Genomic DNA, 57671 nt, shown 5'->3' on the forward strand with positions numbered 1-57671 from the left:
TTATTAATAAAAGTAAGCAGAGTGATATAAATGAATGATAAAACATTCACCAAACTGGAATTCGATAAAATTCTCGAATCTGTCAAAGCATTTGCAGTCAGTGATCAGACGAAGGAGAAATTAAATTTTTCCATCGTTGAAACTGACATCGATAAAGTAGTTAAAAATATTGAAGAATCCGACGATGCATCATCGATGCTCCGTTACCGCCACGTTGAACTCGCTGGTATCAGCGATATTAAACCCTTTGTAAAACGGGCGGAAATCGGGAGCATATTAGGTGTGAGCGATTTTAATAAAATAAAATCTTTATTAAACAGAAAGCATATGCTGCAAGGTCTAATGAACGCCTTTGTAGAAGATGAAATTTTTCTTACCAGCCTTAAACCGTACATCTTAGAACTTGAAGATATTCATTTTCTGTACAAGAGAATCACTGAAACTGTCGATGAAGTGACGGTCTTAGACCATGCATCAGCAGAACTGCTCCGCATCCGCAGAAAAATCGGTTCAGAAGAACAGAAAATCCGCGAGCGTCTAAACGACATCGTCAGAAAAAATCAGCGTAAATTAAGCGACAGTATTATTACGATGCGTAATGGACGCTACGTCATTCCGGTCAACGTGGATTACCGCAGCGAATTTAAAGGAATTATCCATGATTCATCGCAAAGCGGCCAGACCATTTACGTCGAACCGACGGCGATCATTGATATGACGAATAATATTACACGCTTAAAAGAATCCGAAGAAGCGGAAGTTACTAGAATACTCAGTGCACTGACAGAGCAGGTAAACGAAGTGGCGCACGATTTATATGAACATAATATAAACCTGCACCATATTGACCTGGTCTTTGCCAAAGCAAAATACGGTGCGCATATTAAAGGCACAAAACCCATCATTACCGATGATGAATCCATCCGCTTAATCGGCTCCTTCCACCCTTTAATCGACAGCGAGTCAGTCGTGAAAAACGATATCGTTATCGAACCGGAAACAAAAGCGGTTATTATTACCGGACCGAATACCGGCGGTAAGACCGTGACAATTAAAACGGTTGGCTTATCGGTCCTAATGGCACAGGCCGGCATTCCAATTCCGGCGCGTGACGGTTCATCGATTTCAGTCTTTAAAAACGTCTATGCCGATATCGGTGACGAACAGTCGATTGAACAGTCACTGTCGACATTCTCGAGTCATATGACAAATATTGCTGACATTCTAAAGCGTGTCGACAATGAATCACTGGTTATTTTAGATGAGCTCGGTGCGGGGACGGACCCTGAAGAGGGTGCAGCACTCGCAATCAGCATTATTGAATACTTGCTCGAAAAGCAGGCGAAAATTATTTCGACAACCCATTATCCGCAGCTGAAATCATTCAGCTACACGCGTGAAGACGTGATTAATGCGAGTGTTGAGTTCGATGTGAGCACTTTATCGCCGACGTACAGATTATTAATGGGAATTCCCGGGAGATCAAATGCGTTTGAAATCTCCAATAAGCTGGGACTAGATCACGGCGTAATCGAACGTGCGAGAAGCTTAACGGGCCGTGACAATATGGAAGTTAACGAGATGATTACAGCGCTCGAACGCCATACGACGTCAGCGCGTGAGCATGAACATGAGACGCATGAACTGATGCGTGAAGCTGAAAAGCTGCAGCAAGAACTTACAGAGAACAATGAACAATTCGCTAAATATAAAGAAAAACTGATTCAGAAGGCGCAGGATGATGCGAACCGCATCGTTAAGCAGCGCGAGCTTGAAGCGGCGGAAATTATTAAAGAACTTGAAATGATGAAGGAACTTGGGGCCGACAGCATCCAGGAACACGAACTCATCAATGCTAAAAAAGAATTATCCGACAGCTACTACCAGCGCGATATTAAGAAAGACGTCCGCAATGAAAAAGTTGAAACACTCGCCGTGGGCGATGAAGTCGATGTGCTGACTTACGGACAAAAAGGCGAGATTATTGCACTGAATAATGATGAAGTCACAGTGCAGATGGGCATTATTAAAATGAAGCTCGACAAGTCCGAAGTGAAAAAACGGAAAGCTAAAAAAGCACAGAAACCTGTTACAATCCGTCAGAACAAAACACACGTCAACCGCACGCTTGATCTCCGCGGTGAACGTTACGAAGACGCATTGATCCGTCTCGAGCATTATCTTGATCAGGTGCTGCTGTCGAACTTCTCTGATGTAGAGATTATTCACGGCAAGGGCACAGGGGCGCTGCAAAAAGGTGTGCAGCAGTATTTAAAACGCCACCCGAAAGTATCATCATTCAGAGGCGGCATGCCGAGTGAAGGCGGCTTCGGTGTGACGATAGTCGAAATGAAGTAGGTGAGTCTCCGTGGATAATTTTGATATGTATAAACTTGCAAAGGTACTTATAGTGATTAGTGTGTTAATGTTTATAAGCGGTATTATTTATCTGATGTACTTCGTGTAAGCAATACCGTTGAGTGACAAAATGAATTGTTGTATAATAAAAGCAATACAAATATGGAGGTAGTTTTATATGGCATTATATGAAGTGAACGATGCAGGATTTAAAGAAGAAATTGGTAGTGGACTTACATTAGTAGACTTTTGGGCACCATGGTGCGGGCCTTGTAAAATGATCGCTCCAATCCTTGAAGAATTAGCACCTGAAGTTGAAGGTAAAGCTAATATTGCTAAATTAAACGTTGACGATAACCAAGCTACAGCAAGCGAGTACGAAGTGATGAGTATTCCAACTTTAATTCTTTTCAAAGACGGCGAGCCTGTTGATAAAGTTGTTGGATTCCAGCCTAAAGAGCAGCTTGCTGCATTAATAGAAAAACACGCTTAATTTTTTAAAAGCCGCCATTGAGGCGGCTTTTTTTATGAAGAAGGGATGAATCATGTCAGAACTTAAACTGAAATTGTCAGTCCTGCCCGTCGAACCAGGCTGTTATTTAATGAAAAACAGCGGCGGTGAAATTATTTATGTGGGCAAGGCGAAAAATCTCAGAAGCAGGGTGCGCTCGTACTTTACCGGTGCGCACGATGAGAAAACAATGCGCCTCGTTGCCGATATCGTCGACTTTGATTTTATCGTTACGCAGTCGGAAGTCGAATCGCTGCTTTTGGAAAATACATTAATTAAAAAACATCTTCCGAGATATAATATTTTATTAAAAGACGACAAAAGCTATCCATTTATCAAAATCACCAAGGAAAAACATCCGAAACTCGTCGTAACGCGCACAGTTAAGCCGAAGACGGGAAAATACTTCGGACCGTATCCGAACGCCTACAGCGCGCACGAAACGAAAAAACTGCTGGACCGTATTTATCCGCTTAGAAAATGTAACGTTATGCCGGATAAATTATGTCTGTATTATCATATTGGCCAGTGTCTCGGACCATGTGTATTCAATGTTTCAGACGAACAAAACCAGCAGATGATTGACGGCATCACTAACTTTTTAAACGGCGAAACTGACGGGGTAGTAGCAGAATTAAAAGAGAAAATGCACGCTGCCGCGGAAGAACTCGAATTTGAAAAGGCAAAAGAATACCGTGATTTAATGGGGCACATTGAAAATACCATGCTGAAGCAGAACATGCTGACAGCAGATATGACCGCACGCGACTGCTTCGGCTACGCTGTCGATAACGGCTGGATGTCGGTGTCTGTGCTCTTTATCAGAAGCGGTAAATTAATCGAGAAAAAAGCGGAAATGTTTCCGATGAATGACTCGGCAGAAGAAGAGTTCTTTAGATTTATCGTGCAGTTTTACGACCTCAGCTCAAACCTGATGCCGAAAGAGGTCCATATTCCGAAAGAATTCAACGTTAAGCTGCTGGACGAAGCGCTGCCGGCAAAAGTGAAGGCGCCGTCACGCGGTGCTAAGCGTGAAATGGTGGAGCTTGCGTCGAAAAACGCGAGCATTGCTGCGGATAATAAATTTGAAATGATTGCACGGGACGAGGCGCGGACGATTAAAGCGATTGAAACGCTCGGTGATATTATGAACATTGAAACGCCGCGGCGCATTGAAGCGTTTGATAACTCGAATATTCAGGGCGTGGACCCGGTCAGTGTGATGGTGGCTTTTATCGACGGCAAACCATCCAAAAAAGATTACCGTAAATATAAAATTAAAACGGTTAAAGGTCCAGATGACTATGCGTCAATGGCTGAAGCGGTCAGACGCCGCTATACGCGCGTCTTAAAAGAAGGGCTGCCGCTGCCGGACATGATTATCGTCGACGGGGCAGTCGGCCATATGAACACGGTTAAAAACGTGCTCTTAAATGAACTGTCGCTCGATATACCGGTCGCCGGTCTTGCTAAAAACGACAAGCATGCAACGGCGGAACTGTTATACGGCGATCCGGCAGAAATCGTTCCGTTGAAAAAGAACTCGCAGAGCTTCTATCTCTTACAGCGGATTCAGGACGAAGTCCACCGTTTCGCAATTTCATTTCACAGAAATACACGGCGGAAAACATCCATTGTATCCCAGCTGGATAATATCGAAGGTGTGGGTCCCACACGGAAGCGAAAGTTACTTTCAAAATTCGGCTCAATCAAAAGAATGAAAGAAAAGAATGTGAGTGATTTCACAGAGGTGGGTATTCCAAAAAATGTAGCTGAAAACATAGTTAGAAAACTAAACGACCAGGCATAATCACGCGAATGTAAAATTAAAGTGTAAAAGATTAAACGCTGTCTTGATTTGTAAAATTATTACGGGTAAAATAAGAGTTAAAGTTTGTTGACAAATAGTTAGGGGGTCTTTCAGTGTCGAATCAAGATTCAGGTTTTTACATTCGCAGATTACATTCATTACTCGGTGTAATTCCGCTGGGTGTCTTTTTAATCCAGCATTTGCTGGTTAACTTTACAGCTACATACAGTGAAGAAGCATTTAATATTGCTTCAAGTATTATGGGTAACCTGCCTTTCGTTATTCTGCTTGAAATTTTCATCATTTACTTACCAATTCTGTTCCACGGTATTTACGGTATTTATATCGCATTTACTGCTAAAAATAATGTGGGCAGATACGGAACATACCGTAACTGGATGTTCGTGCTTCAAAGAATTTCAGGTGTGGTTGCGTTTATCTTTATCGCAGTCCACGTGTACCAGACGCGTTTCCAAGTATTCTTAGGTGAAGAAGTAAACTTCCAAATGGTAGAGCAGATTGTTGCGAATCCATTCTGGTTAGTATTCTGGATTGTCGGAGTTATTGCGACAGTATTCCATTTTGCGAACGGTTTATGGTCATTCATGATTACTTGGGGTATTACACAGTCAAATAAATCGCAGCAAATTATGAGTTATGTTGCAATTTTAGTTTTCTTAGTAATTTCTACAATCGGAATAATGGCAATCTTAGCGTTTGTATAAAAGGAGTGTAAATAATGGCGGATAATAAAGTAATTGTTGTCGGCGGAGGTCTCGCTGGTTTAATGGCAACAATCAAAGCAGCAGAATCTGGTGCTAACATAGATCTATTTTCAATCGTTCCGGTTAAACGTTCACACTCAGTGTGTGCACAGGGCGGAATTAACGGTGCAGTAAATACGAAAGGTGAGGGTGACTCACCTACAATCCACTTTGACGATACAGTATACGGCGGAGACTTTTTAGCGAATCAACCGCCTGTTAAAGCAATGACGGATGCAGCACCGAAAATTATTCACCTGCTCGACCGTATGGGTGTAATGTTCAACAGAACACCTGAAGGACTTTTAGACTTCAGACGTTTCGGCGGAACGCTTCACCACCGTACAGCATATGCAGGTGCAACGACTGGCCAGCAATTACTGTATGCTCTTGATGAGCAGGTAAGAAGCTTCGAAGTTAAAGGACAAGTCGACAAGTATGAAGGATGGGAATTCCTTGGAGTAGTTGTAGACGACGAAGGCAGAGCACGCGGTATTACAGCACAGGAAATCACAAGCGGAGAAATTAAAACTTTCAAAGCTGACGCTGTAATCATGGCGACAGGCGGCCCTGGAATTATCTTCGGTAAATCGACGAACTCGATGATCAACACAGGATCAGCGGCTTCAATTGTTTATCAGCAGGGCGCAGCATACGCAAACGGTGAGTTTATTCAAATTCACCCGACAGCAATTCCCGGAGACGATAAACTTCGTCTGATGAGTGAATCTGCACGCGGAGAAGGCGGACGTGTCTGGACTTATAAAGACGGCAAGCCTTGGTACTTCCTTGAAGAGAAATATCCGGACTACGGTAACCTAGTACCCCGCGATATCGCAACACGTGAAATATTTGACGTGTGTGTGAACCAGAAGCTTGGCATCAACGGCGAGAACATGGTTTACCTTGATTTATCACATAAAGATTCGCACGAACTCGATGTAAAACTCGGCGGGATTATTGAAATCTACGAGAAATTTACAGGCGACGACCCGCGTAAAGTTCCAATGAAAATTTTCCCGGCAGTACACTACTCGATGGGTGGTCTATACGTAGACTACGACCAGATGACGTCTATTCCGGGATTATTTGCAGCAGGAGAATGTGATTACTCACAGCACGGCGGAAACCGCTTAGGTGCAAACTCATTACTGTCAGCAATTTACGGCGGTATGGTTGCAGGACCAAACGCGATGGAATACGTAAAAGGACTTGAGACTTCTTACGAAGATCTTGATGAGTCACTTTACGAAAGACATGCTAAAGTTGAGCAGGATAAATTCGACAACATTCTTGCGATGGACGGTACGGAAAATGCGTACGTCATCCACAAAGAACTTGGAGAAATCATGACAGCAAACGTTACAGTTGTTCGTCATAACGATAGATTGCTTGAAACTGACAAGAAAATCTTAGAGTTAATGGAACGCTACAAACAAATCAACATTAACGACACTAAGAAATGGAGTAACCAGGCAGCATTCTTTACACGCCAGTTATGGAACATGCTTGTCCTTGCACGTGTAATTACAATTGGTGCATACAACAGAAACGAATCACGCGGTGCGCATTACAAACCGGACTTCCCGGAACGTAATGACGAAGAATGGCTGAAAACAACTAAAGCATTCTTTGAAGGACCAACTGAAGCGCCAAGATTCGAATACGAAGACGTTGACGTAAGCTTAATTCCGCCACGTGTTCGCGACTATTCAGCTAAATAATAGTAGAAGGGGATGGCTAAATAAAAATGAGTACTACAGCAACTGAAACAAAAACAATAAAGCTAAGTATTAAACGCCAGGAAAATCCGGAAACTAGCAGTTACTGGGAAGATTTCGAAATTCCATACCGCCCGAACATGAACATCATCAGTGCGTTAATGGAAATCCAAAGAAACCCGGTCAACTCAAAAGGCCAGAAAACAACTGCAGTAACTTGGGACGCAAGCTGTCTTGAAGAAGTTTGTGGTGCCTGTTCAATGGTAATTAACGGTAACGCGCGCCAGTCATGTACTGCGCTTGTGGACCAGTACCAGCAGCCAATCAAATTAGAACCAATGAGCACTTTCCCTATCGTGAGAGACCTTCAGGTAGACCGCTCATTCATGTTCGATAACTTAAAACGCGTTCAAGCGTGGGTGCCTATCGATGGTACATACGACCTTGGACCAGGACCAAGAATGCCTGAGAAAAAACGTCAGATCGCTTATGAATTATCAAAATGTATGTCATGCGGCGTATGTTTAGAAGTTTGTCCGAACGTCAATGACAAATCTAAATTCATGGGTGCAGCACCAATTTCTCAAGTTCGTTTATTCAACCTTCACCCGACAGGCAGCATGTCGAAGAACGAACGTCTTGACGCACTAATGGGTACAGGCGGAATCGCAGAATGCGGTATGGCACAAAACTGTGTCGAAGCATGTCCAAAAGGAATTCCTTTAACGACATCAATCGCAGCAATGCAGCGCGAAACAACATTCCACATGTTCAAATCATTCTTTGGCAGTGACCACGAAGTAAACTAATACTTTTAATATGATTTAGGCAGGACCCCTTTGCGGGGTCCTGTTTTTTTGTTTGATAATTAGCTCATTTGATGGCTAGTTTGGTGGGTTAGCTCGTTTTTGCTTTCAAAGTGACCAGGATTAAGATTTTCGGAGGCACCTTGCTCATTTTAGTTGTCATTATGAGCAGGATTGAGATTTTTGAAGGTACCTTGCTCGTTTTTGTTGTCAAAATGAGCAGGATTGATATTTTCAAAGGCACCTTGCTCATTTCAGCTGTCATTATGAGCAGGATTGAGATTTTTGGAGGCACCTTGCTCATTTTAGTTGTCATTATGAGCAGGATTGAGATTTTTGAAGGTACCTTGCTCGTTTTTGTTGTCAAAATGAGCAGGATTGAGATTTTTGAAGGTACCTTGCTCGTTTTTGCTGTCAAAATGAGCAGGATTGATATTTTCAAAGGCACCTTGCTCATTTCAGCTGTCATTATGAGCAGGTTTATCATTTTAAAGCTAATCTTGCTCACAATAATGCATTAGTGTTGTAGAAAGTGGCTTAAGTAATGCATTTATCATACAAAAGAGCATTAGTATCAATAAAATTCAGCTCACCAATGCTTTTTTACCTGCACACCTGTATTTCCATCCTAATCTGCGGTACTATTTTCATAAGGAACCAACTCACTCTAATAAAGGTCGTGATTCCGCAATGATTATGAGATTAACTTATTCAATTATAGGATTGGCAATATTCGCATCTTTGCTGATCATTTCTATTCCTTTCCTATTTAATAATCCAATAGGGAATACATTGTATATTATTATGGCTCCGCTATTAATAATTTGTGTAGTTTTCATAATCACTGCCATCAGAGCCCGACGAAAATTAGACAAGGAGTTTAATAAGAAGTTTCATTAAAAAGGCGATAAATTTATCGTCTTCGTTTAATTTTTCACATTAATGAATACGAAACGCCACGGCTAACAACTCAATCCACCCATCTTCCTATTTTTTTCTTTCGATTTACGTTATTATATTTATAAAGGATTTTTAAGGGGACTGGCAACTATGTATGATGAGCAGGAGACTAAATCAATTGAAAAATCATTGCGCTACATCGCATCGCACGTCAGGGTAAACGGCAGAGAAATATTAAAGCATCACGATATTTCGCCGCTGCAGTTTGTAGCACTCCAATGGGTAGGCGACAAGGACGGCATTACGATTGGCGAACTGGCGAACAGACTTTACTTGGCGCATTCGACGACGACGGATATTGTCGATAAGCTGGAGGCTGGCAATTATGTGAGGCGCGATCGTTCCGATAAGGATAAACGCCTCGTGCTTGTCAGCATGGAGGATAAGGGCAAGGAAATTATTCAAAAGGTAATCGATAAGCGGATTGATTACATTGCGAAGATTACGGCCAACCTGAGCGAAGCTGAACGGGAAATACTTCCCGGTGCCCTGGAACATGTTCTAAGGGAAAGCGAGCGGATCAATTATGAATAAACCGATAGGCATTATGGATTCAGGAGTCGGCGGCTTAACAGTAATGAGAGAAATTATTCACGCGCTGCCGGCGGAAGAAGTATATTACTTTGCAGACAGTCTGAATTGCCCGTATGGGCCAAAGAGCCAGGATGAAGTAAAGCACTATACAAAGGAAGCTGTGCAGTTTTTAATCGATAAAGGCGTCAAAGCTGTTATTATCGCCTGTAACACGGCGACAGCTGCGGTCATGCCGGAATTAAGAGATGAAATTGATATTCCGGTATATGGTGTGATTAACCCTGGTTCGCTTGGCGCACTTCGTAAAAGCGATAACAACGAAATACTGCTTCTAGCGACCGAAGGGACGATAAAATCCGGCGCGTATGAAGCGGGTATTTTAAGCTTCGATAAGGATGTTAAAATTTATAATCTGGCATGTCCGGAGTTCGTGACACTTATAGAGAGTCTGGATTATGAAAATCCGTCAATCACAAAAACAGCGGTCGCGGAAAAACTTGCACCTTACAAAGATACAAAAGCGGATACGGTCATTTTAGGCTGTACGCATTTTCCTATTATCGAAAAGTATATCGCTGAGTTTTTTAATGGAGAAAAACATATCATTGATGCAGGATTTGAGACAGTGACGATTGCGCTGGTGCAATTACATAAGAAGAAACTGCTGACAGCAGATAACAACACACCGCACCACCGGATTTTTATTCACGGTGAAAACAATACTTTTGAAAAAGTAATGAACAGCTGGATTCCGGATATCGAATACAGCATCGAAAATATTTTATTACAGGAGACTTACTAATGACAAAAATAGTTATAGCGAGCGGCAATAAAGGCAAAATCAACGACTTTAAAGCAATATTTGAAGATTTCGAAGTTGTCGGCATTAAAGAGATTCTGCCGGAATTTGACGTTGAAGAAACAGGCACGACATTCAGAGAGAACGCGATCTTAAAATCAGAAGCAGCGGCAGAAGCGTTAAACTTACCGGTAATCAGCGATGATTCAGGGCTGTCGGTTGAAGCGCTGGAAGGCAGACCAGGGGTATATTCAGCACGCTATTCAGGAGAAAATGCGACTGACGAAAAGAATAACGAAAAACTGTTAGAAGAATTAAAAGGCATTGAAAACAGAGCAGCATACTTCACATGCGTGCTGGCTTTATCGATTCCCGGTGAAGAAACAATTACTTATGAAGGTACATTAGCAGGCGAAATCCTGACTGAACCGCATGGCAGTGCAGGCTTCGGCTACGATCCTCTGTTCAAAACGCTGAAAGGAATTTACCTGGGTGAGATTACTTCTGAAGAAAAAGGGGAAATCAGTCATAGAGGGAAAGCGCTTGAAAAGTTAATGAGTGATACTGAAGTATTCAATAAGTTGAAAAAATAGGGGGATTCACAGATGAAAGTTTTAGTCATTAGTGATAATCACAGTGAGAAAAATATTTTAACTGAAGTATATGACACGGTAAAACCTGATGCAGCGATTCATTTAGGCGACAGCGAATTTCCGTACGATGATCCTGAAATGGAGAAATATTTGCGCGTAACAGGTAATACCGACCGCGACGATAACTATCCGGAAACAGGCTTGCTGGAAGAAGCGGGCATGTTCTATACGCATGGCCATTTGTTCGGTATTAAATCAGACCGCAACACGCTGGCAGAAAAAGCAGCTGAAACAGGTGCTAAATATGCATTATACGGGCATTCGCATGTAGCGAAAATCGAAAAAGTGCAGGGTGTCTACGCGATAAACCCCGGCAGCATTACATCTTCACGAAATGAATATCCTGAAAGTTATTTAGTCATTGATACGGATGCAAAAATCGCATCTTACTACAGCCGTAAGCATAAACTGATGGATGAATTTAACCTCGACAACTAAAAAGGGGACTGAAACATCATGAAAATTAAAATTGATGACGAGCTTGAACTAAAACAAGTTCAGTCACATGAACACCAGGAAATGTATGAGCTTGTCGATCAGAACAGAACCCAGCTGCGCGAATGGCTGCCGTGGGTGGACTATATGTCAGCGCCGGCGCAGTATATCCCAATTATAAAAGATTGGGTTGAAATGAACGACGCCCATGAAGCACTGACGCTCGGCGTGTATTATAAGGGGGAGCTCGCCGGCATGTGCGGCTTCAACAGAATTGTCGGACTCAGCCGGCGCGCTGAGATCGGCTACTGGCTGGCAGAAGAATATACCGGCACAGGCATCATGACGAAAGCCGTAAAAGGATTAATCGATTACGGCTTTAACGAGCTCGGCCTGCACCGGATAGAAATCATTGCAGGCACAGAAAATAAAAAGAGCAGAAAAATTCCCGAACGGCTGAAATTTACAGAAGAAGCGGTTATGAAAGATTATGAATTTTTATACGACCATTACCATAACTGCGCACTTTATCGTATGCTGAAAACGGATTGGTTAACTTAAAATTAACATTATATTAAAAAAACCGAAAAATGCATTGACTTTATATATGCATCCTGGTTATAATAACTATTGTGTTAATTAAGTCCTGGTAGCTCAGCTGGATAGAGCAATGCCCTTCTAAGGCATCGGTCGGGGGTTCGAATCCCTCCCAGGACGCTAATGTTTAATAAGTAAGCTTCTGCATCTGAAAATGATGCAGGAGCTTATTTTTTTCGCTTTATTTAAAATGAATGTTAAAATTGTAAATATTCAACATCGTTTATAATGCTGTATAATATATGTTTGCAGAGTGTGATTTCTCTTTATCAGAATTACATTAAAGGAATGATTAATTTGAAAATAAAAACTATAGAAGAAAAAGATTTTATAACAGTAAAAAACTTAATAACCGATGCATTTACACACGACGAGCATGGCTATAACGACGAAGCAGAATTAGTCGCTAAAATAAGAAATACTAAAGAATATATACCTGAATTAGAAGTAGTCGCTGAAGATGAAGGAATACTTGGCTACGCTCTGCTTAGCGAAGTTTATCTGAACAGTGCCCATCAGCAATATACCGGACTGGTACTTGCACCAATTGCGGTAAATCCAGACTCTCAAAAAAGCGGCGTAGGGAAGCTCTTAATGAATGAGCTTGAAAAAAGAGCCAAGGCACTCGACTACGAGTTTATAAGTATTTTAGGACACCCGGAATACTATACTAAATTTGGCTATAAACCGGCGAGCAAATATAATATACTCTCACCATTTAAAGATGTTCCTGACGAAACATTTATGATTAAGGAAATTAAAGATGATTACTTGAAAAATAAAGAAGGAACTATTCAATACTCTGAAGCATTTAATTAAAAACAAACCTCTCATTTCAAAAAAGAAGTGAGAGGTTTGTTATAATAAAACCGAAGAAAGATATTATTTAACCATGTCCCGGTAGCTCAGCTGGATAGAGCAGCGCCCTCCTAAGGCGCAGGCCGCGGGTTCGACTCCCGCCTGGGACATTATATTATTTAACTAAACCGAAATACATAAATGACTTTGAAAAAACTTTTATTATTAAAGATAAACAAATTTTTTATTAAATTTTGTAAATTCCAACAATTCTACATTTAAATCTACAATCTACTATAATAAGTAAGAATACACTTTTATGGAGGTTGAAAATGAAGTACAAAAATCGTTTAATTATACCGACACTTGTTTCGACTAGTCTGCTTGCCTCAACTATGGTGGCTAATGCAGAAGAAGTAAATCAGGATGACCAATATTCTGGTCAGAACACAGAAGAATATTCAGTTAATGATGAAACATCAGAAACAGACTTAGACTTTATTGAATCAGAAGAAGAGGCATCCGCAGAAGAAGCAGAAGATGAAGATTCAGATGAGAACAGTGAAGAAGAAGCGTCAGATGAATCTGATGAAGAAACTAACGAACTTGAAGAAACAGAAGAGACTGAAGCAGCGCCAGCTGAAGAAGTCGTTGAGAATAATTTAGATGAAACAAATATTGAAACAGAAACTGCTGAGACAACGGAAATCCCTGTTGAAGAGACTGTCCCTGCAGAAGAGATTGCAGAAAACGAAGAAGATCTTGAAGCTCCGGCAGAGGCACAGGCTTCTGAAGAAAATATCGCTATGGAAACATACGATCAGGAAGCTGAAGTAACAGCGGAACCTGAAGAGCGAACTGAAGCTGTAGAACCGGTTGAAGAGACCGTTCCTAGAGAAGAGAACAATGTTGAAGATGTAACAGTTGAAACAGTTGAAGAACCGGTTGAAGCGGCCGAATCTGTAGAACAGTCTGCAGAAACCGAGCAGAATACAGAGGTAACTGCAGTAGAAGAAAATACTGAAGAAGTTGTTGCAGAAGAATCAGATAATCAAGACACTGAAGTTCAGAATACTGAGTCTGAAAACGTGGCGCCAGCTGAAGAACAATCGGTTGAAGTCGATGAGAATGTTTTAGAAGAAGCCGACCCTGCAGATGAAGACACTGAGCCAGTTGAGCAGCCTGAACAACCTATAGATAGTGAACAGAGTTCTGAAGATAACAATGAAGAAGTTAGCGCTCTAGAATCAACTGAAGAAGCTGCAGAGCCCGCTGAATCAGACGAGCAGAAAAGTGAAATTCCAGAATCAGCAGAAAAAGATACATATAAATATGATTCTGAATCCCTTAAACAGGCGATCGAAAATTTATCTGAAGAGGAACAAACTGTATTTTTAGAAGAAAATGCTGAAGATATTGAAGTAGACGAAGAGATGTTAAACAGCTTAAGTGAAAGTCTTGCTGCAAATAATGAAGAAATAAATGCAGATGAAGTTGTTGCTGCTGCAAGTACTATAAGTACAATGTCATTGTCACAGACAATTACAGACATCAATGACTATATCGCAGAGAATGATTTTGATGTTGCAGACATTCAGTATGATTATATACCTGGACTGCCTGAATATGCATATCATTCTAATTATGGCTCGGAGCCGGAGAACGGCGAGGTTGGAAAACCTAAAGGTGTCGTACTTCATGATGTAGGTAATGAGAACTCAACTATCTATGGTGAAATTGAATATATGTCACGTAACTGGGAGAATGCTTTTGTTCACGCCTTTGTAGATGCGGATAATATCATCCAGGTGGCAGATACAGATTACCTTGCATACGGTGCAGGTCCATATTCAAATGATTTGCACATGCATGTTGAATTAGTCCGTCATGATAATGCGCATGACTTTGCGAAATCGATTAACAACTATGCAGACTACATTGCGAATTTATTATACAAATATAAATTACCTGCAGTCAGTGCTGAGGAAACTGGCGAAGGTACATTATGGTCTCACGTTGCAGTTTCAAATCATTTAAGCGGGACAGCTTCACCTGACCCGTATGAATACTTTGCACGCTTCAATTATGAATATAGTGATGTAATCAACCTGATTGGTGAACGATACTCTGCCATGTTTAATAAACAAACAACGCCGCAGATTTCTATGCCAGTTGAACAGGGCACAACAGATCTGATGGCTGAGGTTAATTCAAATAACTTAGGGCTGTATGAAAGTGTTATGGACGTTAAAACTAAGAATGCAGACAACCTTTTAGGTCAGCAGTTCCGTGTCGTCAGAACAGCGACTTATAACTATGATGAATATTACCTTCTTGAAGACGAGAACGGTGTTTCACTCGGCTGGATGTATGCTGGTGATTTAACGACATCAGAATATGTACCTGAAGTTGAACAAGAAGAAGATCTCGAGGATCAGACACAGGCAGAACCGGAAGTTCCGGCAGAGCCCGAGCTGGAAGAATCGGATGAAACTGCTGACGAGGACCAAGCGCCAGAAGAAGATGAATCGAATGAATCTGCAGAAAAAGATAACACAGCTGACGAACAGCAGCAGGTTGAAGAAGATACAAATACTGGCTCAGAAGAAGGTTCTGTCGAAGAATCTGATGCGGCTGACGAAGAAGCAACAGATGAACAAGCAGCAGAACCGGCAAATCCTGAAACGCCTGAAGAACCGGCTCAAACTGAAGACGACGTTCCTGAAGCTTCCGAGGAAACAGAAAACAGTACTGAGGAGTCTGCAGAAGAATCAGCAGGTAATGAAACTCAAGAAAAACCAGCAAATACAGATGCTCCTGAATCTGCCGATGATGCAGAAGATGAATCTGATAATGAAACAGAAGACAACAGCAATGAAGAAACAAATGATTCTGATCAGGAATCGGCAGAACAAGAAACGGTAGTTTCAGATGAAAACGCTGAGGATACGAATCAAGATTCAGAAGAGAACGAAGAACCAACTGAATCAGATACAAATGCAGATGGAGAAGTTTCATCTTCTTTAGTAGACTCGGCGACGGGCGTTAGAGTTGTTAGTGCAACTGATGAACTTGAAGGGAAATCTGTAGTCGTTACAGTGATGAATCCTTCAAATGCAATTGGTGCTGCTCATGATCTATATGACATCCATATTCTTGATGAAAATGGTTCGTTATACAGCCTGAACAACCCGGTGACTGTGTACTTACCTGCTAATGGTTATGTCTCGAATGTTTACTATCTTGGTGACATTGGTGAAACACTAGAAGCAGTGAATTACAGAACGGAAGATGGTTACGCAGTATTTGATGTCGATAGCTTTAGCCAGTATGCGGTGGTTTACGGCAACGACAATGAAGACAATACAACAATCACACCAGTTTCAGGCAAGCAAAACATTGTCGGAGAAGTAGAGACAGCAGACCAGGCAAACGAGCATCCAACTGTTTACACAGAAACAGATGTGACTGCAGAAGATGAAGCGGCAGTTGCTGGTTCGGATGATGCAAACCAAAATGGTTCTGGTGCAGCGAAAGAAGCACAAGAAGCTGAAATACTGCCTGATACAGGGGTGGCAGAACAAAGCACAACAATATTTGCTGCGATCTTAGCAGCACTTGGACTAGGATTCCTAGTGAAAAGAAGAAAAACAACAGAAAAATAATTGATTGAATAAGCCTCCAGAACGGTCGGTGATGTATATCCAAGTAGTTGAAGAACTTGGATGCACATTACTTCCGGTTTGAGAGGCTTAATTTTTGTGGATTTAAAATTAAAGCTAATAGAACACTAACAGAATATATTTATTACATTCGTTTAACAATTGGCATATCTAACAATGCCTCAGCGGGATTATCTTTTACATCACTACCTTTAAATTTATGAGTAATAATTTTACTGTGATTCATTTTTCTCCCTATTATAGGAAGGAATGACCAGAAATTAGCTTTTATAAATGTAAGTGAAATTGTAATTTCATTTTCTTTATAAGGAATAATTGGATTACCATAGCCTGTAGATGCGATAGATAATCGTACTTGTGAACGTGAGGTTATATTACCGTTACTAAGATCATTAGCGTAAGAAATTGGAACTTTTCCTCCATTATCTTTTACATACAATGGATAATTTTCATTTGGATTCATCCGTGATAATTGTTTCCCGTTTAAGTACATTTCATAAGAGTAATATCCAACATCATGATTTGAAGCATTAGTGACATAAATCCAAGTGAAATATGAACCGCCGTGTGGACTTATTATCTCAGCATTATTCATTTCATTAATATAAACAGTATCACTGTAATAAATAGGGTTAGCAAACCTCACTTCTACATAATCTTTGTCTTTAAAATGGTTATATAGAAAGTTTATTAGTGCTACTAATAAAGATATTATTAAAGCTAATCCACTCATAATTAGTTCGGCATTAATCTTTATAATTGTCCATCCTTCAAGAAGTGTTTCTATTTTAACCTTCTCCTTTTTCATAAGTTATTTTTTAAATATCTAATGTAAGTATAGACAGAATATATTACATAAACTATTAAATAAGCATGATTTTATATCTTGCTAAATATATTCATCCGCATCCTTTTTCCACCTCCCACTTGAATAATGTCCATAATTCGTCTACAATTACTTCTCGAGAGACAACCGAATAATCTTGGAGAATGTTGTTTATTCGTGTCGTACGTGGACCTTAGGGTTAATTTATTAATTCACAAGCGGACACAGAGCGTGGGAGAGGAAAGTTGTTTTCCGCTCCTGTTAAATTTTATAGACATCTTAAAGCTCTCTAAGTTCTATTTAGAGGGTTTTTTAATTACAAATAAAGAGAATTTTTCAGCCTGCGAGGAGATTAATCATGAGTAAATTTGATGAACAGATATTAGTAGTAAAACGCGATACTTTATTTGACGGGGAAACGAATGCTTTTAACGGCTTCATTTCTAAAGACGATAATCGCTATAAAGAAATAGTTAAGACTTTCGGTGAGTTCGAAGTGAAACGCCGCGGTGATATGGAAGAGGATCCAAGCTTCAAGCAGCTGATCAGCTACTGTATTATTAGAAACAATGATGAAACGCTTGTTTATAAACGCCTGGACGGCGGCGGGGAAACGCGTCTGCACGGACTGCTTTCTATCGGCGTCGGCGGCCATATGAACGATGTTGAAAGTGAAGGGGACATCGACGGCAAGCTCCGTGTGAACGCTGCACGTGAACTTGAAGAAGAGGTTGGCCTGAGTACTGACGATGTTAAAAATATCGAAATCCACGGCTTGATCAACGACGACGATAACGAAGTCGGCAAAGTTCACATCGGGCTCGTTCTTAAAATCGATATTGAAAAAGATAAAGTGATTAATAATGAAGAAGACACGATTGCACTCGAATGGGTTAAAAATGATGTCTTAGAAACGATGTCACCTTATGAATCGTGGAGCGAACTGATTATACGTGATGCTTATGGACAATAAGGTCACAACGCATTACCGGTTTGTTAAAAAGTTTGAGCGTGACCTGAAGGTGTATTATGACGCCGGCGATGACATGCATTTCTTAAAAACGTTTAACAAGTATATGGATTTATCGGAACCGTCCGAGCTCGCTGAAGAGATGCTGTATGAAACATTGCTCCGGGCCAAGCGCCCAGGTGAGCTCGTCGACTATTCGCTCGAGCAAATGAACAACGGCGACGGGGATTACGAAACGCACATGGTCTACATGCTGCAGGCGTTATCTGATATGGGCAACTACGAAGAGGTGCTGGAGTTTTCCGGCCATCTGCTGGAAGAACCGATACCGCAAGGTTTCCGTGTGGATATTTTGTCTTTAAGACAAAATGCATCGAACAAGCTGAGAGGAATGCTCGCTGCGTCAGAGCCCGTTATCTCTAAAGAAGACTTTGACAAATTAAATCTGTTTCAGCAGCTTGAGTTCATCGAGAAGATTACGGAAAGTCATGACATCACGTACACGGATTTTATTATAGAAGCTTTCGGTAAAGCAGAGCGCAATGAATTACAGACCGCTATGCTATTATATTTGCGAAGCGTACGTTCTAATGGTACGCTAACCATTGAGAAATGCGGCGTGAAGATGACGGTGAAGCCGTCTGAACTCACGAGTCTGGAAGATTACTTTATCGCCCGGGATGTCCTGCCGAAAGTACTTGATGAAGTTGAACAGTTCAACCCGTCATTTACCGAAGCGACAACCGAGCTCATAATGGGCCATGCGATATATATGTATCCGGTGCAGCCTGATTTTACGAGTGATGCCGTGGTTAAAGCATACAGTGAGCGTATTGAAGAAATGCTCGGTATGGAACCATCGTACGAAGCGGATCCAAATGTGAAACGCTGGCTCAGTGAAATCGAGAACGATATTGCGAAGAACTCGCTGTAAATCAATCATTTGAATCAATATTTGTATGTGTTATAATATACAGGTTAATTGAAAAATCGACTTAATGGAGGAAAATGTATTATGTCTCAAACATGGGAAAAACAAGAAGGTAACCAAGGAATTTTAACAATTACAATTCCAAGTGAAGAACTAAACACTGCTTTGGATGAAGCATTTATAAAAGTATCTAAGGACATTGATATGCCTGGATTCAGAAAAGGTAAAGTACCGCGTCAAATGTTCGAAAAACGTTTTGGTGTAGAATCTCTTTACCAGGATGCATTAGACATTCTTTTACCTGTACATTACGGGAAAGCTGTAGACGAAGCTGGTATTACACCGGTTGCTCAGCCTGACGTAGATGTTGAACAGATTGAAAAAGGCAAAGAAGTTATTCTTAAAGCAACTGTTACAGTTGAACCTGAAGTTAAACTAGGCGAATACAAAAACCTTGAAGGTGAAGAAGTCGACACAGAAGTGACTGACGAAGAAGTTAATCACCAAATCGACCACATTCTTACTGAGTACTCTGATTTAGTAGTTAAAGAAGAAGGTACAGTTGAAGAAGGCGATATCGCGACAATCGATTTCCACGGATTCGTTGACGGAGAAGCTTTCGAAGGCGGACACGCTCACGACTACGAAATCGAAATTGGCTCTAACTCATTCATCCCTGGCTTTGAAGAGCAAATGGTAGGCATGGAAATCGGCGAAGAGAAAGACGTTAACGTTACTTTCCCTGAAGAGTACCACGCTGAAGAGTTAGCTGGTAAAGAAGCAGTATTCCAAGTTAAAGTGAACTCACTTAAACAAAAAGAAACGCCGGAATTAACTGACGAGTTTGTAGCTGAGCTTGAAAACCGTGAAGCTAAAACTGTAGACGAACTTAAAGCTGAACTTCAAGAAGAAGTTAAAGCTAAAAAAGAAAGCGACTACGAAGTTACATTAAAAGAAAGCTTAGTAGCTAAAGCTGCTGACAACGCTGACATTGATGTACCGGATGCAATGGTGGATACTGAAACTGACCGTATGCTTCAGGAATTCGAACAGAACTTATCACAGCAGGGCTTAACTCTTGAACTTTACACACAGCTGTCAGGTCAAGACGAAAACGCTCTTCGTGAACAAATGAAAGAAGATGCACTTAAACGCGTTCGTACGAACTTAACGTTAAGACAAATTGCAGAAGAAGAAAATATCGAAGTAACTGAAGCAGATACAGACGCTGAACTTAGCCGTCTGGCTGAGCAGTTCGGTATGCCTTTAGAAGATGTTAAGAACGCTCTTGGCGGCGCTGACATGCTTAAAGAAGATGTTAAAATCCAAAAAGCTTTAAACGTATTAGTAGACAACCGTAAAAAAGCTGAATAATCTATAAATTGAACCACATACATGAAAAGCTCTGCACCTAAAGTGTAGAGCTTTTCATCAATATGCAGCTCAATTGATTTAAGGTAGATTTTCTAGTATATTTTATTAGAAGTATATAATGAGGTGTATATAAATGTTTAAATTTAATGAAGAAGATACAGATTTAACCTGCTCATTCTGTGGTAAAGATCAGGAACAGGTTAAGAAACTTATCGCCGGCAGCGGTGTATACATTTGTAACGAATGTATCGAACTATGCTATGAAATTATAGAAGAAGAACTTAAGATGGATCACACTGCAGTTTTCGATTATATTCCGAAACCGCAGGAAATTTTAGAATCACTCGATGAGTATGTTATCGGCCAGCTGAACGCTAAACGCGCACTCAGCGTAGCTGTATACAACCACTACAAGCGTATTAACAACATGGGCGAAGATGAAGTTGAAATTGCTAAAAGTAATATCGCTTTAATCGGTCCTACAGGAAGCGGTAAAACACTTCTTGCACAAACATTAGCCCGTTCACTGAACGTGCCATTTGCGATTGCTGATGCGACGAGTCTGACTGAAGCAGGTTACGTGGGTGACGACGTTGAGAACATTCTTCTCCGTTTAATTCAGGCAGCGGACTTCGATGTTGAACGTGCTGAACAGGGCATTATTTACGTTGATGAAATCGATAAAATCGCACGTAAGAGCGAAAACACATCGATTACCAGAGACGTATCCGGTGAAGGCGTACAGCAGGCACTGCTTAAAATCTTAGAAGGCACAACTGCAAGCGTTCCTCCGCAAGGCGGACGCAAGCATCCGAACCAGGAGTCTATCCAGATCGATACGACGAACATCCTGTTTATTCTCGGCGGTGCATTCGACGGTATGGAAGACATCATTAAACGCCGTCTAGGCGATAAAGTGATTGGTTTCGGCGGCGCAGGTGAAGACTTTACGGATAAAGACGCACTTATGGCGAAAGTCCGTCCGGACGACCTTCAGAGCTACGGTCTGATTCCTGAATTTATCGGCCGTGTGCCGATCATCAGCTACTTAGAGGAGCTTGATGTTGACGCCTTGAAATCAATTTTAACTGAGCCGAAAAATGCGCTCGTTAAACAATATACGAGAATGATGTTAATCGACGACGTTGAACTTGAGTTTGAAGAAGACGCACTTGACGCAATCGCAGAACTTGCTATTGCACGTAAGACAGGTGCCCGCGGACTGCGTTCAATCATTGAAGAGCGCATGGTGGACATTATGTTCAAAGTGCCTTCAAACGACGACATTAAGAAAGTCGTTATTACCCGTGAAACGATTATAGATGAAAAAGATCCGCTGATTTTTGATGCGGATGGCAAAGAAATTACAGAAGATAAAAAAAGTGCATAAAATATAAAGGCTGTCATTGCGACAGCCTTTTTTAAAGGAAGTGACCAGCATGAAAATTAATCCAAGTAACGTAGATATTATTACTTCTGCAGTGAGTCCGGAACATTACCCGGAGACCGGTTTAAAAGAAATCGCATTGAGCGGGCGTTCAAACGTCGGTAAATCATCATTTATTAACGCTATGTGCGGCCGTAAAGGCGTCGCGCGTACTTCATCAAAACCGGGGAAAACAATTACCCTGAATTTCTACAACGCAGATAAGAAGTTTGTCTTTGTCGATGTGCCGGGCTACGGCTACGCAAAACAGTCGAAGTCTGAACGCGAGAAGTGGGGCGGCATGATCGAAGGCTACTTAAAAGACCGTGAAACACTCACATGTGTTGTACAGTTAGTCGACCTGCGTCATCCGCCGACAGCAGATGATATTTCGATGTACGATTTCTTGAAATATTACGAACTGCCGGTAATTATCGTTGCGACAAAGGCGGACAAAATTGCCCGCGGTAAAGTTCAAAAGCACATCAGTGTTATAAAAAGAGAGCTGGAAATGGAACCTGAAGACCAGATTTTCCCATTTTCTTCCTTAGACAAGCGAAATCTGCCTGAAATTATGACAGCTTTACAAAAGTTTGTCTAGAATGCTTGATATATACCTAATTTATAATTAGTATAAATAGGGAATAGATAAAGTGGTCCAACTGAGCACCTTTATTTGTGAGTTAAGTTTTGAGGGGGCATTATAGTGCATATTATTGCATTAAGTCTAAATTATAAAAAAACCGGCGTTGAAGAACGCGAACAGGTGACATTCCAGGACGAAGAAGTCGTTGAAGCACTGCATAAATTACGCGAACAAAAAAGCATACTTGAAGCGACATTGCTGTCGACGTGCAACCGCACAGAATTGTATGTAGTGAGTGATCAGGAACATACGGGGGCGTATTATTCCAGAAAATTCCTCGCTGACTGGTTCGATGTTGAATACGAAAAAATTAAAGATATGACAGATATGAAAGTAGCTGACGAAGCTGTTTCTCATCTGTTTAAAGTGACTGCCGGACTAGATTCGATGGTGCTGGGTGAAACGCAGATTCTCGGCCAGATCAGAGATGCGTTTTTAACTGCGCAGGAAGAACATACGACAGGGACAATCTTTAACAAGCTGTTTAAAGAAGCGATTACTGTCGCTAAACGCGGCCATAGTGAAACTGATATTTCGAAGAACGCAGTATCGATTTCATATGCAGCGGTAGAGCTTGCCAAACGCATTTTTGCCAATGTTAAGAAAAGCCGTGTGCTCGTTATCGGTGCAGGTGAAATGGCTGAAGAGTCACTCTTAAACTTAACGTCAAACGGTATCGAAGACGTCGTGGTCTTAAACCGTTCGGTTGAAAAAGCAGAAGAGCTGGCAGCACGCTTTAACGGCCGTGCAGCAAATCTGCACGCTTTAGAGTCTGAATTAAAAGAAGCTGACATCGTAATTTCAAGCACATCGTCACCGGATTATGTCATTAAAAAAGATATGATCGACATGGTGAATAAAACACGCGGCGGTTCACCGCTTATTTTAATCGATATCGCAATGCCGAGAGACATTGATCCTGAAATTGATTCAAGCGGCAACGTCTATATGTACAATGTGGATGATTTGCAGGGCTTAGTTGACTCTAACCTCGCTTCACGCGAACAGGAAGCCGAAAAAATCAAAGCGATGATAGACGGCACGACTGCGGAATTTGAAGATTGGCTCCGCGTTCAAGGTGTCGTGCCTGTTATTCAGGCGATGCGTACGAAGTCTTTAAACATTCACGATGAGACACTGGATTCACTGGAGCGTAAACTGCCGGATATGACAGAACGTGACCGCACGGTAATCTCAAAACATATGAAGAGTATTATTAATCAAATGCTGCGCGATCCGATTATTTTTACGAAAGAAATCGCCGGCGACAAAAAACGCGATGAGAAACTCGAAGATATTATGGCAATGTTCCATATTGAAGAAGAGGTTGAACTGGCGCGCGAAGATTCAAGTTCGAAACAAAGAGAGAAGCTCAGAGCACGTAAAGAACAGCTTAACCTTAATTAGCAAGGTGGATATCTTATGGATATGATGTTCCGCATTCAAGAAATTATATTACTGCTTTACTTTATCAGCCTTTCTGCACTGTCATATGATTTGTTTTTAAGAAATCGACAAGTCAGAAAGGTTTCTCTGTATGTACTGACCCCGGCGGTAATACTGCACTTTCTGTCTGTTGTGCAGCTCGGAATCCAGCTTGGCAGAATTCCGATATTAACGCTTGCTGAAAGTATATTCAGCTTAAGCCTGGTATTTATACTGCTCGGGCTTATACATTTTATGAAGACGAAATCGGAATTTATACTACTGTTTTACTTAATTATTACGATAGTTTTAATGACGTTCTATACATTTTCAGCGCTGAACTTCAGTTCAACGGCACTGACGCTTGAAATTGTGAACGAGCTCTTAATCGTCCATGTAGGCAGTGCACTGGCAGCCTATGTTATGTTCTTTATCGGCATGCTGAATGCCGTTATATACTTAGTTCAGCGCCGCAACTTAAAACAGAAAAAATTCAACAGAAGTTTCTTTTCGCTTTTCAGCATTGGCACCGCCGAAAAAGTAATGCTCAGGCTGACCTTTATCGGTGTGATTTTAATGAGTATAAGTATTATAATAGGAATCGTCTGGGGACTTCAGATCATTGGTCCAAGTGTCGTCTATGATCCGAAAGTCATCGGCACTGTATATGTTATTATTATGTACAGCATTATTTTAACAATGGTTAAATTTAAAGGTGATACGGCGAAATTTGCAGTATACAGCATCGCAATTTTTGTCTTTGTCATGCTGAATTATTTAATTCTTTCAGAATTATCGAGTTTTCATTTTTGGTCACTTTAAGGAGAGTATAAATCATGAGAAAAATTATCGTTGGTTCACGCAGAAGCGGACTTGCCTTAACGCAGTCGAAACAGTTTATTAAGAAACTGCAGGCACAGTTCCCGGATGCTGAAATTGAAATAAAAGAAATCGTCACTAAAGGTGACCGCATCGTCGACGTACAGTTATCTAAAGTCGGCGGCAAGGGATTATTTGTTAAAGAAATTGAAGAAGCACTTAAAAATAAAGAAATCGACATGGCGATTCACAGCTTAAAAGACGTACCGAGCGAACTGCCTGAAGGCTTCACAATTGCATGTGTGCCTGAACGTGAAGATATGCGCGACGCCTTTTTATCGAATAATAAAGTATTATTTAAAGACCTGCCGGCTGGCAGCATCGTCGGCACGTCAAGTCTCCGCCGCGGTGCACAGCTGTTAGCAATGCGCGATGATATTACTGTGAACTGGGTCAGAGGCAACATCGATACTCGCATTAAGAAAATGGAGTCGGGCGAATACGACGCTATTTTACTAGCGGCTGCAGGACTTAAACGTATGGGCTGGAGCGACAACGTTGTCACTGAATACTTCGACCCTGAAGAGTTTATTCCGGCAATTGCACAAGGGGCTTTAGGCATCGAAGTGCGTGAAGATGACACTGAATTAATAGAAATGCTGCAAACTGTCCACTCGGACCATGACGCGACGTGCACGACTGCTGAGCGTACGTTCTTAAAACGTATGGACGGCAGCTGCCAGGTGCCAATCGGCGGTTACGCAACGCTTGAGGACGGCGAATTGTACTTAACAGGATTAATTATGTCCGAAGACGGCAATGAACGGTTTGTTGTAAAGAAATCACATCAGGATCCGGTTCAGCTGGGTAACCTTGTTGCTGATGAAATGCAGAAAATCGGTGCGAAAGATATTATCGACATGATTAATGAGAATAATGCCGAGCAGTAAACCGGTTGTTTACGTGACACAGTCAACATTTGAAGAGGGGGAGGACGAGGCCTTAAATCTCGTCCATGCACCGCTCATTACGACTGAACGTCTGCCTTTTGACGAGACAGTTTTAAATACACACTATACGTGGCTCGTTATGACGAGTAAAAATACGGTGAAACATTTTCTGCCGTTTTTTAAACGTGTCAAAACGGATCACATTTCAAGCATCGGCGTAAAAACGACCGAAGCATTGAACAGTTACGGCATCGATGTGGACTTTGAGCCGTCGACCTATACACAGGAAGGGTTTATCGAAGAATTCACGATTAAGCCCGGCGATAAAATACTGTATCCGGCGAGCACGAAAAAACGTCCGCTGATGCGGGACTATATGCGTGAATCGGGGGCAATCGTTACAGAAATCGAATTGTATTACCCGAAAGTTCACGAAGGTTCGATTGAACAGATCAGAAAAAACATAAATCATATCGATTATTTAACGTTATCATCACCGTCTGCAGTCGACAGTTTAATGGGCCATTTTAAAGCTGATGAACTGAAGAATATTCATTTAATCGCGATTGGTCACGTGACTGAAGCGAGATTAAAGGAGTACGGCCTGACTGCATCAAAACCGGAGCATGAAACACTCGGACATATGATTGATTTTATAAAGGAGAGTATTCATAATGAATTTTGACAGACATCGCCGTTTAAGACAAAGCGGCTTTATGCGCGACATGGTACGCGAAACAAAACTATCAAAAGATGATTTAATCTATCCGATTTTCGTCGTTGAAAAACCGGACGTCAAACAGGAAGTATCATCGATGAAAGGTGTATATCAGATTTCATTGAACCTGCTTAAAGAAGAGCTGGACGAGGTCGTTGCACTTGGCATTAAGAGTGTTATTTTCTTCGGCATTCCGAATGAAAAAGATCCTGAAGGTACAGGGGCTTACCACGATCACGGTATCGTGCAGGAAGCGTGCCGCCTGTCGAAAGAACATTATCCTGAACTGCTCGTTATTTTAGACACGTGCTTATGTGAATATACAGATCACGGCCACTGCGGCTTAATTGATCCTGTAACTAAAGACGTCGACAATGATGCATCACTGCCATTGCTCGTACAGACTGCAGTATCACAAGCTAAAGCCGGTGCTGATATTATTGCACCAAGCAATATGATGGATGGTTTCGTTACTGAAATCCGCCAGGGGCTGGACGCTGCGGGCTACTCGCATATTCCAATTATGAGCTACGGCATTAAGTATTCGTCTAAGTTCTACGGTCCGTTCAGAGATGCAGCGGAATCAACTCCGTCATTCGGCGACCGCCGAACGTATCAGATGGATCCGGCGAACCGTCTGGAGGCACTCCGTGAACTAGACAGCGATATACTTGAAGGTGCGGATATGATGATCGTTAAACCGGCCTTGTCTTACCTCGATATTATTCGCGATGTGCGCAATAACTCAAATCTGCCGATCGTTGCTTATAACGTGAGCGGTGAGTATGCAATGACGCGTAATGCAATTGATCAGGGACTTTTAGATGAAGAAGTAATCGCTGAACAGATGATTTCAATGAAGCGCGCAGGCGCTGATATGATTATTACTTATTTCGCAAAAGAACTTGCGGAAAAAATTAATAAGGGAGAAATTTAAGATGTATAACAAGTCAAAAGAATTATATGCTGAAGCAGTTAAAGTAATGCCCGGCGGTGTGAACTCTCCGGCACGTGCCTTTAAATCTGTCGGCGACCACCCGTTATTTATCGACCACGCTAAGGGTGCGCGTCTTTACGACGTCGACGGCAATTCATATATCGACTATTCATTAAGTTTCGGCCCTTTAATTTTAGGCCACGCAGACGAAAAGACAGTTAAAAGCGTCCAGGATGCCGCAGTTAAAGGCACATCTTTCGGTGCGCCGACAGAGCTTGAAACAACAATGGCTGAACTTGTTATGGAACGCGTGCCATCTATCGAGATGATTCGTATGGTATCGTCAGGTACTGAAGCAACGCTAGCAGTATTACGTCTAGCGCGCGGCTATACAGGCAGAGAAAAAATACTTAAATTTGAAGGCTGCTACCACGGCCACAGTGACTCGTTATTAATTAAAGCAGGTTCCGGTGTTGCAACGCTTGGACTGCCGGACTCACCGGGAGTACCTGAAGGCACTGCGAAAAATACAATTACTGTACCTTATAACGACGAAGCCAGTCTGAAAGAAGCATTCGATAAATTCGGCGATGATATCGCAGCAGTTATTATGGAGCCTGTAGCAGGCAACATGGGTGTCGTACCGCCGGTTGAAGGCTACCTTCAGTTCGTGCGTGATATTACAGAGAAAAACGGTTCACTGTTAATCTTCGATGAAGTCATGACAGGATTCCGTGTCGGATTTAACTCAGCACAGGGACACTTCGGTATTACACCGGACTTAACTTGTCTCGGTAAAGTAATCGGCGGCGGACTGCCGGTCGGTGCTTACGGCGGCAAGAAAGAAATTATGGAACGTATTGCCCCTGCTGGCGACATTTATCAGGCTGGAACACTTTCAGGTAATCCGCTGGCAATGAGTGCAGGCCTTGCGACCTTAAGCCAGTTAACAGAAGACAGCTACAAATACTTCGGCAAGCTGGCGGATCAGCTTGAAGCGGGACTGAAAGAAGTATTTGCCAAACACAAGACACCAATTACGATTAACCGTGCAGGCTCAATGATCGGCTTCTTCTTAACTGAAGGACCTGTAACTGATTTCGACAGTGCGAATAAGAGCGATTTAGACTTATTCAAAGCAATGTACCAGGCCTTATTAGCAGAAGGTATTTACCTTCCTCCATCACAGTTCGAAGGCATGTTCCTATCAACGAAACATACTGAAGAAGATATAGAGAAGACAATTACTGCGTTTGATAATGCATTAAGTAAAGTTACGGGTAAATAATTTAAATTTTGTACTTCATGCGGGATAGAATATGTGTATAATAGTAGTACTAGTATAAATGGGGGTAGACATAAATGAGTGATAAGAAAAAACGTTCACGCGGCGTAAAAGTCGATGGCCAGCCTCGTGTCATCGAGAAAAATCCAGATAACAGTACAAAAGGCACGGTACACCTTTACTGGGTAATACCGGTTATAATCGTTTTCCTAATTGTTCCATTACTTATTTTCCACTTGGGCGGCGGCGGAAGCGACACTGCATCTGAAGAAGAAGCTGCAACAGAAGAAACAGCGGATTCAGGAGAAGAGTCAGGTGAATCTGAAGAAGGCGGCGAAGAAACTGCATCAAGCGGAGATGTTGATGCTGAAGGAATCGCCCGCGATAACTGTGCGTCATGTCACGGACAGGACTTCTCAGGAGCTATGGGTCCGGCTTTAGCGGGAACTAGTCTTGCTGAAGATGAATTTACATCAATCGTCCGCGACGGCCAGGGATCTATGCCTGCATTTAGTGCAGACCAGGTTGCTGACGAAGAACTGACAGCAATGTACCAGTTCTTCAGTGAACAATAATATTTGAGATAAAAAGACAAACTCGTATTGTATGAGTTTGTCTTTTTCTATATATACAGAGGTTGGGAGACGGAGTATATGAACAAGACAGGGGAAAAAGGGAATTTAAACGGCAGAAATCTGGTCATTGCGATTTTAATTATCGGTGCGTTTATTTCGATTTTAAATCAGACGCTGCTGGTCACGGCCGTACCGGTCATTATGAAAGATTTGGACATTCCGTTCAGCACAGCGCAGTGGCTGACGACCGGTTTCTTTTTAGTGAACGGAATAATGATTCCGATATCTGCATTTTTAATTAATAAATTTACAACGCGGAAACTCTATATGACCGCGATGATTTTATTTACAATTGGAACGATTGTCGCAGCACTGTCGACAGTGTTTCCAATGCTGCTCGCCGGGCGCATACTGCAGGCATCAGGCGCGGGTATTATGATGCCCTTATCACAGGTGATTTTACTGCAGATGTTCACGGTCGAAAATCGGGGCAAGGCGATGGGACTGTTCGGGCTGATTATCGGCTTTGCACCCGCCATCGGACCGACACTGTCAGGCTACATAGTTGAATTCTGGCCCTGGCGCACGCTGTTCATTATCATTACACCGCTTGCAGCATTGAATATAGTATTTGCATTCTTCTATATGCGGAACGTCACTGAACAGACGAATCCGAAAGTGGATATCCTCTCAATCGTGATGTCGACACTTGGCTTCGGCGGACTGTTATACGGTTTCTCAGTTGCCGGAGTCAGCGGCTGGCTGAGTGTGGAAGTCCTGCTGCCAATCTTTGCAGGATTATTTATTGTCGGACTGTTTGTCAGAAGACAATTTAAACTGACGCAGCCGATATTGGAAATACGTGTCTTAAAAAATCCGTATTTCCTCATGGCGTCACTGATCGGGATTATCGTCTTTGTGTCGATGGTCAGTGCGAACAATATCGTTCCTGTCTTAATGCAGGACATGCTCGGCTTTACCGCATTCCAGTCAGGACTGTCACTCTTACCGGGTGCCCTGGTCATGGGTGTCATCTCACTCATCGCCGGCTGGCTCTTTGACCGCTACGGCATCCGGCTGCTGACATTTACGAGTCTGATCTTAATATTAGTGACGTCGGTGCTGATGTCGTTTTTAAGCACAGAAACAACATTTACCTATATTACAATCGTTTATACTGTGCGCCTTGCCGGCGTTGGACTGTCGATGATGGCACTCACAACATACGCGATGAACGCGCTCGAGAACCATATGATCTCCCACGGCACATCGCTGAACAATACGATGCGCCAAATCGGCGGTTCGCTCTTCACGGCACTCTTTATTACAATCATGACCGGCGTCGCGTTTAACATGTCCGGTGGAAATCCGACAACTGCGGATGAAATCGCAGGGGTAAACGCCACCTTCATCACATCCGCAGTGCTGGCGGTGATCGGTTTAATATTTGCCTTCTTTTTAAAAGAACAGGAAAGAGTTGTGAGCGATAAAGACCGCCCGGACGAGCTGGAATGACAACGGCGTTTTCCTGTTGTGAACCGAAGTTAATAACAACGAGTATTAACGAAAATTAAGGGTATTTGAAAGTATTGATATGTGATTCATCTAGTTAAAGTACGACGGGGAAACGCCGTCGTAGTCGAAGCGGTGTTAAAGTACGACGGTCAAACACCGTCGTATTCGAAGCTGTGTTAAAGTCCGACGGGGAAGCGGTGTCGTATTCGAAGCGATGTTAAAGTACGACGGGGAAACGCCGTCGTACTCGAAGCGATGTTAAAGTCCGACAGGCAACCGCCGTCGGCCTCCAAACGCCAGCCAGCACTCAAAATCAACACAAATCACTCTAAACAACACCAAATCACGCTGCAGCACAGTTTTCTGAATAAAGTGTAAAATGCAACTTACTTTATTTCAGCCATAATATAAGTTATTATTATAGATGAATCTCCAATAGATAAGGTGATGTTATGAAAGTTCTTCGTTTTCTGCTGCTTGTAGCCGCTGCGGCTCTTATTTCTTACGGACTGTCTTCACTCGGCATGATTTTACCGTGGCTGTTTGGTTCGATGATCGCAACCATTCTTTATATCCGGCTCGTCAAACGCGAGTTATATTTCCCGCGCTGGCTCGGTGATCTCGGTGTTATTATTATGGCTATCGAGATCGGCTCCACATTGACACTAGATGCACTTTTAGACATGCGCGCTGATTTATTTAATATTTTTCTTATGACGATTCTCGTTCTTTTACTTAGTCTCGCATTATCGAGACTCTTCATTTATTTAACCGGCAGTACACCGGAGACTGCGGTGCTTGCTTCCGTGCCTGGTGCCTTGTCTCAAATGCTGATTATGGCCGAAGAGGAGAAGCGCGCTGATATTCTGCTCGTCACGCTGACGCAGATGTCCCGCATCATACTCATCGTACTGATCGTGCCGTTCGTTTCAGGCTTCTTCAAGCCGGCATCAGAAGCGAACGCACTGCCAATCGAAGTCGATTATATTTCGACGATTTTCACACCGCAAATGCTCATTATTCCGCTCGCTGCTCTCGCGCTGATTTACCTGCTCAACAAGATAAAATTCCCGGCGAGTTTAATGCTCGGCCCGATTCTCGTCTTAATTATATGGAACTTAACAACGGGCATTGAGTTTTCGCTGGATCTCACATTTATTAACGTCGCTCAGATTCTGTTTGGTATCCGTATCGGACTGCAGATTGCCTCTCTGATGACGCAGCTCAACAAACGTCTGATTTTCTCGATATTACTGCAGAATTTAATACTGATTTTCGGCACCATGTTCATTGTCTTTGTCTTCCAGCTGTTTACAACGCATCAGTTTAACGACTTGTTCTTAAGTGCCGCACCAGGCGGGCTCGGACAGATTATCGTGATTGCGATTGAAACCGGCGGCAACATCGCGATGATTTCGAGTTACCACATCTTCAGGATATTCTTTATCATTATCGTCGTCGTCCCGATCGTCGGCTACTATTTAAAATATCTGAACAAAAAACGCGCCAAATAGTCTGTCACTTCAATCTTGACAGTTATTTAAAAGTCGCATAATATTAACTTATATAAATAAGAGACGTAGAAGAGTAGCTGTATGCAGGCGATAATCAGAGAGTAAACGATTGGTGAAAAGTTTACCGGTGCATGCTGTGAACGTAGTCTATGATAAGTTTTGTGTGAACGCCGGCCAACCAGCCGATCAGTAATCCAAAACGTGCGGTGAGCGTTAATCACCAAGTTGAGATGCAGGCTTAAAGCCTGAATTTAGGTGGCACCGCGGAACTCCCGTCCTATTTATGGACTGGAGTTTTTTTGTTTTTAAAATTATGAGGAGTGATCATATGGAAATGCCGAAAAAGTATAATCCGGCTGAAGTTGAAAAAGGTAAGTATGAGAAGTGGATTGAACAGGGACTATTTAAATCAGATGTAAACAGTGATAAAGAACCATTCTCCATCGTCATTCCGCCGCCGAACGTTACGGGTAAACTTCACCTTGGGCATGCATGGGATACGACGCTGCAGGACATCATCACGCGCATGAAGCGTATGCAGGGATACGACGTACTGTATTTACCGGGCATGGACCATGCGGGTATCGCAACGCAGGCTAAGGTGGATGCGCGTCTTCGTGAAGAAGGCATTAAAGCGTCGGACATCGGCCGCGAGAAGTTTTTAGAGCACGCATGGAACTGGAAAGAGGAATATGCGTCTCATATTCGTGAGCAGTGGGAGAAACTTGGCTTAGGTCTCGATTACGATAAAGAGCGCTTTACCCTTGATGCAGGACTGTCGAAAGCAGTACGCAAAGTATTTGTTGATATGTACAACAAGGATTTAATTTACCGCTGTGAATATATTATTAACTGGGATCCACAGACACAGACAGCTCTAAGTGATATCGAAGTGATTCACAAGGATATTGAAGGCAAATTCTATCACGTGAAATATCCGTTAACGGACGGTTCAGGTTTCTTAGAAATCGCAACGACGCGTCCCGAGACAATGCTCGGTGATACTGCGGTTGTTGTGCACCCGGATGACGAACGCTATAAAGATTTTATCGGCAAAACTGTAACGCTGCCAATCGTCGGCCGTGAACTGCCGATTATTGCGGATTCTTACGTGGAACAGGAATTCGGTTCAGGTGCAATGAAAGTCACACCGGCACACGATCCGAATGACTTTGAAATTGGTAACCGTCACGATTTAGAGCGTATTAACGTTATGCATCCGAACGGTGTCATTAATGAGCTTGGCGGCCAGTATGAGGGTATGGACCGTTTCGACTGCCGCAAGCAGCTGGTAAAAGACCTTGAAGCAGCAGGTTATATGATTAAAATCGAAGCACATATGCATTCTGTCGGACATTCTGAGCGCAGTAACGCCATTGTTGAGCCGTATTTGTCAACGCAGTGGTTCGTCAGCATGAAGCCTTTAGCTGAGAAGAGCTTGCAAAACCAGGAGACGGATAATCGCGTTGATTTCGTGCCAAACCGTTTTGAGCATACGTTTAACGGCTGGATGGAAAACATTCGCGACTGGGTTATTTCACGTCAGTTATGGTGGGGCCATCAGATTCCTGCCTGGTATCACAATGAAACAGGGGAGTTATATGTCGGTGAAGAAGCGCCTGCAGACAGTGAAAACTGGACACAGGACGAAGATGTTCTGGATACGTGGTTCTCAAGTGCCTTATGGCCGTTTTCGACAATGGGCTGGCCGGACGAAACACCGGATCTTGCCAAGTACTTCCCGACGAATGTACTCGTAACAGGTTACGATATTATCTTCTTCTGGGTGGCACGCATGATCTTCTCATCTCTTGAGCAGACTGGTGAGAAGCCGTTTGACGATGTGCTGCTGCACGGCCTTGTACGCGATGAGCAGAACCGTAAAATGTCGAAATCACTCGGCAACGGTGTCGACCCGATGGATGTTATTGAGAGATACGGCGCAGATGCGCTCCGCTACTTCTTATCGACAGGTTCAACACCAGGCCAGGATCTCCGCTATTCAGACGAAAAAGTGGAAAGCGTCTGGAACTTTATCAACAAAATCTGGAACGCATCACGTTTTGCGCTCATGAACATCGGTGAAGACTTTACGCTGGAAGATATTGATCTTTCAGGCGATAAATCACTCGCTGACAAATGGATTCTGACACGCTTAAACGAGACAATCGCTGACGTGACTCGCTTATCTGAAGACTACGAGTTCGGTGAAGTCGGGCGTTCATTATATAACTTTATCTGGGATGATTTCTGTGACTGGTATATTGAAATGGCGAAAGTGCCGATGACAGATGGTACAGATGAAGAGAAACAGATGACACGTTCAGTGCTGCTTTATACGCTGGATAAAATTCTGAAAATGCTTCACCCGTTCATGCCGTTTGTAACGGATGAAATTTATCAGACGATCAACAAGAAAACGTCAATCGTCGTAAGCGAATGGCCGACAGTTGACGAATCGTTAAACTTTGACGATGCTTCAGCTGACATGGAACTCTTAGTAAATATTATTAAATCGGTTAGAACGACGCGTAACGAAGTCAATACGCCTTTATCTAAACCAATTGATATTAAACTTGAAGTGAAAGATGAAGCGAGACGTGCTGCGGTAGAACGCAACAAGCACTATATCGAACGTTTTACTAATCCTGAACATTTAACAATCGCTGCAGCAATAGAAAAAGGCGATGACGATAAGACAGATGTGGTTAAAGGCGCGACAGTAATACTGCCGCTTGCCGGACTCATCAACAAAGAAGAAGAAATTGCCCGTCTTGAAAAAGAACTCAGCCGCCTGTCAGGTGAATTAAAACGCGTTGAAGGTAAATTAAACAACGACAAGTTCGTCAGCAATGCACCGGATAAAATTGTTGAAGAAGAACGTCAAAAACAAGCAGGTTACGAAGCGCAGTATAAAGAAGTAGAAGCGCGTATCGTAAGCTTGAGGGGTGTGAAGTAATAAATGGAGTATCAGGACAGCCTGAATTGGATACACGAACGTGCCAAATTCGGTATTAAGCCGGGTGTGAAGCGGATGGAATGGATGCTGGATAAGCTGGGCAATCCTGAGAAGAAAATTACGGGTGTCCATATCGTCGGCACGAACGGCAAAGGATCGACATTGTCTTATATGCGAAGTGCACTGAATGAAAACGGCTATACAGTGGGGACATTTACGTCCCCCTATATCGAAGTATTCAACGAGCGTATTTCGATTGACGGCAGACCGATATCTGACGAAGACATTGCCATGCTGGTTAATATCGTGCGCCCGGTGTCGGAACGTATGGTGGAAGAAACGGATTTAGGCACGTCGACGGAATTTGAAATCATTACGATGATGATGTTCGTCTACTTCGGCAACGTGCATCCGGTGGATTATGTGCTGGTTGAAGCGGGTTTAGGCGCAACACACGACTCGACAAATGTCTTTAATCCGGTGATGACGCTCTTAACGAGTATCGGTCTTGATCATATTGATATTCTCGGAGACACGCTCTTAGATATTACTAAAGATAAATCCGGTGTGATTAAAGAAAATATTCCTTTAGTCTTTAACGTCAAAGATGATGCCTGCCGGGATTATATTTATAAAGTGCTCGATGAGAAAAATGCGAAAGGCATAGAACTGACACGCGACGTTATTTTAGTCCCAAACGGTGAGGAATTCAGCTTTAAATACGGCAAGTACGACTTTGATGATATTAAACTTGAAATGCTCGGCCGCCATCAGCAGGAAAATGCATCGATTGCGATTGCTGCACTGCTTGAAATGATGGACCGTGATCTGGTTAAACTGGACGTCAATAAAATGATCCAGGGTGTAGAAAAAACATTCTGGACGGGGCGTATCGAACGCATCAGCGAAGATCCGGTAATCATTCTGGACGGTGCACATAACAACGAAGCAGTGGATGTACTTGTGGATACGATGCGTGAGCATTACTCTGATAAAAAGATTACGGTATTATTCTCTGCAGTCAAAGGCAAGCCACTAGATAAGATGGTGTATAAAATCGGTATGCTGGCAGACACCTTTAACGTCACGGAGTTCGACTTCTTTAAAGCAGAAGACGGCGAAGTGCTGTTTAACGCCATCGAGCATCCGAATAAGCACTTTGTCAAAGATTATATTGATTATATTAAGAATTTTGATGGAGAAATGCTGCTTGTTACAGGAAGCTTATACTTTATAAGTGAAGTGAAGCAGGGTTTAAGAGCAAAATAGCTTATTTAAAGACAGCAGGGGGAATCCTCTGCTGTCTTTTTTCTCGTTTAGGTAAAAACAGCTAATTGTCCCATTGAACTGACTACATTGGGGTGATAAACACTATTCAACCTAATGAAGCCGCAACGATGGGGTGATAATTGGTATTTGCCCCAATGAAGCCGCAACGATGGGGTGATAACTGCCGCGCTCCGCTTGGCTGCCTCCCCACAGGAAGTAAGATTAAAATTTTATGTCCTGTGGGGAGGTTAATGGGAGATGGATATACATGAGCCAGCCAAAAGGATCCCATAAAAAAAGAGCACCCAAGGTGCTCTCTAAAAAAATTTAATAAGTGAAAATTATAAACCAGTACCATCTTTTTTGTTGTCTTCCATACCTTTTAATGAATCTCTCATTTCGCGTAAGAGAACCAACTGTTCGTCTTCAACTTCTTCTTCAACGAATTTGTTCTTAGTTAATTTGTTAACGACTTTAACAAATACGAATACTGCTGCACCGATAATAACGAAGTCGATAATTGCCTGGATGAATACGCCGTATGTAATGCCCATATATACCCAGTTTGATGCGAAATCAGTATCACCGAAAATTAAAGCGATTAACGGCATAATAATAGTTTCTACTAATGCCTGAACAATTTTTCCGAATGCTGCACCGATAACTACTGCGACTGCCAGATCTATAACGTTGCCGCGCAGCATAAAGTCTTTAAATTCCTGCCACATAAAATGACCTCCTGAGTGTTTGACATAGTAACTTTTTATAATAATACATGAATATTTCACGATATCAAGTGTTATTTTACATATTAATAATATCTTAACACAAGGACTTGCAAGCAAATCACTAATAATGTTTAGTTATGAATGTTATAATTAAAGATAATTAAATGTTATTCTTATATCAAGCTTATTCATATCACAAGTTTCGATGAAAGCATTTACTTTATATTGAGAGTAAGTATACAATTAGGATGACTAAATTTAGAGGGGGCTTTTAATGATGTCAAAGAACGTTAAAGACAATTCTCGTCAGACATTATCAGTGAATGGTAAAGATTATACTTATTACAGCCTGCAATCACTAGCAGATTCAGGCATGAGCAAGTCTGAGAACTTGCCGTATTCAATCCGCGTATTACTGGAGTCAGTATTGAGACAGTATGACGGCAGTGTGATTAACGATAATCATATTGAAGCATTAGCAAACTGGGACAAAGGGGAAATTAAAGGTAAAGAAGTTCCATTTAAACCTTCCCGCGTAATTCTACAGGATTTCACAGGAGTACCTGCTGTAGTTGACCTTGCTTCACTGCGTACAGCTATGGAAGCAGTCGGCGGAGATGTACAGAAAATCAATCCTGAAGTACCGGTTGACTTAGTAATTGACCACTCAGTACAGGTTGACGAGTACGGCAGCACGAGTGCATTACAGAAAAACATGGACCTTGAGTTTGAGCGTAACATGGAGCGTTATGAGTTCCTTCGCTGGGCAACTAAAGCGTTCGATAACTACCAGGCTGTTCCGCCTGCAACAGGTATCGTTCACCAGGTTAACCTTGAGTATCTTGCTAACGTAGTACACGCTAGAGGAGAAGAAGGCGAACAGGTTCTTTTCCCGGATACATTAGTGGGAACTGACTCTCATACGACGATGATCAACGGTCTCGGCGTTCTTGGATGGGGTGTCGGCGGTATCGAAGCTGAAGCGAGTATGCTTGGACAGCCTTCATACTTCCCGGTTCCTGAAGTTATTGGGGTACGTATGACTAACTCATTACCTGAAGGTACAACTGCAACAGACCTTGCTTTAAAAGTAACTGAGGTTCTTAGAAAGAAAGGCGTTGTCGGTAAATTTGTAGAGTTCTTCGGACAAGGGGTAACAGAATTACCGCTTGCTGACCGCGCAACAATCGCAAACATGGCACCGGAATACGGTGCAACTTGCGGATTCTTCGCAGTTGACGATGAAACACTTGATTACATGAGACTGACAGGACGCGACGCAGATCACATCGATGTTGTTCGCGAATACCTGAAAGAAAATAACTTATTCTTCGATCCGGCAGTAGAACCAACTTATACTGACGTTGTTGAAGTTGACTTATCATCAGTTGAATCATCACTTGCTGGACCGAAACGTCCACAGGATTTAATCAGCCTGTCAAACATGAAAGATGAATACAAAAAATCAGTTACAGCACCGAGCGGTAACCACGGCCACGGCTTAACTGAAGAAGAATTCGGTAAGACAGGTACTGTGAAGTACAACGACGGCGAAGAGCAGGAACTTAAAACAGGTGACCTTGTAATCGCTGCAATCACTTCATGTACTAACACATCGAATCCGTACGTTATGCTTGGTGCCGGTTTAATTGCTAAAAAAGCAGTTGAAAAAGGTCTGACTGTACCTAAGTACGTTAAGACTTCATTAGCACCGGGTTCTAAAGTTGTTACAGGATACCTTGAAGACGCAGGTCTTCAGCCGTACCTTGATCAGCTCGGATTCAACTTAGTTGGTTACGGCTGTACAACATGTATCGGTAACTCAGGTCCATTACGTCCTGAAGTAACGAAAACAATCGTTGATGACGACATGTTAGTGTCATCTGTATTATCAGGTAACCGTAACTTTGAAGGACGTATCCACCCGTTAGTTAAAGCGAACTACTTAGCTTCGCCTCAGCTTGTTGTGGCATACGCACTTGCAGGTACTGTTGATATCGATCTTCGCACTGAGCCATTAGGCCAGGACAAAGACGGTAACGATGTATTCATGAAAGATATCTGGCCTTCAATCAAAGAGGTTAGAGACACTGTAATGTCTACAGTAACACCTGAACTATTCAGAAAAGAATACGAAACAGTATTCGATTCAAACGAAACTTGGAATAACATTGAAGTTACCGATGCACCATTATACGATTTCGGTGACGAATCAACATATATCCAAAACCCGTCATTCTTCCAGAACTTATCTAAAGAAGCCGGTAAAATTGAGCCGTTAAATGGCCTCAGAGTACTTGGTAAATTTGGAGATTCTGTAACGACTGACCACATTTCACCAGCAGGTGCGATCGGTAAAGATACGCCGGCAGGTAAATGGTTAATCGAACAAGGCGTGTCACCACGTGACTTTAACTCTTACGGTTCACGCCGCGGTAACCACGAAGTAATGGTACGCGGAACATTCGCTAACATCCGTATCCGTAACGAAATTGCTCCGGGTACAGAGGGCGGATTCACAACTCACTGGCCGACAGGCGAAGTGACAAGCATCTATGAAGCATCAGAGAAATACCTTGAAGAAGGTACAGGACTGATGATCGTAGCAGGCGACGACTACGGCATGGGATCAAGCCGTGACTGGGCTGCTAAAGGCACAAACTTACTTGGTGTTAAAGCAGTATTAGCAGCAAGCTACGAGCGTATCCACCGTTCAAACTTAGTAATGATGGGTGTTCTGCCATTACAATTTGTTAACGGCGAAAACGCTGAAGACCACGGACTTGACGGTTCTGAGTCTTTCGATATTAATATCGATGAAAGTGTTACAGCTGGAGAAATTATCGATGTTGTTGCGACGAAAGTCAACGGCGACAAAGTTAAACTTAAAGCTAAAGTACGCTTTGACTCAGACGTTGAAGCAGACTACTACAGACACGGCGGTATTTTACAGCTTGTGCTCCGTAAGAAGATTGCATCAGCTTAATAAGAATTTAAAAACAGATTTCATAAATCCATCAAAGCGATGCTTTGATGGATTTATATTTTGAGCTGACCGATGTCGCATGTGTTACATTCATCGGGTCGATAAAAACCAATTGACCGCATGTGTTCCTCTCATACGGTCGATAAAAACCAATTGACCGCATGTAGCTCACTCATCCGGTCGATACAAACCATTCGACCGCATGTACCACACTCATCCGGTCGACGATATAACCACTAAACCTAGCAACACAGGCAGCAAAAAAACGGCCTGAAAGTCCAAATCAGACTTCAGGCCGTTCTCTTATTTGTCAATTACATAAACGTAATCTTCGGTTCAGTGCCGTCTTTAATACGTTGCATGTTGGAAATATGTTTTACAACAACGATAATTCCAAGTACAACTCCAAAGCCGATCATAAAAGGGTCGCCGGTAAACATCACACTGATGATTAATGCAATGGCTGCAAATACACTTGAAAGTGATACGTATTTCGATACTTTTAAAGTGATTAAAAACGTTGCAATCAGCACCAGGAAGATAATCGGATTTGCTGCTAAAATAGCACCGCCGCCTGTTGCGACTGCTTTGCCGCCTTTGAATTTTAAAAATATTGAATAGACGTGGCCGATTGCCGCGACAACCCCGAATATTACTACAGGGAAATCAACGTCAGTACTGACGAGCATTGCAACCCATACCGGTATTGCACCTTTTAACAGGTCGAGAATCAGTACAACAATACCGGCTTTCTTGCCGAGTATACGGAATGTGTTCGTCGTGCCGATATTGCCGCTCCCATGTTCACGCAAATCAATTTTATAAAATGTTTTGCTGATAAACAAGCTGAATGGAATTGAGCCGAAAAGGTAGCTGAAAATTAATAATAAAATAACTGTATACACTAAATAATCCCCTTTTGCTATCAGGTACTAATAGTTTACCATAAAAAAATATTTTCGCCATATAATTATAAAGTAGTCTATAATATAATTATGTAAACTTTATATATTTTGTTGCAAAACTTAGAGATTTATATAAAAATAGATAAGTAGATTAATTTAACGAACATACGTTTGTATTGTTTGTAGGAGGATACAGACTTGGCAAAACAAACTGGATATACCGATGAGTCCATTCAAATATTAGAAGGCCTGGATGCTGTTAGAAAGCGTCCGGGTATGTATATCGGTTCTACAGATACGAGAGGTCTGCACCATCTCGTATATGAAATTACCGACAATGCGGTCGATGAGATTATTAACGGCCACGGCAATGAAATCAATATTACGATTAACAAAGATGAAAGTATTACAATTCGCGATAACGGCCGCGGGCTGCCGACGGGTATGCACTCGTCGGGGCGTCCGACAGCAGAAGTTATTTTTACAGTGCTGCATGCTGGCGGAAAGTTCAGCTCGGATAACTACAAATCCGCAGGAGGACTTCACGGCGTTGGGTCATCTGTCGTTAACGCCTTAAGTGAATCGATGAAAATCCGTGTCTTTAGAAACGGCAAGATTCACGAGCTGTCGTTTAAAAACGGCGGCAAGGTCGACGGCAAGTTAAAAGAAGTCGGCAAAACAAAAGAGACGGGGACAGAAGTCACGTTTAAACCGGATCCTGAAATCTTTAAACAGACGATTGCGTTTAACTTTGAAACAATCGCTGAGCGTATGCGCGAGTCTGCATTTTTAACTAAAGGCTTAAAGATTACGATTAACGACAAGCGTACTGATGAAGAGGAAATCTTCCAGTTTGAAGACGGGCTGAAATCATTCATTGAATTCTTAAACGAAGGCAAGGATGATATCGGCAATATCGTCATGTTCGAAGGGAAATACAATGAAATGGTTGCCGAAGTCGCGTTCCAGTTTAATGACCAGTACTCGGAAACGATTATTTCATTCGTGAACAACGTCCGCACAAAAGACGGCGGAACGCACGAAGTCGGTTTTAAAACCGGCTTTACACGTGCCTTTAACGAATACGCGCGTAAAATCGGTGAATTAAAAACGAAAGATAAAAACCTGGAGGGCAGTGATATCCGTGAAGGATTGACTGCGGTTGTTTCTATTAAACTTCCCGAACACCTGCTCCAGTTCGAAGGCCAGACAAAAGGCAAGCTTGGCACTTCAGAAGCCCGCAACTTAATGGAAACATTGTTAACTGAACAGCTGCCTTACTATTTAGAAGAGAACGGCGCCTTATCAACACAGCTCGTTAAAAAGGCAATTAAAGCCCGCCAGGTGCGTGAAGCTGCCCGTAAAGCGCGTGAAGAAGCCCGCAGCGGCAAAAAGAATAAATCGAGAGATACGCTGCTGTCAGGTAAATTAACGCCGGCACAAAGCAAGAACGCGAAGAAAAACGAATTGTTCCTGGTAGAGGGTGACTCTGCCGGCGGTTCAGCCAAGCAGGGACGCGATAGACGTTTCCAGGCTATTCTGCCTTTACGCGGTAAAGTGATTAATACTGAAAAAGCGAAGTTCGAAGATATCTTTAAAAATGAAGAAATCAATACTATTACTCATACTATCGGTGCCGGTGTCGGGACTGACTTTAAAGTGGATGATACGAACTACGACAAGATTATTATAATGACCGATGCGGATACGGACGGGGCGCATATTCAAGTATTGTTATTAACGTTCTTCTTTAATTACATGCGTCCGTTATTTGAAGCAGGCAAGATTTATATTGCACTGCCGCCGCTCTATAAACTAGAGAAAAAAGGCAAGAAAAAAGATATTAAATATCTCTGGACTGAAGACGAGCTTGCTGCAGCACAGGAAGAAATGGGTGGTAATGTCGAGCTGCAGCGCTACAAAGGTCTCGGTGAGATGATGGCCGAACAGCTGTGGGAAACGACGATGGATCCGGATACGCGCACTCTGATTCAAGTGAGAATTGAAGACGAAGCATTATCCTTAAAACGTGTGACAACGCTAATGGGTGATAACGTTGAAATCAGACGTAAGTGGATCGATTCAAACGTGTCATTTACGCTGGAAGAAGGTAACAGCATTCTTGATAATCAGGATGTAGAAAAATTAGCAGAGAGTGATGAAGATTATGGCCGAGCATAACCCAATTCAGCAATTAAAATTAGAAGATGTAATCGGAGACCGCTTTGGGAGATACAGTAAGTACGTCATTCAGGACCGGGCAATACCGGATGTGCGTGACGGACTGAAACCCGTGCAGCGCCGTATTTTATACGCGATGTATAAAGAGGGCAATACGTTCGATAAAAACTACCGTAAAAGTGCAAAAACCGTTGGTAACGTCATTGGTAACTATCACCCGCACGGTGAAAGCAGTATATACGATGCCATGGTTCGTCTGGGCCAGGATTGGAAGATGCGTGAAGAGCTCATTCTGATTCACGGTAACAAAGGGAGCGTCGACGGCGACCCTGCAGCTGCGATGCGTTATACGGAAGCGAAACTCGCTGAGATTTCAAGTGAGCTGTTAAGAGATCTCAACAAAAATACTGTGCCGTTTATGGATAATTTCGATGATACGGAACAGGAACCGTCAGTACTGCCGGCAAAATACCCGAACCTGCTCGTTAACGGCGCAACGGGGATTTCTGCAGGGTATGCAACGGATATTCCGCCGCATAATTTAGGCGAGGTAATTGATGCGACCTTAAAAATCATCGATAAGCCAAGTGTTTCTATCGATGAACTGCTTGAAATCGTTAAAGGCCCGGATTTCCCGACAGGGGCAATTATCCAGGGTAAAAACGAGCTTAAAAAAGCGTACACAACAGGCAAAGGCAGAATTGTTGTCCGCAGTTTAGTCACAAAAGAAGAAACACGCGGCAACAAAATGAACATTGTAATCACTGAAATTCCATATGAAGTGAATAAAGCGAATATGGTTAAGAAAATGGATGAAATCCGTGCAGACAGACAGGTGGACGGTATTATCGAAGTCCGTGATGAAACGGACAGAGAAGGTATGAGAATTGTCATTGAAGCGCGTAAAGATGCGAATATCGATGCGATTATTAACTACCTGTACAAGAAGACGGATTTACAGATTTCATATAACTTCAATATGGTGGCAATCAGCGACCGGGCACCGAAGCAGATGGGCTTAAAAGATATACTTGAAGCGTATATTAAGCATCAGAAAATAGTGGTAACGAACCGCTCGCAGTATGATCTTGAACATGCCGAGAAGCGTATGCATATTATCGAAGGGCTGATTAAAGCATTATCCATTCTCGATGAAGTCATTCGTACAATCAGAGAGTCTGAGAATAAACGTAATGCCAAAGAAAATCTGGTGGAACGTTATGACTTCACCGAGCGTCAGGCAGAAGCTATCGTTATGCTTCAGCTGTACCGTTTAACGAATACGGATATTGCAGAGCTTGAAACAGAACAGAGCGAGCTCCAGTTCCAGATTAATCAGCTGACTGAAATTTTAGGCGATGAGAAAAAATTAAAGGCTGTTATTAAATCAGAACTCAGAGAAATTAAGAAAAAGTATGCTTCAGAACGTTTAACTTCAGTAGAAGATGTCATTCAGACGATTGAGATTTCTAAAGAACAGTTAATCGCCAAAGAAGATACAGTCGTTTCTCTGACAAAAGAGGGCTACGTGAAACGTACGAGCCTCCGGAGCTACAATGCATCAAAACCGGAAGAGCTGGGAATGCGTGAAGGAGATAAGACACTATTCAGCAGTATGTCGAATACACTGGAACAGCTCTTAGTCTTCACAAACTTCGGCAACTATATGATTATTCCGGTTCACGGCCTTCAGGATACTAAATGGAAAGATATGGGGCAGCACTTGTCGTCGAGATTCAATTTAAAACATGCTGAAGAGCCGATTTTTGCCACGACGATCGCTAAGTTCGATGAAAATGTCAGTGTTGTGATGGCAACGAAACTGGGCCAGGTGAAACAGACCTTGTTAAGCGAATTTGAAGCGACGCGTATTTCACGTCCGATCGTCAATATTAAGCTGAAAAAAGATGATGAAGTCATCGGTATTTCTATAACAGAAACTGGTAAAGAATCATTACTGTTCGTCACTGAAAAAGGCTTAACGCTGAAGTATCCGGCAATTGAAGTATCGGCAACAGGCTTGAAATCTCAAGGTGTTAAAGCGATGAACGTAAAAGCAGATGATAATCTCGTCTTCGGTGAACTCATCCCTGAAGAAGGAAACCTCGTTACAGTATCAAACAGAGGTGCGGTAAAACGCACGAGTCTCGATACGTTCGAACCAGGTGCAAGAGCACAGGTCGGTTCAATGCTGTATAAAGATATTAAATCTAAACCGCACAGAGTGGTTGCAGCTTCTGTCACAGGGGCAGGCAAAGACCAGTCAATTGAACTCATATCAGAAACGAACACTCACATACTGCGTGCCAATGAAGTGCGTTTAAGCGGTAAGTATTCCAACGGCTCCTTTGTCGTTGAAGAAGAAAGCTTCGGCGTAGTGACAGATGCACACTTCAGCGCCTTATAAATATAAAAAAATGCAGGAATGGGTGAAATAAATGGAACAAGCATTTAATATTTTTGAAACTGCGGTAAACTTTGCCAATGATCTACTGTGGCAGGAAGTATTAATCGGGCTGTTAATTGTTGCCGGCTTATATTTTTCTTTCACATCGAAATTCGTCCAATTCCGCTGGCTGAAGATCATGTTTTCTTCTCTTGGGGAAAAACGGGCGAAAATGCCGGATGGTTCGAAAGGAATTTCATCTTTCCAGGCGTTTACAATCAGTGCCGCTCAGCGTATCGGTACTGCGAATATCGCAGGGGTCGCGACAGCTATCGTTGTCGGGGGTCCCGGTGCGGTCTTCTGGATGTGGGTAGTTGCACTCTTGGGTGCGGGAACTGCATTCTTTGAAGCAACACTGGCTCAAGTTTATAAAGTACGCGATAAAGAATCAGGCTTCCGCGGAGGTCCGGCCTACTATATGACTAAAGGTTTAAATCAAAAAGGCATTGGTTACGTATTTGCGGTATTGATGACGATTACGTTTGGTATTGTCTTTGTTATGCTGCAATCTAATACGATTGCGAATGCATATGATGAAGCATTTGGGATTAATACAGCGGTCAGCGGTATTGTCGTTGCGATTATTGTCGCGCTTGTAATCTTTGGCGGTGCAAAATCAATTGCCAATGTAGCCACAGCGATTGTTCCGGTAATGGCAGGCTTGTACATAATTCTGGTCACAGTGATTCTTGTGATGAATTACGATATGATTATTCCGATGCTGCAGACGATTGTAGTGAATGCCTTCGGACTTGAAGAAGTATTCGGCGGTGCGATAGGGGCTGCGATTATTAACGGTTTCCAGCGCGGATTACTGTCAAACGAAGCGGGTATGGGTTCAGCACCTAACGCGGCGGCATCAGCTGCAGTGCGTCATCCGATTCAGCAGGGCTTAATTCAGTCGCTTGGTGTGTACTTCGATACGATTATCGTGTGTACGGCAACAGCGATTGTGATTCTCATGTATACAGACTTAAGTTTTGGTGCGGATGCACCGCAGGGAATCGCAGTCACACAAGTTGCAATGGATCAGCAGTTCTTTGGTTACGGCGGTATTATTATCGCAGTATTCATTCTGCTGTTTGCATTCTCGACAATTCTTGGTAACTACTTCTATGCACAGAGTAACTTAAGCTTTATTGTGGATAATAAAAAAGTGACATTTGCATTTAGAGTTATTGTTGTGATTATGACAGCAGTCGGTGCAGTACTCGGCGTACAGCTGGTATGGACACTGGCCGACTTATTTATGGCCTTCCTAGCCATTATTAACTTAATGATGGTCGTGGCACTGAGTCCCTTAGTATTTGAACTGATGAGGGATTATAAAGAGCAAAAAGACAGAGGAGAATCTCCGATATTCTATGCGAAGAATATTTCTTACAAACTGCCGGATGATAACCAGTGGGGCGATGAGGATTACCGTAAGGACGGTCCTGAAGATTATAATAAGTAAATAAATTCAGGACATAAATTTTACTGTAAATAAAAGACTGTCCCGGGCGCATTAGTGCACCGGGGACAGTCTTTTATATTATTACTTAACTTTTAGGCTTAATCATCTTACTCTCAAATCTGTTCAGATTTTCAATTTTACCAATTATGACGAGAACATCATTCTCCAGAATGTTCATCTGGGGATCCGGCGGTACGATGACTTCTTTATTACGCTTAATCGCAATAACATTTAAGCCGAATTTTTCACGTATACCAATATTAATCAGTGCAGAGTTAATAAATCGTTCATTGGCATCATATTCCACTATGGCAGTATCATCTGATATTTCCATATAGTCGACAAGGGACATATTAACCAGCTGATTTGCGAGACGTATGCCCATTTCAGTTTCCGGGTGCAGGATATTGTTTGCGCCCAGTTTTTTCAGCACCTTGGCGTGGTGATTACTTTGAGCTTTTGCAGTAATACTTTCAACACCTAATTCTTTTAAAATTAATGTACAAAGAATGCTGGTTTGTATATCTTCGCCAATCGCAATAATCACCTCATTGTAATGTTCGATACCGATAGCCCTCAGCATATTCTCATCGGTGGCGCTGCCGACGATGCATTCAACAGCGTAGTCTTCATAGTCCTTGACCTTACTTTCGGATATATCTATTACAGTGACATCTGCTGAGAGCTTATGTAATTGTTTTACTGCACTGCCCCCAAATTGCCCGAGACCAATGACCGCAATTTCTTTAGTCATACTGTTCACCCAATCACTTTAAGTTTTATAGTATTAGTTCTTGAATCTTCTATATTATCCAGTATAACTTTTTCGTCAGAAAGAATGAAATGTTCCGAATAGTATAAGCACACCTGCTTGATATGTCAGACAGATAAATAATACTTTAATGTTATTGCCGGCACTTTAATTGCGGTGTAAAATTGAATTATGATAAGGTATCTATTATGTCTGCAGCCGGAAGGATATACTTATGGAACTTTGGGATTTATATGATAAGCACAGAAGACTGACAGAACAGACGATGGTGCGCGGTGATGCAATGATTAAAGATACATATCATCTCGTTATTCATGTAGTCATTTTCAACAGCAAAAACCAAATGCTGATTCAAAAAAGAAAATATGATAAAGTCAGCAATCCGAATATGTGGGATATCTCAGTAGGCGGCAGTGTAACAGCAGGGGAAACCAGTCAGACGGGTGCCATGCGTGAAACTGAGGAAGAACTGGGCTTACAAATCGATTTACATAATCAGCTGCCGCACTTATCGATGACCTTTGAGCGGGGTTATGATGATATATACATCGTGAACCGTGAAGCGGAAATAAACGAACTCGCAGTACCGAACGATGAAGTATCGGATGCGAAATGGGCAACGATTGATGAAATTTACGAAATGATCGATGACAGAACCTTCATCAATTACCGTAAAAGCTTAATTCAGCTGCTGTTTGATATGAGATATCAGTATGGTGGAGTGATAAGAGATTAATATTAACAATTATATAGAGGAGAGATTACATGACCAAGTGTGCAAGCTGCAATAAGCAGTGGACCGGCATGTTATTGTTTAAGGCGCATTTTGCTTCAGAAAAAGGAGTGGAGTGTGATTACTGTCATGAAAAGCAGTATGTATCGGAGAAATCAAAAAAACGTATGATCATCCCGCTACTGTTAGTGACAGCAATGTTATTAATAGGACTGTTTGCACCGCCGTCTGTCACACAGTATTTCTGGGTGTATATTACGATTACAGCGGTCACAATAATATTCATGTATGTGAGTCTGGAACTCACGAATGTACCGCCTGAAAACCAGAGAAATTAAATGTACATTATTAACAGAGACAATATTAAATTGCCTCTGTTATTTTTCTGAATTTTTGATATACTTCTGTAATACATAAAAAGAAGAAGGTTATTATATGTCCAATCAACTGTGTATCGGCTCAAGTATTTACATGAACTATATACTGCTCGGCATGATTAATTTAATCATTGCTTTACATATGGGCTTTCTGACTGAACAGCTCAATACAGATGCAGCGGCAATTTCCGCTCTAATATCGGCTATCGGCATCGGTAAGCTGATTGCCTTATCTTTTGCGGGTAAGCTGTCGGATAATCTCGGCAGAAGGCCAATGCTGATTACAGCGTGTTTCCTGTATGTTGTATTCCTGGTTGCCATACCATTTGCACCGACCTATACCATCGCATTTATGTTTGCACTGCTGGCAGGAATGGGGAATTCAATTCTCGATACGAGTTCGTATCCGGCACTGATTGAAGTGTTCAGAAAACGTTCGAGTTCAGCAACGGTGCTTGTTAAAGCATTTATGTCTGTCGGGTCAACAATTCTGCCGTTAATGATTACGTTCTTTATGGCACGTGATATGTTCTACGGTTATACCTTCTTTATAATGGCGGCTATATTCTTAATTAATGCTGTGCATATAATGACGCTGAAATTCCCAGAAGCAAACGTACTTGAAGAAGTGCCGCAGACGGCTGAAGAAAAAGAGCAGGATATTAAACCGGTTAAAGCTGCATTGATCTTCAAGGAAAAACCGAAGTTTATGCGTGAGGGAATTACAGTTATCGCAATTGGCTTTACGTCAGTCGGGTTATTCTTAATTATCCAGACGTGGATGGCGACATTTGCACAGGAAGTCATCGGACTTACGGAAGCTCAGGCAATTAACCTTTTAAGCATTTACAGCTTAGGTGGATTTTTAACAGTAATCATTTTAGCGACACTGCTGGATAAATTATTCAGACCGATTACGGCACTGATTATCTATCCGATGATTGCGATCGCAGGATTACTTACTTTACTGTTCGTGGAGAGCTATACAATACTAATCTGTATTGCATTCATTCTCGGTATGGCAACATCTGGACTGTTCCAGCTGGCAGTGACTTTAATGGCCCAGTTCTTCCCGGAGAAGAAGGGGACAAGTACAGCCTTCGTTACACTGTCATCGAGTATCGCATTTATTACACTGCCGTATGTGACGGGACTGATTAACCGTCACATGGGTGTCTCTTATGTATTTATGTTCGAGATCGTTATTGCAGTAATCGCAGTAGTGCTTGCAGCATTCATTTCGTTCCGTTACCGTAAGGTGTTCGATCTTGAAACTAAAACTAAAAATAAAGTGTTGTGGAGAAATCCGTAATTATATTGCCCTGGTCAGAGACGACTGTTATATTTAGTTGAGAGATTTAACAGAGTGAGAGGTGACCTGTATTGGCAAAGTTATTCAATATCGTTTTAATTATTTTGGGGATCTCATCTCTGATAAACGGATTTTCACATATCCCTTCAAGTATGTTTCTTGCTGCAGTAAATATAATCGCAGCTGTAATATTACTGTATGTGGGTATTAAGATGCTTAGCGCAGGTAAAGAAGATAAGCAATCTGCTGATAATTAAATAATATAAAAAAGAGCCGGATACATTGAAAAATGTATCCGGCTCTAACTCTATTTAAAACAATCCTTTAAAGAAATCTACTATACGTTCCCAAAAGCTTCTGAGTGAGTCCATGAATGAAGATGCTTCTTCCGAGTTAACAATGTCTTTACCGAGTTCTGTTGCTTTGTCTTTAGCGTCCTGGAAGCTGTCGCTTGAAGTAATTCTGTCTAATAAGTCTTTTGAGCTGTCGACCAGTCTGTCTGCTTCTTCACCTGTAAAAAGGCCAGAATCTTTAATGTTCATAATAATGACGATGATACGGTCAATCTGTTGCTGGCTGAGCATGCCGTCGAGGCCGTTTTCTGCCAGCTTCTCATCGACGATAGTACGCACCTGCTCTTCAGTGACATCACCGTTAAAGTTATTTACAATCTCAACTTTAACTTCAGTGATTACTTTGTTGAGCTGAACTTGTGAGAAGCCTTCAACACCAGAGTTTTCTTCAGAGATGTCTGTGATGGTTTCAAGTTCGTCCTGGGCGTTTTGTGTTTTTGCAGGGTCAATTGCTTCGCCTTGAGCTTCAAATGCTTTGTATACACCGGCTAAGGCACTTTCGCCTGTAACATCCTGGGCTGCTGCGATTGTGACGTCAGCGTCTGTAATGCCTGAAGTGAGTAATGCGTTCTGATATGTTTCTTCAGAGATTAACAGTATCTGACCCATTTCTTCGTTAATATCAATGTTTAATCCGCTGCCTTCAGCAGTCTGGATAATACGGATACTTGATTTCAGTACGCTGTTATCATAGCTCTTGCCGATGTATTGATTAACTTCTTCTGAGTAAACGTAATCGGTAATATCAGTATCTTCAACACCGAGTAATTCCGCTGTTTCATTTTGAAGATTTGAATCCTGTTCCAATGCTGCACCGTATACGGTTACTGCATTGTCCCATTCACTTGCTGCGTTTGCATTTTGTGCACCGAATGGAAGCATTGCAGCGATTAATGCGAATGCAAGTATTTTTCTAATCATAATTTTAACTCCTAACTGATTTTTTTCTTATAATACTATAAATACAGTATTGTCTCCATTTTAAAGAGTATTTATTAAAGGATGATGAAAGTCATAGGAAGATTTATATTCATTTCGATTAGAAATGGTTGATCATAGATGAAAGGTATAGAGGAGTATGTCATACTTTAATAAATAAACTCGGATTGTAAAGTGTTTAAACAAATAGGAGGATTTCAAGGCATGAATATAAAAAAATCTAGTGGAGAGGCATGGTTCGATAGTAGTGAGAATCCAAGGAAGAGATATTTTCTTGAAAAAAGATGGAATGATGAGGGTGAAATTTTGGGAGCAATAATGATGAACCCTAGTGTCGCTGATGAAATTCAGAATGATCCCACAGTGGATCGTTTGATTAGATATGCTAAAGCAAAAGAATACGTTGGTATAAATGTAGTAAATATAATCCCATTTATAAACTCAAAATCCAAAGAGTTTGATAGAGTAGATATTCCGGAAGTACAAGAAATACAACAAACAGAAGCAATTAAACACATGTTCAATCATGCCAATAAGATATATCTAGGCTGGGGCAAGATTGGACATAGGCATTTACCAGTATTACTGGAAAGTGAAGAAATAAGATTAAAATTTATGGACCAAACTAAAAAATTCTTTGCTACAGGTCTAAGCCCTAAAGATTTCCCATACCATCCTCTACAAAGAAATCCATTACTGCCAAGTTTACATGAAGATGCAGATTTAAAAGATATTACTGAAGAAGTAAGGAAATGGGTAAAAAAATAGAGTGTGCTTTCTTTTATTCTTAGTTCTATAAAGTAGATTATGAAACATAAACGAAAGTCACTCCGTGTGGAATGACTTTCGTTTTTATTTATTAGGTCTGTACGATAAAGTCAGGATTTTCTATAAGGTTTTCCTGAATTTCAATAAAGTGGAATTCCTGATTAATCTTTTCCTGCAGTTGTTCTTTCTTATTATCATCTAAATCGTCTTTAATTATTTTCTGTTCGTACTTCCATATTTTCTGCTTGGCATTTTCAATATGCTTTTCATGTGCATCGATACGTTTTTGTTCTTTCTTGTCAAGTTTAGCCATGTATTACATCTCCTTACTGATACTTTAAATATAACAAGAGTAATTTCCGTAAACAAATAATCCTACTTTAAATTTAAAATATAAATATTGAATGATTCATCGTGTGAATAGTTTAACGTTATATTTACAGCTTTTGCTTTATAAAAAATTCAAGAAAGCGTACAATGAGTGCTTAAGAAAAGTTTAGGGGCATTGCAATGGACAGAGAGACGATGAGAAGGTCAGATAAGGAAGAGTATCAAACCGTTAGGAAAACACGGATTAGAAAAAGAGGATTTATAGTTTTAGGTATCATTGCATTTATAATAATTTTAATACTATATATAATTTTCAGCTTCAGAACAGGTTTAAATACCGCAGCTGAGAATGGTGTGGAAACAAAAGGTGAAGAATTTAACCCAATAGACAATCATGATGGTAAGAAGACGATGATGATTATTGGTAAGGATCGTATGTATGAAGGTGCAGAACGTACTGATGTGATTATGATTGGTCAGTATGATTATATGCAGAAGGAAATGAAAATGGTATCGGTAATGAGAGATATTTATGTGGAGATACCGGGTTATCAGAGTTATAAAATAAATGCGGTGTATTCACTCGGCGGAGTGGAACTGCTGCGTGAAGTCATTGCGCATAATTTTGATATCAATGTAGAAGAATACGTGACTGTGGATTACGATGCATTTATGGAAACAGTGAATGTTGTTAACCCTGATGGTATTACTATAGATGTAGAAAAAGATATGTCGGAGAAAATTGATACGGAATTAAAACAAGGTGTGCAGCAGTTAAATGGTAAAGATCTGCTGGCTTATGCGCGCTTTCGTAATGATGAAGAAGGCGACTTCGGGCGTGTTCGCCGTCAGCAGCAGGTGCTTGAAGCAATACAGGATGAGGTAATCAGTGTCGGCGGTATTGTGAAACTGCCTAAGATTTTAGGAACAGGTATGGGATATGTGGACACTTCAATGCCGAATAAGGAAATGTACCGCATGATTTCCAGTTTCCTCATTAGAGGAGATAAAGATATTGCAACGATGACATTGCCGCTGGAAAACACGTATCAATTTATGGATACGAGTCACACTGGTAATGTAATTGATATGGACTTTGAGACAAATAGTGCTGCTTTAAAGGAATTTTTAAATAATAACAACTCTAATGTGCAGGGAAAAGAAGAAAATGAAGAAACAGCAGAATAGATATTTAGGGCAATTTCAACGTATATTTAGTTGATATTGCTTTTTTTATTGAGAAAAATCTAAAAACTTAATGTGTTTTATCTATATTCGATATATACTTAGTTCACATTCGAACTTGCAGTTACTGATAATGTTGAGGTAATGATTATGCCTAAGAGTAAAGACATTTACCCGCAGAGTACAGAATTCGCATTGGCGCTCGGTATACCGGCAGATGCGATTATTGAAGAATATAATGCCACGAGTACGTATACGAATGTTGTTGAGTCATTAGAGCTCATGGGTGAATACGGCTTTGACAGTGCGCTCGTCGTGATGAGCGATTATCATCTCAAGCGGTCCAAAGTGATTTACGACAGAGTGAATGATGGACAATATGAGCTGAAGTACATCGCAGCACTCGGTGCAGACGGTGAAACGTGGAAAGAAAAATCCTATTCAGACAGAATCTGGTTCACTGAATTTTACAAGCTGTGGGGATATTGCTTAGGTTTATATAATTTTATAGATGTGCCGGATAAGGCGGATCAGTAAACTGCAGAAGGTAGATGATACTCATGATAGACAAGACAACTCAGATTAAAGTATTACTCGGCGGGAACGCATACGACTTCGCATGTCAGACACTCGGAGTCGACAATATGAGAGACAGCAAGTACAGTGATGTGTTTACTGTGACTGAAAGACAGGTGCATGAATACGTCTTTTTAAACGGCTTTCCAAACGGTGAAACGCCTAAGGAAGAACGGGGTACTGAAGGGTTTCATTTTTACCAGGAACGTGGCACATGGCATACTTGGTATAAGGAAAGAAACATCGTTTCTGACGAGATAAAATTTGAAGACAGCAGAGAAGCAAAACGTTATATTGCAACGACTCTGTTGAGAATGGCAGGGACCGGAGTGTATTAATAGTTTTCACACCTATGAATCATCATAGGTGTATTTTTTATGAGGGAAATGCTTCTTGTAATGTTACTTTTTAAAAACTCTATTATTCACTTGCGTTGCAGTGTTTGATGTCACCCAAATCGGATAAGACATAAAAATGCCCCCACATTAAGTTATGACTTTTAATGTGAGGGCATTTGATTTTAGTTGAGAATTTTATTCCCATTCTATTTTAATTAACATACAGAGTCATTCGATTTTGGTACGGATAAGCCGAATAGGGGTCTCAAGTACAGTGCAAGGAATGTACCGCCAATGGCAACGATGCCCCAAATGTAGCCGTGCAGGCTGAATGAAGCAATGCCGCCGAAGTAAGCTCCAATGTTACAGCCGAATGCGAGGCGTGCACCGTAACCCATTAAAAGACCGCCGATGATTGAAGCCATGACATTACCTTTGCTGAGTTTACCGAACTTAAACAAACCACCTGCTGCTGATGCTAAAAATGCTCCCAGGATGACTCCGAAGTTAAGTACAGTCGTAGAGTCAGCAAATATTGATGCGTTTAAAGCAGTGGCCGCTTCTCCCTGCCAGTAACCCCAGCTCGTGACGTCAAATCCGATGAGTTTTGCAGCTTTAGATTCCCAAAGCGCAAATGCTGAAGTGATTCCCCACGGTTCACCGCGCGTCATCAGTGTCAGTGCATTTAAAACTGCAAGAGCGACAGCTGCAGCCATTAATGGCCACGAGCCTCTGAAAATTCTTCTCCAGCCGTGTGCAGTTGGCAATGGTGCAACTTTAGGAGAGTTTTTCTTTTTCTCAACGACTTTACTGATATAGGCAATTAAACCGAATATTAATAACGAGACGACCAAAGCACCACCGTATACCAGATTAGTCGAAGTTGCGAGTGAAAACGAGCCCATCGAAGGCATCTCTTCTGTCCAGAATGGTAAATGTGCTGCACCGATTGTCGTACCGATTATAAAGAAAATTAAAGTAATGAACATGACCGAACGACCGGCACCGATTGAATACAGTGTACCGGACGCGCAACCCCCGCCGAGCTGCATACCGATACCGAATATAAAGGCACCGACAATGAGGCTGACACCGATTGGCGAAACATAACCTGTAACTTCTGCACCGAAAAATGAAATACCGAGTGCTAAAATAGGTGCGAATAATACAGTGGCTGTGCCAAGCATTACCATATGTGCGCGTATTGCTTCACCGTTACCGACAGACATCAACCGTCTGAAAGCGGAAGTGAAACCGAAGCGGGCATGAAATAAGGTGTAACCAAGCAGTAAACCAATAATCATGAGAACCGGCTGCATGATTGACTGGGTGATAGCTAAAAATATAAATAGAACTAAACTGACTATAATGCCACCGCCGATAAGCAGCTTTTGAGGATCTTTCAGTGTGCTTGCGCGATGCTGGACCGGGTCCATTGATTGACTCACAGTATTAATATGACTGACCAATTGAATTCTTCTATTCAGAGTTATTTAGTATGATTTAAACAGTGTAAGAGGACAGCGGACATTTGTCAAAGAGTGTAATTATGCGGGGGTAACTGACAGCAAAATAAAATATCAATTATCTTTCCCTTTTAAATTGTAGTAATATTATGACAACTCACAAAGTAATTAGTAAAGGGGAACAGATATGACACTTGAAGAGATGGATTCAGTTTTACTGAAACAAAAAGACATGTATATGGAGCAGCTGTTTAACTTTCTTAAAATTAAGAGTATCAGCACCGATAGTGAGGCAATCAGACAATGTGCCGGCGTCCTGAAAACTGATATGGAAGCACTCGGTATTGATACCCGGATTATGCAAACCGGCGGCAATCCGGTCGTGTACGGCGAGCTGATGAACGATAATAACCGCTTCACCTTATTAATCTACGGCCACTACGATGTTCAGGCTGTTGAACCGCTGGAACTGTGGGAATCAGATCCATTTGAACCCGAAATACGGGACGGGAGAATTTACTCCAGAGGTGCTGGAGACAACAAAGGACAATTAATGGCACAGCTCCTTGGTGTTAAGACGTACCAGGAACTCTACGGGGAGCTGCCGATTAATATCAAATTTGTCTTTGAAGGCGAAGAAGAACTCGGCAGTGTGCACCTGCCTGAATTTGTGAAGAAAAACAAAGAGCTGCTTGAAGCGGATCTGGTCTACACAGCCGACGGCTCATCCCACAACAGTGGCAATCCGTTAATACTGCTCGGTGTCAGAGGTATACTCAACTTTGAAATGACCGTCAAAACTGCAGACTTTGACAATCACTCCGGCAATACCGGGAACGTTGTACCAAATCCGATGTGGAAGATGATTGAACTCCTAAACACGATGCGGGATGAAAACGGGAAAGTACTCGTGGAAGAATTCTACGATAACATCAGGGAACCATCACAGACGGACATGAGACTTTTATCTTCTTTACCATATGACCAGAAAGACATCGGAGAGAAGATCGGCTATACAGACTTAAACATGGACGGGGAGACGTACTACCGTAAGCTCACTATGGAACCGACGTTTAATATCGCTGGGATGGAGAGCGGTTATACAGGAGACAATGCGAAAACAATCATTCCGTCGACGGCAACTATCAGTATCGATATGAGGCTCGTCGCCGACCAGGACCCGGCAGATATATTCCGGAAGATTGAGGCACACGTCGAGGCATTCGACCCGGATATTAAAGTGACTTACAGA

General features: G+C 41.9%; 51 protein-coding genes, 2 tRNA genes and 1 other annotated feature (2 of these 54 running past the window's edge). Of the genes, 46 read left to right on the forward strand and 7 right to left on the reverse strand.

Annotation, left to right across the window (positions count from 1 at the left end):
• From polX to H625_RS0109770, 17 genes are all read left to right on the forward strand, one after another.
• On the forward strand, nucleotides 1-38 hold the final stretch of the coding sequence (gene polX / locus H625_RS0109685) for a DNA polymerase/3'-5' exonuclease PolX (RefSeq protein ID WP_026859729.1). Its footprint begins 1675 nt before the window's first position; 38 of the gene's 1713 nt are visible here — the last part of the coding sequence; its start codon lies beyond the left edge, outside the window; it ends in the stop codon at nucleotides 36-38.
• Nucleotides 31-2358, forward strand: a complete 2328-nt coding sequence (locus H625_RS0109690) for an endonuclease MutS2 (RefSeq protein WP_026859730.1) — start codon at nucleotides 31-33, stop codon at nucleotides 2356-2358. The genes polX and H625_RS0109690 overlap by 8 nt, the downstream gene beginning before the upstream one ends.
• 178 nt (nucleotides 2359-2536) lie before the next feature.
• A complete protein-coding gene (gene trxA / locus H625_RS0109700) occupies nucleotides 2537-2851 on the forward strand; it encodes a thioredoxin (RefSeq protein WP_026859731.1) in 315 nt (104 codons plus the stop codon).
• A 52-nt stretch (nucleotides 2852-2903) separates the two neighbouring features.
• A complete protein-coding gene (gene uvrC, locus H625_RS0109705) occupies nucleotides 2904-4679 on the forward strand; it encodes an excinuclease ABC subunit UvrC (RefSeq protein ID WP_026859732.1) in 1776 nt (591 codons plus the stop codon).
• A gap of 113 nt (nucleotides 4680-4792) precedes the next feature.
• Nucleotides 4793-5404, forward strand: a complete 612-nt coding sequence (locus tag H625_RS0109710) for a succinate dehydrogenase cytochrome b558 subunit (RefSeq protein ID WP_026859733.1) — start codon at nucleotides 4793-4795, stop codon at nucleotides 5402-5404.
• Nucleotides 5405-5418: 14 nt separating this feature from the next.
• Nucleotides 5419-7167: a succinate dehydrogenase flavoprotein subunit gene (sdhA, locus tag H625_RS0109715; RefSeq protein ID WP_026859734.1), complete on the forward strand. Its 1749-nt coding sequence runs from the start codon at nucleotides 5419-5421 to the stop codon at nucleotides 7165-7167.
• Between the two features lie 26 nt (nucleotides 7168-7193).
• Entirely contained in the window at nucleotides 7194-7973 is a 780-nt protein-coding gene (gene sdhB, locus H625_RS0109720) for a succinate dehydrogenase iron-sulfur subunit (RefSeq protein WP_051239050.1), read from the forward strand.
• Nucleotides 7974-8134: 161 nt separating this feature from the next.
• Complete coding sequence (locus H625_RS0109725; protein WP_169516132.1) at nucleotides 8135-8491, forward strand: hypothetical protein; 357 nt, start codon at nucleotides 8135-8137, stop codon at nucleotides 8489-8491.
• A gap of 529 nt (nucleotides 8492-9020) precedes the next feature.
• On the forward strand, nucleotides 9021-9464 hold the full coding sequence (locus tag H625_RS0109730) for a MarR family winged helix-turn-helix transcriptional regulator (RefSeq protein ID WP_026859737.1): 444 nt from the start codon (nucleotides 9021-9023) through the stop codon (nucleotides 9462-9464).
• Nucleotides 9457-10266: a glutamate racemase gene (gene murI / locus H625_RS0109735; RefSeq protein ID WP_026859738.1), complete on the forward strand. Its 810-nt coding sequence runs from the start codon at nucleotides 9457-9459 to the stop codon at nucleotides 10264-10266. Before H625_RS0109730 ends, murI begins: the two co-directional genes overlap by 8 nt.
• Nucleotides 10266-10856, forward strand: coding sequence for an XTP/dITP diphosphatase (locus H625_RS0109740; RefSeq protein WP_026859739.1), 591 nt, complete (start codon nucleotides 10266-10268; stop codon nucleotides 10854-10856). Before murI ends, H625_RS0109740 begins: the two co-directional genes overlap by 1 nt.
• Nucleotides 10857-10868: 12 nt before the next feature.
• Nucleotides 10869-11354 carry a metallophosphoesterase family protein gene (locus H625_RS0109745; protein WP_026859740.1) on the forward strand — a complete coding sequence of 162 codons (486 nt, stop codon included), beginning with the start codon at nucleotides 10869-10871 and terminating at the stop codon, nucleotides 11352-11354.
• An 18-nt stretch (nucleotides 11355-11372) separates the two neighbouring features.
• Nucleotides 11373-11912: a GNAT family N-acetyltransferase gene (locus H625_RS0109750; protein ID WP_035785710.1), complete on the forward strand. Its 540-nt coding sequence runs from the start codon at nucleotides 11373-11375 to the stop codon at nucleotides 11910-11912.
• Between the two features lie 82 nt (nucleotides 11913-11994).
• Nucleotides 11995-12068, forward strand: a tRNA-Arg gene (locus tag H625_RS0109755).
• 177 nt (nucleotides 12069-12245) lie between these two features.
• Nucleotides 12246-12767 (forward strand): GNAT family N-acetyltransferase, encoded by a 522-nt coding sequence (locus H625_RS0109760; RefSeq protein WP_026859742.1) that lies wholly within the window; start codon nucleotides 12246-12248, stop codon nucleotides 12765-12767.
• Nucleotides 12768-12842: 75 nt separating this feature from the next.
• A tRNA-Arg gene (locus H625_RS0109765) sits at nucleotides 12843-12916 on the forward strand.
• Between the two features lie 162 nt (nucleotides 12917-13078).
• The gene (locus H625_RS0109770) at nucleotides 13079-16411 is read left to right on the forward strand and encodes an LPXTG cell wall anchor domain-containing protein (protein WP_026859743.1); all 3333 of its coding nucleotides are present in this window, start codon (nucleotides 13079-13081) and stop codon (nucleotides 16409-16411) included.
• A gap of 142 nt (nucleotides 16412-16553) precedes the next feature.
• Here the strand turns inward: H625_RS0109770 and H625_RS0109775 are convergent, their stop codons facing one another.
• Nucleotides 16554-17237 carry a hypothetical protein gene (locus tag H625_RS0109775; RefSeq protein ID WP_026859744.1) on the reverse strand — a complete coding sequence of 228 codons (684 nt, stop codon included), beginning with the start codon at nucleotides 17235-17237 and terminating at the stop codon, nucleotides 16554-16556.
• 376 nt (nucleotides 17238-17613) lie between these two features.
• Between H625_RS0109775 and H625_RS0109780 the strand changes: the two genes are divergently transcribed.
• The 16 genes from H625_RS0109780 to H625_RS0109855 all read left to right on the forward strand — a co-directional run bounded on the left by H625_RS0109780 (nucleotide 17614) and on the right by H625_RS0109855 (nucleotide 36568).
• Nucleotides 17614-18228, forward strand: coding sequence for an NUDIX domain-containing protein (locus H625_RS0109780; RefSeq protein WP_026859745.1), 615 nt, complete (start codon nucleotides 17614-17616; stop codon nucleotides 18226-18228).
• On the forward strand, nucleotides 18218-19159 hold the full coding sequence (locus H625_RS0109785) for a hypothetical protein (RefSeq protein WP_026859746.1): 942 nt from the start codon (nucleotides 18218-18220) through the stop codon (nucleotides 19157-19159). The genes H625_RS0109780 and H625_RS0109785 overlap by 11 nt, the downstream gene beginning before the upstream one ends.
• Before the next feature lie 81 nt (nucleotides 19160-19240).
• Nucleotides 19241-20530 (forward strand): trigger factor, encoded by a 1290-nt coding sequence (gene tig, locus H625_RS0109790; protein WP_026859747.1) that lies wholly within the window; start codon nucleotides 19241-19243, stop codon nucleotides 20528-20530.
• 133 nt (nucleotides 20531-20663) lie between these two features.
• Nucleotides 20664-21920, forward strand: coding sequence for an ATP-dependent Clp protease ATP-binding subunit ClpX (gene clpX / locus H625_RS0109795; protein WP_026859748.1), 1257 nt, complete (start codon nucleotides 20664-20666; stop codon nucleotides 21918-21920).
• A 49-nt stretch (nucleotides 21921-21969) separates the two neighbouring features.
• Nucleotides 21970-22557, forward strand: a complete 588-nt coding sequence (gene yihA / locus H625_RS0109800) for a ribosome biogenesis GTP-binding protein YihA/YsxC (protein WP_026859749.1) — start codon at nucleotides 21970-21972, stop codon at nucleotides 22555-22557.
• A 105-nt stretch (nucleotides 22558-22662) separates the two neighbouring features.
• A complete protein-coding gene (hemA, locus tag H625_RS0109805) occupies nucleotides 22663-24009 on the forward strand; it encodes a glutamyl-tRNA reductase (RefSeq protein WP_026859750.1) in 1347 nt (448 codons plus the stop codon).
• 15 nt (nucleotides 24010-24024) lie between these two features.
• The gene (gene ccsA / locus H625_RS0109810) at nucleotides 24025-24849 is read left to right on the forward strand and encodes a cytochrome c biogenesis protein CcsA (protein ID WP_026859751.1); all 825 of its coding nucleotides are present in this window, start codon (nucleotides 24025-24027) and stop codon (nucleotides 24847-24849) included.
• A gap of 14 nt (nucleotides 24850-24863) precedes the next feature.
• Nucleotides 24864-25796, forward strand: coding sequence for a hydroxymethylbilane synthase (hemC, locus tag H625_RS0109815; protein WP_026859752.1), 933 nt, complete (start codon nucleotides 24864-24866; stop codon nucleotides 25794-25796).
• On the forward strand, nucleotides 25783-26481 hold the full coding sequence (locus tag H625_RS0109820; protein ID WP_026859753.1) for a uroporphyrinogen-III synthase: 699 nt from the start codon (nucleotides 25783-25785) through the stop codon (nucleotides 26479-26481). Before hemC ends, H625_RS0109820 begins: the two co-directional genes overlap by 14 nt.
• Nucleotides 26471-27451 (forward strand): porphobilinogen synthase, encoded by a 981-nt coding sequence (hemB, locus tag H625_RS0109825; RefSeq protein WP_026859754.1) that lies wholly within the window; start codon nucleotides 26471-26473, stop codon nucleotides 27449-27451. The genes H625_RS0109820 and hemB overlap by 11 nt, the downstream gene beginning before the upstream one ends.
• A gap of 1 nt (nucleotide 27452) precedes the next feature.
• A complete protein-coding gene (gene hemL, locus H625_RS0109830; RefSeq protein ID WP_026859755.1) occupies nucleotides 27453-28739 on the forward strand; it encodes a glutamate-1-semialdehyde 2,1-aminomutase in 1287 nt (428 codons plus the stop codon).
• A gap of 74 nt (nucleotides 28740-28813) precedes the next feature.
• Nucleotides 28814-29311: a c-type cytochrome gene (locus H625_RS0109835; RefSeq protein WP_084135821.1), complete on the forward strand. Its 498-nt coding sequence runs from the start codon at nucleotides 28814-28816 to the stop codon at nucleotides 29309-29311.
• A 78-nt stretch (nucleotides 29312-29389) separates the two neighbouring features.
• A complete protein-coding gene (locus H625_RS12965) occupies nucleotides 29390-30826 on the forward strand; it encodes an MDR family MFS transporter (RefSeq protein WP_035785713.1) in 1437 nt (478 codons plus the stop codon).
• Nucleotides 30827-31278: 452 nt separating this feature from the next.
• On the forward strand, nucleotides 31279-32340 hold the full coding sequence (locus H625_RS0109845; protein ID WP_026859757.1) for an AbrB family transcriptional regulator: 1062 nt from the start codon (nucleotides 31279-31281) through the stop codon (nucleotides 32338-32340).
• Nucleotides 32341-32391: 51 nt separating this feature from the next.
• Nucleotides 32392-32623: a binding site (T-box leader), on the forward strand.
• 45 nt (nucleotides 32624-32668) lie between these two features.
• Nucleotides 32669-35299 (forward strand): valine--tRNA ligase, encoded by a 2631-nt coding sequence (locus H625_RS0109850; protein ID WP_026859758.1) that lies wholly within the window; start codon nucleotides 32669-32671, stop codon nucleotides 35297-35299.
• 3 nt (nucleotides 35300-35302) lie between these two features.
• On the forward strand, nucleotides 35303-36568 hold the full coding sequence (locus tag H625_RS0109855) for a bifunctional folylpolyglutamate synthase/dihydrofolate synthase (protein ID WP_026859759.1): 1266 nt from the start codon (nucleotides 35303-35305) through the stop codon (nucleotides 36566-36568).
• A 341-nt stretch (nucleotides 36569-36909) separates the two neighbouring features.
• On the opposite strand, the gene mscL is transcribed toward H625_RS0109855, so the two are convergent.
• On the reverse strand, nucleotides 36910-37296 hold the full coding sequence (mscL, locus tag H625_RS0109860; protein ID WP_026859760.1) for a large conductance mechanosensitive channel protein MscL: 387 nt from the start codon (nucleotides 37294-37296) through the stop codon (nucleotides 36910-36912).
• A gap of 277 nt (nucleotides 37297-37573) precedes the next feature.
• Here mscL and acnA point away from each other — a divergent pair, with 277 nt between their 5' ends.
• Nucleotides 37574-40282 (forward strand): aconitate hydratase AcnA, encoded by a 2709-nt coding sequence (gene acnA, locus H625_RS0109865; RefSeq protein WP_026859761.1) that lies wholly within the window; start codon nucleotides 37574-37576, stop codon nucleotides 40280-40282.
• 314 nt (nucleotides 40283-40596) lie between these two features.
• On the opposite strand, the gene plsY is transcribed toward acnA, so the two are convergent.
• The gene (plsY, locus tag H625_RS0109870; RefSeq protein ID WP_026859762.1) at nucleotides 40597-41187 is read right to left on the reverse strand and encodes a glycerol-3-phosphate 1-O-acyltransferase PlsY; all 591 of its coding nucleotides are present in this window, start codon (nucleotides 41185-41187) and stop codon (nucleotides 40597-40599) included.
• Nucleotides 41188-41385: 198 nt separating this feature from the next.
• On the opposite strand from plsY, the gene parE reads away from it, so the two are divergent.
• The 3 genes from parE to H625_RS0109885 are packed head-to-tail and all read left to right on the forward strand — an operon-like array spanning nucleotide 41386 to nucleotide 47270.
• Nucleotides 41386-43368: a DNA topoisomerase IV subunit B gene (gene parE / locus H625_RS0109875; protein WP_026859763.1), complete on the forward strand. Its 1983-nt coding sequence runs from the start codon at nucleotides 41386-41388 to the stop codon at nucleotides 43366-43368.
• On the forward strand, nucleotides 43355-45775 hold the full coding sequence (parC, locus tag H625_RS0109880) for a DNA topoisomerase IV subunit A (RefSeq protein WP_026859764.1): 2421 nt from the start codon (nucleotides 43355-43357) through the stop codon (nucleotides 45773-45775). The genes parE and parC overlap by 14 nt, the downstream gene beginning before the upstream one ends.
• A gap of 31 nt (nucleotides 45776-45806) precedes the next feature.
• A complete protein-coding gene (locus tag H625_RS0109885) occupies nucleotides 45807-47270 on the forward strand; it encodes an alanine/glycine:cation symporter family protein (protein ID WP_026859765.1) in 1464 nt (487 codons plus the stop codon).
• A gap of 85 nt (nucleotides 47271-47355) precedes the next feature.
• Here H625_RS0109885 and H625_RS0109890 read toward each other — a convergent pair whose 3' ends face one another.
• On the reverse strand, nucleotides 47356-48024 hold the full coding sequence (locus H625_RS0109890; protein WP_026859766.1) for a potassium channel family protein: 669 nt from the start codon (nucleotides 48022-48024) through the stop codon (nucleotides 47356-47358).
• A gap of 232 nt (nucleotides 48025-48256) precedes the next feature.
• On the opposite strand from H625_RS0109890, the gene H625_RS0109895 reads away from it, so the two are divergent.
• The 4 genes from H625_RS0109895 to H625_RS0109910 all read left to right on the forward strand — a co-directional run bounded on the left by H625_RS0109895 (nucleotide 48257) and on the right by H625_RS0109910 (nucleotide 50721).
• Nucleotides 48257-48778: an NUDIX hydrolase gene (locus H625_RS0109895; protein WP_026859767.1), complete on the forward strand. Its 522-nt coding sequence runs from the start codon at nucleotides 48257-48259 to the stop codon at nucleotides 48776-48778.
• Between the two features lie 29 nt (nucleotides 48779-48807).
• On the forward strand, nucleotides 48808-49113 hold the full coding sequence (locus tag H625_RS0109900; protein ID WP_026859768.1) for a TIGR04104 family putative zinc finger protein: 306 nt from the start codon (nucleotides 48808-48810) through the stop codon (nucleotides 49111-49113).
• A 97-nt stretch (nucleotides 49114-49210) separates the two neighbouring features.
• Nucleotides 49211-50464, forward strand: coding sequence for an MFS transporter (locus tag H625_RS12970; RefSeq protein ID WP_051239051.1), 1254 nt, complete (start codon nucleotides 49211-49213; stop codon nucleotides 50462-50464).
• Nucleotides 50465-50535: 71 nt separating this feature from the next.
• Nucleotides 50536-50721, forward strand: coding sequence for a hypothetical protein (locus H625_RS0109910; protein ID WP_026859769.1), 186 nt, complete (start codon nucleotides 50536-50538; stop codon nucleotides 50719-50721).
• Nucleotides 50722-50775: 54 nt separating this feature from the next.
• Here H625_RS0109910 and H625_RS0109915 read toward each other — a convergent pair whose 3' ends face one another.
• Nucleotides 50776-51738 (reverse strand): DUF1002 domain-containing protein, encoded by a 963-nt coding sequence (locus tag H625_RS0109915; protein WP_035785721.1) that lies wholly within the window; start codon nucleotides 51736-51738, stop codon nucleotides 50776-50778.
• Nucleotides 51739-51960: 222 nt separating this feature from the next.
• Between H625_RS0109915 and H625_RS13290 the strand changes: the two genes are divergently transcribed.
• Entirely contained in the window at nucleotides 51961-52524 is a 564-nt protein-coding gene (locus H625_RS13290) for a DUF1643 domain-containing protein (RefSeq protein ID WP_051239052.1), read from the forward strand.
• 91 nt (nucleotides 52525-52615) lie between these two features.
• On the opposite strand, the gene H625_RS0109925 is transcribed toward H625_RS13290, so the two are convergent.
• On the reverse strand, nucleotides 52616-52837 hold the full coding sequence (locus tag H625_RS0109925; protein WP_026859771.1) for a hypothetical protein: 222 nt from the start codon (nucleotides 52835-52837) through the stop codon (nucleotides 52616-52618).
• Nucleotides 52838-53034: 197 nt separating this feature from the next.
• Between H625_RS0109925 and H625_RS0109930 the strand changes: the two genes are divergently transcribed.
• The 3 genes from H625_RS0109930 to H625_RS0109940 all read left to right on the forward strand — a co-directional run bounded on the left by H625_RS0109930 (nucleotide 53035) and on the right by H625_RS0109940 (nucleotide 54953).
• Nucleotides 53035-54042, forward strand: a complete 1008-nt coding sequence (locus H625_RS0109930; RefSeq protein WP_026859772.1) for an LCP family protein — start codon at nucleotides 53035-53037, stop codon at nucleotides 54040-54042.
• Nucleotides 54043-54189: 147 nt separating this feature from the next.
• Nucleotides 54190-54576 carry a YdcF family protein gene (locus H625_RS12980; protein ID WP_051239053.1) on the forward strand — a complete coding sequence of 129 codons (387 nt, stop codon included), beginning with the start codon at nucleotides 54190-54192 and terminating at the stop codon, nucleotides 54574-54576.
• A 23-nt stretch (nucleotides 54577-54599) separates the two neighbouring features.
• A complete protein-coding gene (locus tag H625_RS0109940; protein ID WP_026859773.1) occupies nucleotides 54600-54953 on the forward strand; it encodes a hypothetical protein in 354 nt (117 codons plus the stop codon).
• A gap of 215 nt (nucleotides 54954-55168) precedes the next feature.
• Here H625_RS0109940 and H625_RS0109945 read toward each other — a convergent pair whose 3' ends face one another.
• Nucleotides 55169-56389, reverse strand: coding sequence for a YeeE/YedE family protein (locus H625_RS0109945; RefSeq protein ID WP_051239054.1), 1221 nt, complete (start codon nucleotides 56387-56389; stop codon nucleotides 55169-55171).
• Nucleotides 56390-56606: 217 nt separating this feature from the next.
• Between H625_RS0109945 and H625_RS0109950 the strand changes: the two genes are divergently transcribed.
• On the forward strand, nucleotides 56607-57671 hold the 5' portion of the coding sequence (locus tag H625_RS0109950; protein WP_026859775.1) for a M20/M25/M40 family metallo-hydrolase. Its footprint extends 297 nt past the window's final position; the window shows 1065 of its 1362 coding nt (coding positions 1-1065); it begins with the start codon at nucleotides 56607-56609; the stop codon falls past the right edge of the window.

The sequence above is a fragment of the Jeotgalicoccus psychrophilus DSM 19085 genome (genome assembly GCF_000425845.1).
GTDB classification, from domain to species: Bacteria; Bacillota; Bacilli; order Staphylococcales; family Salinicoccaceae; genus Jeotgalicoccus; species Jeotgalicoccus psychrophilus.

Excerpts from the sequence above, each read along its gene's own strand:
- H625_RS0109690 (WP_026859730.1), top strand. The coding sequence starts at position 31 with ATGAATGATAAAACATTCACCAAACTGGAATTCGATAAAATTCTCGAA.
- trxA (WP_026859731.1), top strand. The coding sequence starts at position 2,537 with ATGGCATTATATGAAGTGAACGATGCAGGATTTAAAGAAGAAATTGGT.
- uvrC (WP_026859732.1), top strand. The coding sequence starts at position 2,904 with ATGTCAGAACTTAAACTGAAATTGTCAGTCCTGCCCGTCGAACCAGGC.
- sdhA (WP_026859734.1), top strand. The coding sequence starts at position 5,419 with ATGGCGGATAATAAAGTAATTGTTGTCGGCGGAGGTCTCGCTGGTTTA.
- sdhB (WP_051239050.1), top strand. The coding sequence starts at position 7,194 with ATGAGTACTACAGCAACTGAAACAAAAACAATAAAGCTAAGTATTAAA.
- H625_RS0109725 (WP_169516132.1), top strand. The coding sequence starts at position 8,135 with ATGAGCAGGATTGAGATTTTTGAAGGTACCTTGCTCGTTTTTGTTGTC.
- H625_RS0109730 (WP_026859737.1), top strand. The coding sequence starts at position 9,021 with ATGTATGATGAGCAGGAGACTAAATCAATTGAAAAATCATTGCGCTAC.
- murI (WP_026859738.1), top strand. The coding sequence starts at position 9,457 with ATGAATAAACCGATAGGCATTATGGATTCAGGAGTCGGCGGCTTAACA.
- H625_RS0109740 (WP_026859739.1), top strand. The coding sequence starts at position 10,266 with ATGACAAAAATAGTTATAGCGAGCGGCAATAAAGGCAAAATCAACGAC.
- H625_RS0109745 (WP_026859740.1), top strand. The coding sequence starts at position 10,869 with ATGAAAGTTTTAGTCATTAGTGATAATCACAGTGAGAAAAATATTTTA.
- H625_RS0109750 (WP_035785710.1), top strand. The coding sequence starts at position 11,373 with ATGAAAATTAAAATTGATGACGAGCTTGAACTAAAACAAGTTCAGTCA.
- H625_RS0109770 (WP_026859743.1), top strand. The coding sequence starts at position 13,079 with ATGAAGTACAAAAATCGTTTAATTATACCGACACTTGTTTCGACTAGT.
- H625_RS0109775 (WP_026859744.1), bottom strand. The coding sequence starts at position 17,237 with ATGAAAAAGGAGAAGGTTAAAATAGAAACACTTCTTGAAGGATGGACA.
- H625_RS0109780 (WP_026859745.1), top strand. The coding sequence starts at position 17,614 with ATGAGTAAATTTGATGAACAGATATTAGTAGTAAAACGCGATACTTTA.
- H625_RS0109785 (WP_026859746.1), top strand. The coding sequence starts at position 18,218 with ATGGACAATAAGGTCACAACGCATTACCGGTTTGTTAAAAAGTTTGAG.
- tig (WP_026859747.1), top strand. The coding sequence starts at position 19,241 with ATGTCTCAAACATGGGAAAAACAAGAAGGTAACCAAGGAATTTTAACA.
- clpX (WP_026859748.1), top strand. The coding sequence starts at position 20,664 with ATGTTTAAATTTAATGAAGAAGATACAGATTTAACCTGCTCATTCTGT.
- yihA (WP_026859749.1), top strand. The coding sequence starts at position 21,970 with ATGAAAATTAATCCAAGTAACGTAGATATTATTACTTCTGCAGTGAGT.
- ccsA (WP_026859751.1), top strand. The coding sequence starts at position 24,025 with ATGGATATGATGTTCCGCATTCAAGAAATTATATTACTGCTTTACTTT.
- hemC (WP_026859752.1), top strand. The coding sequence starts at position 24,864 with ATGAGAAAAATTATCGTTGGTTCACGCAGAAGCGGACTTGCCTTAACG.
- H625_RS0109820 (WP_026859753.1), top strand. The coding sequence starts at position 25,783 with ATGCCGAGCAGTAAACCGGTTGTTTACGTGACACAGTCAACATTTGAA.
- hemB (WP_026859754.1), top strand. The coding sequence starts at position 26,471 with ATGAATTTTGACAGACATCGCCGTTTAAGACAAAGCGGCTTTATGCGC.
- hemL (WP_026859755.1), top strand. The coding sequence starts at position 27,453 with ATGTATAACAAGTCAAAAGAATTATATGCTGAAGCAGTTAAAGTAATG.
- H625_RS0109835 (WP_084135821.1), top strand. The coding sequence starts at position 28,814 with ATGAGTGATAAGAAAAAACGTTCACGCGGCGTAAAAGTCGATGGCCAG.
- H625_RS12965 (WP_035785713.1), top strand. The coding sequence starts at position 29,390 with ATGAACAAGACAGGGGAAAAAGGGAATTTAAACGGCAGAAATCTGGTC.
- H625_RS0109845 (WP_026859757.1), top strand. The coding sequence starts at position 31,279 with ATGAAAGTTCTTCGTTTTCTGCTGCTTGTAGCCGCTGCGGCTCTTATT.
- H625_RS0109850 (WP_026859758.1), top strand. The coding sequence starts at position 32,669 with ATGGAAATGCCGAAAAAGTATAATCCGGCTGAAGTTGAAAAAGGTAAG.
- H625_RS0109855 (WP_026859759.1), top strand. The coding sequence starts at position 35,303 with ATGGAGTATCAGGACAGCCTGAATTGGATACACGAACGTGCCAAATTC.
- mscL (WP_026859760.1), bottom strand. The coding sequence starts at position 37,296 with ATGTGGCAGGAATTTAAAGACTTTATGCTGCGCGGCAACGTTATAGAT.
- acnA (WP_026859761.1), top strand. The coding sequence starts at position 37,574 with ATGTCAAAGAACGTTAAAGACAATTCTCGTCAGACATTATCAGTGAAT.
- parC (WP_026859764.1), top strand. The coding sequence starts at position 43,355 with ATGGCCGAGCATAACCCAATTCAGCAATTAAAATTAGAAGATGTAATC.
- H625_RS0109885 (WP_026859765.1), top strand. The coding sequence starts at position 45,807 with ATGGAACAAGCATTTAATATTTTTGAAACTGCGGTAAACTTTGCCAAT.
- H625_RS0109890 (WP_026859766.1), bottom strand. The coding sequence starts at position 48,024 with ATGACTAAAGAAATTGCGGTCATTGGTCTCGGGCAATTTGGGGGCAGT.
- H625_RS0109895 (WP_026859767.1), top strand. The coding sequence starts at position 48,257 with ATGGAACTTTGGGATTTATATGATAAGCACAGAAGACTGACAGAACAG.
- H625_RS0109900 (WP_026859768.1), top strand. The coding sequence starts at position 48,808 with ATGACCAAGTGTGCAAGCTGCAATAAGCAGTGGACCGGCATGTTATTG.
- H625_RS12970 (WP_051239051.1), top strand. The coding sequence starts at position 49,211 with ATGTCCAATCAACTGTGTATCGGCTCAAGTATTTACATGAACTATATA.
- H625_RS0109915 (WP_035785721.1), bottom strand. The coding sequence starts at position 51,738 with ATGATTAGAAAAATACTTGCATTCGCATTAATCGCTGCAATGCTTCCA.
- H625_RS13290 (WP_051239052.1), top strand. The coding sequence starts at position 51,961 with ATGAATATAAAAAAATCTAGTGGAGAGGCATGGTTCGATAGTAGTGAG.
- H625_RS0109925 (WP_026859771.1), bottom strand. The coding sequence starts at position 52,837 with ATGGCTAAACTTGACAAGAAAGAACAAAAACGTATCGATGCACATGAA.
- H625_RS0109930 (WP_026859772.1), top strand. The coding sequence starts at position 53,035 with ATGGACAGAGAGACGATGAGAAGGTCAGATAAGGAAGAGTATCAAACC.
- H625_RS12980 (WP_051239053.1), top strand. The coding sequence starts at position 54,190 with ATGCCTAAGAGTAAAGACATTTACCCGCAGAGTACAGAATTCGCATTG.
- H625_RS0109940 (WP_026859773.1), top strand. The coding sequence starts at position 54,600 with ATGATAGACAAGACAACTCAGATTAAAGTATTACTCGGCGGGAACGCA.
- H625_RS0109945 (WP_051239054.1), bottom strand. The coding sequence starts at position 56,389 with ATGGACCCGGTCCAGCATCGCGCAAGCACACTGAAAGATCCTCAAAAG.